Origin of the sequence: Paenibacillus sp. MER TA 81-3 (genome assembly GCF_023713585.1) — a bacterium.
Taxonomy (GTDB): domain Bacteria; phylum Bacillota; class Bacilli; order Paenibacillales; family Paenibacillaceae; genus Paenibacillus_B; species Paenibacillus_B profundus.
The window spans coordinates 229,085-286,755 of sequence record NZ_JAMAWB010000010.1 but is presented as its reverse complement, the minus strand read 5'-3'; the positions used below and the strand labels follow the sequence as shown (position 1 = coordinate 286,755).

Sequence of the window (57,671 nt, the reverse complement as noted above, 5' to 3'; positions counted from 1 at the left end):
ATCCCTTTACCGCCCCCACCGGCTGTCGCCTTGATGATGATGGGATAGCCGATGTCACGAGCGATCATTAACGCTTCATCCATATCTTCCACCAGACCGTTAGAACCGGGGATAACCGGAACCCCCGCATCCTTCATCGTCTGCTTCGCAACCGCTTTGTCCCCCATACGCTCAATGGCATCGGAAGACGGTCCGATAAACGTAATGCCGCACGATTCGCAAATATCCGCAAAATCAGCGTTCTCCGCTAGAAATCCGTAACCCGGATGCACGGCATCACATTCGGTCAACGTAGCAACACTCATAATATTGGTGAAATTCAAATAACTCTCTTTGGATGATGTCGGTCCGATACAATACGCTTCATCAGCCAATCGTACGTGCAGAGCATCACGGTCTGCTTCAGAATATACAGCTACGGTTGCAATCCCGAGCTCTCGGCAAGCGCGAATGATACGAACAGCGATTTCACCACGGTTAGCAATAAGAATCTTCTGAAACTTCATCCTAAGACCTCCTTGGCTTGGCATCTGATTCGGAATGGGGATCCCCCGTCATTCCGGCTTCACCAAGAATAAAGTCTGGCCGAATTCGACTAATTGCCCGTTCTCTACAAGCACTTCAACGATTTCACCTTTGACTTCGGCTTCAAGCTCATTCATCAACTTCATCGCTTCCAATATGCATACAACCGATTTCTCATTGATCTTATCCCCTGTGTTAACGAAAGACGGAGCTTCCGGAGACGGCGCACTATAGAACGTGCCTACCATCGGCGATACGATCTTGTGCAGTCCCGCCTGATCTGCCGCCTGGGCAGCGGACGCTTCCGCAGGCTTCTCTGCAGCAGGTTGCTGAGGAGCAACCGATACGACAGGATATGTATGCTGTGCAGGTGCAGGTTGGACGCTAATAACTTCGGCTTTGCCTGGCTTACGAATAGATAGACGGTAGCCTTCGTTCTCGATTTCCAGTTCATGCACAGAAGTCTGGTCCAACAGCTTTATCAACTCTTTGATTTCGCTTATCTTGAACAACGCTTTTCACTCCTCGTGACAATATGTATAAAAGGTAGATTCGTTTCAAAGCGGACAATCTACAGACGTATGTATTATATCACAAACGCATCAAATGGAAAGAGCCCAGTTTTGAACTGGGCTTGTTCCTATTGCAAGCGTTACTCCGATACATATTGCACGCTTACCTTATCTTGAGTCACGTTCAACTCTTTCATCAGCTTGTCGATAATGTCGACCGCTTCTTTCACTTCCATCTTGTCGCTTTGTACGACAACTTTGTATCTATCGTTATCTTGCGTAATGACGGCGTTATCGTATTCCTTCTGCAATTCGGATTCCAGGTTCGTAATCTTCGTTTCACGCTCGTCCAACACGTTCATTTCCTCATAGGCTTGGGACCACTTGTCTCCGGTCGTATTAGAGTCGTTAATCATCGCCATGAGCCGCTCCATATCTTGCTGATACTGCTCATTGCGCTGCATTTGCTTCTCTTCGATCATGCTGCGTTTCATAACGCCTTCGGCCTCAATCTGATCGAGGATGGCCTGTTCCTTGTCTCCCGTCTTTGCGTTGCCTGCGGATGCCGCGCCATCTTCAGCATCCGTCTTCGCATCCGTATCCTGAGGGGTTGCAGCCGCTCCCGCTTGGTCATCCTTAGCCTTGCCGGCATCGGTCTGTGTCGTCGCCGCACCATTCGTTCCCGCTCCCTCACCGGTCATGGCGCTTCCTTCCGCGGCATTCCCTGTGGCCTTCGATTCAGCCTCATCACCAGTGGATACCGGAGTCACTTGAATTTCCGGCAGTTGACTTACCTCGGTCGCATCCCCCTTGAGCTGTTCTCCCATTCGGACGTTATCCGCTGTCTCCTGCAGCGGTGATGGCGTATCTTCCGTAAACAAGTAGTATGCGGACAGCACCACCATTAAGCTCAGCATCGAAACCAGCCATATCGTTTGTCTTTTTGTGTTCATCGTTATACTTCCTCCTTCTCCATTCTCGCGTTCTGCCTATTCTTTGCTACTCGGCGATTTTGCGTGGGACGACCGATATGCGGTACGCTGGCACATTCAATCCTTTTTCCACGGCATCGACAATCATCTGCTTCACCACCGCATTCTCTGCCCCTTTGGCGACGACGACGACTCCGCGCACTTTCGGCTTGATGCGCTTCGTTACAATCGGAGTCTGATTGCCTGAATCCTGGTACATAACAATTTCACCATCGCGCGTATAATTGGTGACGTTGCGTTTGCCTCCGTTTGCATCAGTTTCGTTCGTCTGCTGCTGATTGTCTTTGTAATTGCGTTGAACGATGATCTCTTCGGTCGAATCAATTGTGACAAGCACATCTACTTGTCCGACGCCTACAATTTCTTCCAAGATGCTCTTGACACGTGATTCAAACGATCTTTCAACGGATTCGAATGCAATCGTAGAAGCTGCTGCAGCTGAATCCTTCCCATCTACCGTTTCGAACGCACCGACTGCCGGAGGCTCCCTGCTCGTATTTTTTTTGCCTGAAAGCCCCCCATTGCTGCTGTCAAACGGTTGAAACGATCCGTACAAGAGGAGTGCCGCACCTACGAGACCGAGAATGAGCAGCCAGCGGAACGTTCGTACGCGCTTCGAACCGTTTGCGCCCTTGCCGATCCACTTTTCGACCTGCTGCAACCATTTCGCCAACGCTATCGACCGCCTTTTGCGTAGAATGGACTTGCTCTCACTTGTCCTATTTTCACCTATACGCGTTTCTTTTGTTTTTATGACCGATTTACGATCGTTTTTTAAAAATTAGTACCTTTAGTACGTGTTCAAAAAGGTCACTTTTCAGCACTGAAAAGTACAAGTTTTCGCAAGAAAACGATATCGGAAGCATTTCTCGAAAAAGATTAGTATTTGTTCGTTTCCGTCCACTGAATCGATATTTGCTCAGGAGAGACGAGCCAGGAAGCCGTTAACGCCCTGATGGCTTGTGTCTCTATCCCAGCGCTGACTTGTTTTTTTATGATAGATGTCGAGGCAGGCGCAGCCGTCGATCTTTGCGTTGTCGGAGAGCTGCCGGAGTCACTGCGTTGTGTTGTATCGACGTGTACCTTTTCAACATTTTGAACGTCTTCAATCGCTTCAATAGGCAATGGAGACACACTTTCCTGACGCTCACGGGCGGAAGGTGCAGACGATGAAACAGGAACTTCAGCAACCTCTTTCATAATGACCGTTATCCGTTCGATAACAGGCTGCCCCTGCTTGACATCGCGGGACAGCGTTACGTCAATATCCGCTACTTCCGCATGCAACGCTTGTTGAGAATCGGACTCCGAACCCGATTTATCCGATGACCTGAGGGCCACACTGAGCTGTTCTTTCATGCGGGATTCAATTTCCAGAGCGGCTAGACGTAGCGCATCTGCCTGCCGTTCCCGCGCCAGCTGCTCCCCTTGCTGTTGAATATTTGCTAAGCTTGACCGTTCATTCCCTGCAGCTTGCGTGCCGGAAGATAACATCGTATTCCACTGTTCGGCTAATTCATCCGTTACTTTCGCATCGAACAGCTTCAGCACGGGAGACAGCAGCGTAAGTAATATAATTAGGCTCAGCATGAGCTTGACATAACGCTGCATCGTGCGATTCGGCAGCAGCAAGTCGATAAATGTCGCCAGTAGAATGATCATTATTATTTCTTTCAGCCATTGACCTAACCAGCTCATGCCACGAGCTCCTTCCCCACATGCTTGACAACGCTATCTCATCATGACCGTGACGTTGCCTGCGGTTAACAGTATCGTAATGGCGAGAAAGAACATTAAGCCCACAGCTGCCATAGCGGCAAACACGTAGATCATGCTCTTGCCGACTGTCTTGAGACATCCGACGACAGGACTGTCGCCGAGCGGCTGCATGACGGCGGAGGATACGTTGTAAATAAGCGCCAGCGTTAAAATTTTGATGGCTGGAAAAGCGCATAAGAACAATAAAATGATGACCCCTGTCAAGCCGACTGCATTCTTAACCAGCAGCGATGCCGAGATGACCGTATCCGTCGCGTCAGAGAATGCGCGTCCCACGACGGGCACGAAGTTGCCTGTAATGTACTTTGCTGTTCGGATCGTGACACCGTCCGTTATCGAGCTCGTAACACCTTGCACGGAGATCACGCCCAAAAAAATGGTAAGCAGCACACCTAGCAGCCCTACGCTAATATTGCGCAGCAAATTGGCAAGCTGCGTCACCTTATACTTGTCCGATAACGCACTGACGATATGAAGAACCGCTGAAAAAAATAGCAGCGGAAACACCCCCGCATAAATCAGCGTGCCGATAATGTGCACCATGAAGACGATGAGCGGATGCATGACGGAGACCGTAACCACATTGCCCATTGAAGCAAGCAGCGTGAATAGGAGCGGCACCATCGCCATCATGAAGTGAATCATGCTCGAAATCGCATCCTTCGCGTAGCCAATCGCGATGTGGAAGCTATTGATCGCCAATATAATAATGACCATGTATGAGATGGCGTAGGCGATTTTACTGACCGCATTTCGTTCAAACGCGGTCTGCAACGTCTCCAACACCATGCTGAATACAGCTAATATAACGATCGTCACGATGAGCTTGCCGTTCATGACCACTTCCTGCATCAAGAACATGCTAATCGCTCTCAGCACATTGCCTATTGTAAGCTTCTCCCCGCCGGGAAGCAGGATGTCCACGAAGCTGGGCATGGCATCCTTCGGAAAAAAGCCGCCATATTGGGTCAGCAAATCATTCCAATAGCGCTCAACTTCCCCCATCTGCAGCCGATTGGCTTGCTGCTCCACCCAGGCTTTCGTCGCTACGGAAGAAGCAGGCTTTTCCTTATGGGACAGCTCGTCTGGAGCGGCAAATCCAACATCGATAAAGGCGAACAGGAAACAGCACATCATGGCGATCCACGTCCACTTGAGCCTATTCGACTTAGTCAGCGACCTTTTCAATTGGCTTCGATCCATTCGCTCTCCATCCTTACGCCGGAAGCAATCTCATCACCGTTTCGATAATGACACTAATAATCGGGATGGCCAGAACCATGATAAGCACTTTCCCTGCAAGCTCAATCTTTGAAGCGATACCTTCTTGTCCAGCATCGCGCACGACTTGGGCCCCGAATTCCGCGATGTAAGCAATCCCGATTATTTTCAAAATCGTCTTTAAATAGATGGGTTGAATTCCTGAGCGCTCCGCTAAGTCCTCAAGCACATGAATGACGGTTTCTATCTTCCCGATGAGGAAGAGAAAGATTAATATCCCCGCAAAGGCAGATATTAAAAAAGCAAACATCGGTTTCTGCTCTTTCACGACGAGTACCAGAATCGTTGCGAGCAGCCCGAGACCTACCACTTGAATGATTTCCATGAAATCACCTGCCGAGCAGAATCCAATTTAGACCCACTTTTGATCACGCATTATCATTGAAACAAGAAGATGGTCTTAATCTCTTGAAAAAGGTGATCCAGCAAGCGGACGACCATGAATAAGACCACGACAAAGCCGATTACCGTCACCCAATGGGCCATATCTTCTTTTCCCATTTGCTTCAGCACGGTATGAATCATCGCAATGATGATGCCGATTCCGGCAATTTGGAAAATGGCGCTAACATCCACACTCATCCCCTGGCACCTCAATACATCAAAATAACAGCTAACAATCCGCTTAATACGCCCAGACTGCGGCACATCGTACCGTACCGTTGATGTTCTTCCCTGGCCGTGCTTTCCTCCTGCTCCAACTGCTTGACGGCATGCCGAATGTGCTTTCTCTGATCCTCGCGATCGCTTACACCTAAGCTGTAGCCGAGCTCGTTCAAAATTCGTATGTCGTCCTTGGCAAGCGCCGTCTTCCTTCCATTACGCCGCCACGCGTGTTCCCAAGCTTCCCGGGCAGTCAATGGAGGACCATCGGCACCATTCATCGCTTGAGCGGCCTCCGAAAAGATAAGTTGAAGCGGAGAAGGCATTTGCCTGCTGATGTCAGTAAACGCGGTCGAGAGCGGCGTATGACCGTACACAATCGCCGTCTCCAGTCGTTGAAGCGCATGATTGAGCAAGCGCAGCTGCTTCGGACGCGCCGCGTATTGCGCCGCCTTCAACCAGCCGATGCTGGAGGCCGAGGCGATGAGAAGCGCCGCTCCAATAAATTTAACGATCGGTGCCCCCTCCCTTCTTGACACCTTGGCTATCCTGCCCCTGCAGTGCCCTGCGCTTCTCGTCGTACACTTTCCGCTGCCATTCGCGCTTGGAACGCTTCAGTACGACGATGCGGCCAAATGCCCCTTCGTCCATCAACTGCTGAATGCTTGGACGCTTTATCAGATCGTCTATATCCGCTCCGTGAGCCGAGGCAATCAGCCTTACGCCCGCATGCATCGCTTCGCGCATCGCATGCAAGTCCTCGTCCCGCCCGAATTCGTCGACGATGAGCACATCAGGAGACATGGAGCGAATGAACATCATCATTCCTTCCGCCTTCGGACAGCCGTCCATGACATCGGTCCGGTAGCCTAAATCATAGCTTGGTACGCCTTTGATGCACCCGGCAATCTCCGAACGCTCATCGACGATGCCCACCTTCAACGCTTTCCATCTTGCTTCAGGATGATTCCATGCCCCCGTGCCAACTGCACGCGCAATATCGCGGAGCATCGTCGTCTTCCCATGCTGCGGTGGAGAGACAATCAACGTGTGATACACGGTCTGATGTCTGAAATCAAGCATCATCGGCATAATGGAGTCGGCAATTCCTCGCACTTCTCTTGCTATTCGAATATTAAATCCTGTAATCTCTCGTAAATGACTGACACTGCCCTGTGTTAACACGGTCCGTCCCGCCAAGCCGATGCGATGCCCTCCCGGGATGGTCACGAACCCGCGGCGCAGCTCCTCTTCCATCGTATATAGCGAATGATTCGTAATGAAATCGAGTAATTGATGACCGTCCTCACGGCTTGGACGATAGGCCGCATCGGGGTCCTCCGTCACCGTGCCGAGCGGGGTCACTAAATAGAAGTCTCCCATCACGCCGATTTCAAGCGGCCGTCTTTCCCGTATACGAATCTCTTCCAGTTCGGCGAGCATCCGTGCAGGCAGACGCATCAGGACGGATTTCAGTTCCGGAGGCAGCACTGCTGACCAACTCAGAGTATTCATATCTGTTCCCCCCATGCAGACACGCTGCAACGCTGTGTGAGGAGGCACACGTTTTCTGCGTGTAAGGCTGCCTCTGCTTCGACATTGACTGTGTCGCTGCTCGTATCAACATATGTATGGTTCTTGTCCCTCATTTATGCAACAAGCCGCACTATCTATATGTCTATTTCTTGAGAATGCCGATAAGCAGACAAGTTACCCCAACGACGATCCACGCTATTTTGTTCCAGTTGAGCTTGTCCGCCATACCAATTAGTCCGATCGTCGTCGTCGCGATTAATACCATCGGCCCAACCAAAGCAAGCAGCGAATTCACCGCCAGTGCCCGCTCCGGTTGGTTAAGCCTCAGCATAATGATCGCTGCCGTTATTTCCAAACATCCTGACATCACTCTCAGCCCGGCCATACTTGCGACAAATTTATCAATCGACACGGTTCATTCCCTCCTTCCGGATCACATGCGCAGCCCTGAAGCCGCATAAGTTACTTCGTCCCGCTGCCTGTCCTCTCTATGCTGAAACCATTCTATGCTTGCCCATGCCGTTTTAGAGCATCCTCCAGCGTGTTCATCACACTTTTCACATTGCTCTATTCCGTCAAATACGGACTTCACATGGTTGAACTAGGCACCTGTCAGGGGCGAACCGCATATATTGCTTCCATGATTCGACTATCCTGCTGACATGAAGGAGATTGTGAACATGAGCTTGACGGACAATCAAATCGAAGCCTGGCCAAGTGCCTTATGCGATCCGAGCGGAGAACGTGAACGCAAGCCGAGAACGTCAGGATTAACGATGGTTATGGACAAAGGGCTGGGGCTAGGCGAATTTACGGATATGCTTGAACTGGCCCATGAGCATATCGATATAATCAAGCTGGGCTTCGGCACCTCAGCTGTTATCCCTCATCGCCTGCTTACCGCCAAGCTGAACGCTGCCAAGCGATACGGAATTACGGTCATGCCCGGCGGAACATTTCTGGAGATCGCGATCGCAAAAGGCATTGTCAAAGATTTTTTTCATATGATGGGAGAAACAGGATTCACAGGTGTGGAAGTGTCAGATGGGACGATTACGCTGCCGCGCCAAGTGCGCAACACATTGATCGGGCGGGCACGTGAGCTAGGGTTTCATGTGTGTACGGAGTACGGAAAAAAAGATTCCGTATCATCATTTCACTTGGATGACTTGCTGGAAACCTTCACAGAAGATATCGCGCACGGTTCCGCGTGGATGACGCTCGAAGGAAGAGAATCTGGTATCGGGGTGGGCGTATATGATGACAGCGGCAGCTGTGACACCGCTCTCGTGACCCGAATCATTGAAGCCGTTCACACACCGGAACGGTTGATGTGGGAGGCGCCGCGTAAAGATCAGCAGGTAGCCATTCTTCACACGGCCGGACTCCGCGCCAATATTGGCAATATCGCCCCGCAGGAGATTATCGCGTGCGAGGCGCTGCGTCGCGGCCTTCGTTCCGATACGATGAATCAGCCCGATGTGCTGCGAGGTACAAATTAACCATTTCAGAACGAAAATTCAGAACGAAAAAAATTAATAATTACGGAGGAGGTGGTGATGGTTGCAAGTCGATGTCATTGCAAGCGTAAATGAAGCTCGAGCCATTGATCTTACGCATCGCACCGTCATCGTCATCGACGTTCTACGGGCGACAAGCACCATTGTTACGGCATTGTCCCACGGTGCATCCGGCGTCATCCCCGTAGAGACGGTCAGTCAGGCTAAGCAGACCGTTCAAACCGGTGATGTGCTTGGCGGTGAGCGTTACTCCAAGAAGATTACCGGATTTGACACCGGCAATTCTCCTTTCGAGTACATGGTGAACGATTATAATGGGAAACGTATCGTCTTGACGACCTCGAACGGAACCCGTGCCATCCAGAAAGCGATGAAAGCCGATCACGTGTTGGCAGGCGCAATGATCAATGCTGCCGCATGCGCTAACGCCGCCTATAAGCTTCGCAAAGATATTGCCCTGCTCTGCGCAGGTACACAGGATACCTTTGCTTTCGAAGACGGTCTTTGTGCCGGGTTAATCCTAGCTGAGTTGTATCGTTGTGGGGAAAACGTGCAGGAAATAGTCACGAACGATTACGGCTCTATGATGTATAGCGCCTATCGTTTCCATGAAAACAATATGGTTCAGGCATTAATGAGCTCTTCCGGCGGTAAACGACTATCCAAGCTCGGCTACGCCAAAGATGTCGATTATTGCGCACAGGTCAATGTGAATCCGCTTGTGCCCATCCTAGAGAACAACATCATGAAGCCATTCAATCTATAAGCATTGGGGCAGAGGCGCACATTCTTTCCTGTTCTAAAGTGAGAGGGCTTGTTCATAAGTTTAAATAACAGCACCTTTTCTGCGGAACAACTCTCTTCTGAGGAGCATATTTTATGAATGGCGAGTTCGTATTGCTAACACTTATTATTGTCGGGTTGGTGAGCAGGTCCCCTATTATTACGACGGCCGCTTGTATTTTGTTAATTATTAAACTTGTCCATTTGGAACGATTCCTGCCGACTATTGAACGGCGCGGTCTGGAATTCGGGTTGCTGTTTTTGACCATTGCAGTCCTCGTTCCCTTTGCCGCTGAACGGATCAGCACGCAAGACTTATTGCAGACGCTTACCTCCTGGCCCGGCCTCTTGGCGCTAGCTGGTGGTGCGATTGCAACATCGATGAATGGCAGAGGACTGGATCTATTAAAAAACGATCCGCAAATGATTGTTGGGCTTGTCGCCGGTTCAATCATCGGGATCGTCATGTTGCGCGGCATACCGGTCGGACCGTTAATGGCAGCCGGTATTACCGCATTATTACTGCAAATCAGCAGGTGGATTATAGACAAGTTCTAATATGAGAAATGCTGCGTCTTGACCGTTGCTTAGCGTCGATCTTTCGGGCCGCCGACGAATGCCTGCTCCAATGTGTCCAAGCCATAAGCTGTGTGGAGCGCGCGGATAATATCATGGATGTTGTCCGCAGACACCACACAGGACACTTTAATCTCGGACGTGCTGACCATCTTGATGCTGACCCCTGTCTCGGAGATGACTTTGAACATCTTCGCTGCAACACCTGGATGACTGACCATGCCCGCCCCAACGATAGAAATCTTCACCAAATCAACTTCGGACGTAACTTCCCGATACGGAACCTCTGCTCGAATCTGTTCAAGCACGGCAATCGCGCGTTCACAGTCATGAAGATCCGTCGTAAAGGAGAAGTCTGCCTCACCATCTTGCACACCGCTCTGCACGATAATATCGACATCAATATGCGCATCTGCGAGCGCTCCGAACATGTTCGCCAACACACCCGGCAGATCAGCAACGCCGAGTACACTAATTCGTGCTACGTTCTTATCATAAGCGATGCCGCTGACGACGACGCCTTGTTCCATAATCGCTTCCTCCTTCACATAGGTCCCTTCATTATGGTTGAAGCTTGAGCGAACAACGATGCATACGTTGTTGTGCTTCGCATACTCAACCGCCCGCGGATGCAGAACTGCCGCGCCTAAATGAGCCAACTCCAGCATCTCATCATAGGAAATCTCTTTTAATTTGCGGGCACATCGTACGATACGAGGATCTGTCGAATAGATTCCGTCCACGTCCGTATAAATCTCACAGACATCCGCTTCGATGGCTGCAGCTAGGGCGATGGCCGTCGTGTCTGAGCCTCCACGGCCCAAGGTCGTAATCTCACCGCTGTTCGTCATGCCTTGAAATCCGGCTACAATTACAATTTGCCCGTCATGCAATGCGTTCTTCACTCGTTCAGGCTGAATATCCTGAATGCGGGCTTTGCCGTGCGTTTCATCTGTGCGGAAGCCTGCCTGCCATCCCGTCATCGATACTGCATCATGACCTTGTTGATGGATGGCTATGGATAGAAGGGCGACAGATATTTGTTCCCCTGTCGTGAGAAGCATGTCCATCTCGCGCGCAGGCGGATTCTCATTCAAATTCCTGGATTGATCGATTAATTCGTCCGTCGTATCCCCCATCGCGGAGACGACGACGACGCATTGGTGGCCTTGTTCTTTTTTTTCAATGATTCGTTTGGCAACCCGCTTCAACCGTTCGAGATCTCCGACAGAACTGCCCCCGAATTTCATGACGTATAGTGCCACGCTGACTCACTCCCACCCATGTAAACTGTATGATGCTTTCATTTAATTGCATATTATAGCATGTTTTTATTCGTATGGTGGAAAAAATATATGAAAATCTGCATGGTCTGGCATGTTCGGATTCTGACCTGCGGGGAGAGTGGCTCCAAGCAATGAGATAACATGTCGTTTGGCGAGTTCAGACTGCCCTAAAAAGCATTCACGAAATCACTTTAGGCTGCTCACATTTCCGTTACCTAAAATGGATTCTGTTTAGAAATTACTCCTTAAAAATTTGAAATATATTCCTTTCTACGCTACGCTTATACTGTATAGATAGATCTTGACAGAACTAGTTTTGTGTTGACTTCTTGTGAATATTAATTTTAAGGAGGTTTTTTATAAGTTTCAAACTTTAAATAACAGCACCCGGTTACTTGGACGGCCAAAATCCAATATAAATTGGAGCTGTACTTTCTGGATGTAATCATTACTTTTTTCGCATTGCTTGTAGCATCCAAGCTTTACGTAGCGTTGATGGTTCATGAAGAGATAGTAATTTCCTTTAACCATTTTTCGTAAAGATAATACCCTTTCACGTTAAAGTTTATTCCTGAACCCTGATGTTACACAAAACAGAAAAAAAGCTATGAGCACGATTACACTCATAGCCTTAGTGCACTTCCATTATGCGCGTGAAATATATTTGCCTTCACGCGTATCGATCAAGAGAACGTCGCCTTCGTTAATGAAGAGCGGCACTTGGACGTTCAATCCAGTTTCCACAGTCGCATTCTTCGTCGCGCCCTGAGCCGTGTTCCCTTTTACGCCAGGTTCAGTCTCGGTAACTTGCAGTTCAACGCTATTTGGTAAGTTAATACCTAAAATTTCGCCTTGATAGCTAACAATGTTAACGATCATGTTGTCTTTCAAGAAATTAATTTCCCATTCCAATTGCTCCTTGGTCAAGGAGAATTGGTCATAAGATTCGTTATCCATAAACGTATATTCGTCACCGCTGTTGTACAAATATTGCACTTCGCGATTATCGATTTGCGCGCGTCCGATCGTTTCTCCCGCACGGAACGTCTTCTCAACTACGTTTCCGTTGCGCAAGTTACGCAATTTGGAGCGTACAAACGCTGCGCCTTTACCTGGCTTTACATGCTGGAAGTCTACGACGGAGAAGATGTCACCGTCTACTACCACTGTCAAGCCTGTCTTAAAATCGTTAACTGATATCACTGTAAATTCCCTCCTACATGCATGGCAACCCCGATTATCCATTATGACGCCGAGAACCGTCAAGAAGCGGGTTCATCCATTGCCTGCGTAAGGCCATGCCGAACCCGCACTGCCGAATCGGTCATTACATGTCTAATACGAGCAGTTGTTTCGTGGATTGTGTTATTATTTCAATCCCGTTGTCCGTGATGACGATATCGTCTTCGATTCGCACCCCGCCGAATCCAGGCAAGTAAATGCCAGGTTCCACCGTTACGGTCATACCGGGAGTTAACACCTGATCGCTAGTATGAGCCACTCTTGGAAACTCATGAATTTCCATGCCCAAGCCATGTCCCAGACTGTGACCGAAATTGTCTCCGTAACCATATCCCTTGATAACATCGCGCGCGAGAGCATCAGCTTCGCGGCCCGTCATTCCCGGGCGGATGTGCTCTAGCGCCTTCAGCTGCGCTTCAAGCACGATACTGTAAATCTCGTTATGCTTGTCGCTCGGTGTCCCGAGCACGACGGTGCGGGTCAGATCAGAGCAGTACCCTTTATACAGCGCACCAAAGTCGAATTTGATGAATTCATTGCCTTGAATGATGCGGTCGCTTGCCACGCCGTGCGGCAAGGCGGAACGCTCGCCGGAAGCGACAATGGTGTCGAAGGAGCTCGATGTCGCGCCGTTTTTGCGCATGAAGAATTCCATCTCCAACGCTAATTCCTTCTCACTCACACCCGGCTTGATGAAGTTCAGGATGTGACTGAACGTCTTATCTGCAAGCTGCGCTGCTTCTCGCATGACAGCCAGTTCATCGGCATCCTTAATCATACGCAGCTCTTCGATAATACCGCTGACTGGCACGAGTTCCACAGGCTTCAATTGCTCCTGATAAGAAGTATAAGTCGAATAAGTCATATGATCCTGCTCGAAGCCGAGCCGCTTAATATTCATTTCCGACAGAAGCTGCTTCAGCGTATCCGTCATCCGAAGCGCATGTTCAACAACCTCGAATTCCTTCGCTTGCTCGGAGGCTTGCGTCGTATAACGGAAATCGGTCATGAACACGGCGCGGTCTTTCGTAATGACGACGTAACCAGCCGAGCCTGTAAATCCGGACAAGTAGCTTCGATTCACCGCGCTCGCGATGAACATAGCTTCCAAGCCTTTCGTTTCCATTGCATGTCTTAATCGAGTCAATCGTGGTTGGCTCATCTTCTCATCATCTCCTGACGCACTTTATATTTACGTTTCGGACGGGGCCGCAGCCGTATGCGAAGACACATAACGGTGCAATGCGATTAACCCCAATTCATAGCTAAGCGACCCAAATCCAGCGATCTGACCGACAACGACGGGTGCAGTTACCGAGACGTGACGGAATTCCTCACGCTTATGTATGTTGGACATATGAACTTCTACGGTCGGAATACTTACGGTGCTGATGGCGTCCCGCAGTGCATAACTATAATGTGTTAACGCTCCAGGGTTGATCATAATGCCGTCACATTTGCCGTAAGCAGCGTGGATGCGGTCAATGATTGCGCCTTCGTGATTGCTCTGGAACGTCTCTAATTGAACGTCCATCTCCTGCGCCATTTGTTCAAGCCGTGCTTCAATCGCAGCTAACGATTCGCTGCCGTAGACACCTGGCTCTCGAATGCCGAGCATATTTAAGTTCGGACCGTTCAGTACCAAATAGCAAGCCAAGCAGATCCCACCTCTCCAGCGTATCGTCAACAGACGAATCCTCACGTATTTTATCATACGAAGCAAGAAATGAGAAGAACTAAAGCATAAAGTTGAATGAAAACCATTTCATGGATTCACATGACCGGTTCAGGCTGCTTCCCTTCCGAATTTGAGCCGTGGCCGCCGCCAGACTTATCATTGCTCCCAGTGGTCGGTCCCTGATCGCCGCCTTGATTACTGCCTTGTTTTTGCGATTTGGCATCATCGGGCTCACGCAATCGTTCATCATTGAATTCTGTGGCAACCGTATATCCAATGAACAGCCCCCATAAAAGCATGGTGCAGGCTTCCGTCCAAATCGTATTCCACGTTGTCTGCCGTACGGGAGGCATGAGCCCTATCCACGGACCGATAGCGACAAATAGCAGAAACCACCATGCCAGCCCATACAACATGCCTGCCCATGGACCTGGAATCTTCCGCATGAACAATGTATACAAAATGGCTGCCGCTATAGAGAAGAAGATAAAGAAAACCAGACCTGCAGCCTGCCCCTTTATCGTAGTCAAGTACTCATGCTTGTAAAAAGGTTCAACCAGAAAGCCAGGTACAACGATTGTAAATTGAAACAAATAAGATAGCCAATGCAAGCCCCCCCATATCAACCCTGCAAAAAATCCGAGCTGAAGAGCAAATTTTAATGGGTTCGTCCGCTTCTGCTGTCTTACCTGTCTAGCTTGCTGCTGATTCATCCGTTGAAGCCCACCTCTCATGTGCGATCTTTCATTTTTGTATGTAGTATGCTCCACTGTAGAATTATAGATTACAATCATGATTACAATCATGGTGTGGAAAACGGCAAAGAAATTCGTTACAATAAAATTATTACAATTTGGATTTATCGGGAATGCACAATTAAGGATGGTGAAACGATTGTCTCAAGAAACAAAAGCAAATTACGGAGGACAGGCCGTTATTGAAGGCGTAATGTTCGCCGGCAGACATGTAAATGTGACGGCCGTTCGACGTAAAAATAACGAGATTACTTTTTACGAAGTTCCGCGGCAAGATAAGCCCTGGATGAATAAGCTGAAGAAGATTCCGTTCATCCGCGGCATTGTGGGCATCTTTGACGCCAGTGCCAAGGGGTATCAACATTTGAATTACGCTGCAGAGAAGTATGCGGAAGATGAGGAAGGCCCGGAAGCGAATCCGCAAGACAAGCAAGAGTCCAAGTGGAATCTGGCAATGATTGTCGGTGTGGCGGTAGTCGGCGTATTGTCGCTCGTATTCAGCAAGATCATCTTCACTGCCGTTCCTGCCATAATTGAAGAATTGCTGCTCGGCAAGGCATTCGACAACCGTGTCGTGCACACATTGATTGAAGGTCTTATCAAAATCGCCTTTCTGCTCGGCTACCTATGGCTGATTGCCAAGACACCGATCATTAAGCGATTGTTCCAGTACCACGGAGCAGAGCATAAGGTTATTACTGCCTATGAAGCAGGCGTTGACCTGACAGTGAAGAACGTTCAGAAGTTCAATACATTGCATTACCGCTGCGGCAGCAGCTTTATTATCTTATCCGTCATTATTGGTGTCGTGATTTACTCATTCATCCCATATGATAACTTATGGGAGCGCGTGTATCCGCGCCTGCTGCTTATTCCGGTCGTCATTGGCATATCATACGAATTTTTGCGGCTGACCAATGCGCTGCGAGACGTCCCTGTCTTGCGTTGGCTCGGATATCCTGGTCTGTGGCTGCAGCTCTTGACGACAAAGCAGCCTGAGGATGACCAGGTTGAAGTATCCATTGCTTCCTTTAACCGTATGCGTGAATTGGATAAAGAACTGGTAAGCAATAAAGCAGCTTCCTAAACCCAAGCGAAAGGGATGAAGACGATGGCTCCACGTTGGTTATTATATGTACTCGTCCTATTCGTCGGAATCGGTATATTTAGTAGCTTTAGGCAGGATCCGTTATACGTCCTCATCCCTATTGTGCTTATTGCAGTGATTTGGCTGCTCTACCGATTCGGACCGAAGCGCAACACCCCGAGAGTGAAGAAGTCTGCTCAGACAGAAGCGAAGCTAAAAGGAACACAGCCAAAAAAGCGCGTGCGCAGCCGTTCACGGGCATCGCTGCGTGTCATTGACGGACAAAAGTCAAAAGAAACGAAGAAGCAATCGAAATAAACAAAAGACAGCGCAGCAGACGGAAAATTCCGACGCTGCGCTGTCTTTTTGTTAGCGTGCCTATACTTTGATAACCTTCGTGCAGAACGCTTGATACATTTGTTCGTAATTGCCGTAATCCCACTCGTCAAAAAATTTCGTTCCCGCACTCAGGCCGGATTCGTACAACGCCATGCTTTCTTTTAGCGTCAAATCGAATTCCGTCGTTCCGATGCCAAGCGTCTGGATTTTAATGGTACGAAACCGATTCTGTTTATCGATATAACGCTGATCATGAGCCGACATCATCGTTTCGAACATCGCCTGCAGCATCGTAATAAGCCCTGTAATCCGGTGGGGCTGATTTTCTTTCTTTCCCACCATCTGGAACCCGATCGTCGGCATGATGCGCCTCGACTTCGGATCGCGCTCATCATCGAACAGCCACAACGGAAAGTTGCTTAGCATCCCGCCGTCGACAATATAGACGAACTGCTTATTGAACGGCTTGCTGCGTCCGCGCGGAGTATGATGGGCATAGCGAATGATGACAGGATCAAAAAAATACGGAATGCTTGTGCTCATTCGAACCGCTTGGCTGATGAGCATTTGATTTGGCTCAATGCCATACTGTTTGATATCGTCAGGCAAGACCAGCAGACGGCCATTCGAAATATCCGAAGCAATTATGCGAAGCTGATTGTTCTTCAAATCGCCGAAGGTGCGGATGTTTTTTTTCAATAGACAAGCATGAATCCACTGCTCCAGCCGTTCACCAGAATATAGCCCCTTCTTGAACAGCAATCTGGCTGCAGGTCCAATCCACTTCACTTGAAAAATGGGTGCACGCTGTAAAAACGATGAGAAGGGCATATCCAAAATGAGCCGCTGCAATTCTTCAGCCGAATAACCGGCAGCGATCAGCGCAGCGACGACGGATCCAGAGGAGGTCCCTGCGACGTGCCTGAATCGGATACCGTTCAACTCCGCCGCACGTACTGCGCCTGCTAACGAAATGCCCTTAACGCCTCCGCCCTCAAATACGGCATTAATGTACATCGCCCATGACCCCTTCCCGCCTGCCTACTGTTATGTATGCACGGCGAGAGGAGGATATGTCCATTTCCCGTTACAACTTTAATAAAAAATTATGATTACCATTGAAATGCGTTTAAATAAAGTCACGTTTCAAGCTAGACGCGATAAAACTATTATTGTTTATAATATTGCTGTAAACGATCCGATACCTGCTTCGTGTTCTTCATTAAATCTGTAGCGCTAAAGAAAATGCTGCCTGCGATATTATTGTATTGCTTGTTGTAATCAAGCTGTTTTACGAGCACGTCCGCACTGTTCCAGTCCTTCTCCTTCGCATCCGTCAATTTATAAGCGGCATGTCCGATATATAAATCAACGCCGGTACCCGCCGTTTCTTTGACCCACCAATCTACAAGCGTATCGTATGAAGCGGCCGTATGTCCGATATGCCAATATACTTGCGGAGCGATATAGTCGATCCAACCATTCTTAATCCAAGTTCTCGTATCCGCATATAAATTGTCATAGCTGCTTACCCCTGCTTTCGTTGCTGAGCCTGTCGGATCAGCACTGGAGTTGCGCCAGACGCCGAATGGGCTGATGCCGAATTTTACTTGCGGTTTCGACGCTTTAATGTCCTCGCTCACCGTCTGCACGAATTGATTGACATTGCTTCGCCGCCAATCTGCTTTGTTATTGAATACTTTGTTGTATTTGCGGTATGTATCCTCATCCTTGAACGGTTCCTTATCTTCACCGTACGGATAGAAGTAATCGTCCAGATGAACGCCGTCGATGTCATACTGTGTCACGACCTCCATAATCGTATCCGCAATGAAGCTTCTTGCTTCCGGTACGCCTGGATTATACAGCAGCTTGCCGCTATGTTTGACGACCCATTCCGGATGCTGCTTCGCCGGATGATCATCAACAAGTTTATCAAGATTGCCTTGAACGCTAATGCGATACGGATTAAACCAAGCGTGAAACTCCATCCCTCGTTTATGAGTCTCTTCTACCATGAAGGCGAGCGGATCATAACCCGGGTCTTGTCCCTGTTTGCCTGTCAGCCATTCCGACCATGGCAGAAGCTTCGATGGGTAAAAGGCGTCCGATGTCGGGCGAACCTGAACAAATACGGAATTCATTCCCATCTGCTTCAGCTTGTCCAGCATATCGACATATTGTTGCTTCTGCTGCTCAGCGTTAAAGCCGGACTTGCGCGGATCTTGCGGCCAATCGATATTGTAAACCGTCGATATCCATGTTCCTTTCAAGCGGTCCATATGAATTTCTTCGCCGACATCCTCGCTGCTGCTCCCAGTCACTAGCGTAACCGTTCGCGTGTTCTTGTCCCAATTGACCGGCACGCCGACATTTTCACTAATGAACCGAAGAGGAACCATCGTGCGGCCCGCATTCATCGTGGCGCCGACATCCAATTCCTTATTTTCACCGTTTACATCCGCCAAGCTGCTGCCCAGCGTTAACTTGATTACGGTGCCGTCCTTGCGGAACTCTACCTGCCTATTCGTTGGGTCCCAGTCGACTCCCGCTCCAATCGCTTCCCCTACGGCCCGAAAAGGCAGCATTGTCACATTTTTGCCCGGAACGATATAAGGCGCTACATCCGTCTCCAGACGGCGCTGATTGACGAAGATGCTTACATCGTCGGCTGCCGCTGCCGCAAGCACAGGCAGCGACGTGCTCAGCATCATCGCTGCGCATGCGCCCATCAGTATTCGTTTGACATTGTTCATGGTCAGTAACCTCTCCCTTACATGTGATGAGTAAAAACTTCTCTCCTTGTATTAGACGCAAAAAATAAAACATCTGTTTCGCTTGAAACAGATGTTTTACGATTCAACTTCCAATTCACTGCGCACGCTATTCAACGCTGCCACTCGTTCCGGATCACGTTGGAAGTATTCAACCAGCGCTTCAATGCAAGTAATCGAATCCCAACTTAAGTGATGCTCGATTCCTTCCACATCTGTATAAATATGCTCGTCCTGCACTCCAATCAACTCTAAAAAATGCTCGAGCAGCTGGTGTCTGTCAACCAAGCGCTTACCGATCTTCTTTCCTTTGCTCGTAAGAACAAGGCCCCGATATTTTTCATATATGAGATATTGATCTTTATCGAGTTTCTGAATCATCTTGGTTACGGATGACGGATGTACCTCCAGTCCTTCCGCGATGTCTGATACGCGAGCGTAGCCCTTTTCGTCGATCAGTTTATAGATGCGCTCCAAATAATCTTCCATGCTTGGTGTAGGCATCAAAATTCCCTCATTTCATTCCACATTAAAAAAAACTCCATCCGGAGCAGAATAGTGCACCTCTAAGTTTACATTGTTTCTCGAACAAGTTCAACCTTCCCCATAAATACGACATTTACCAGCGATTACTCCACTTAGAATACACAAACTATATTGGACTGCACACATTGCTGATACAAAAGGAAGGGAGGATATGCGCATGCCAACCCAGAAGATTGTTCCGGCCTACGCCACCACAAGCAGCTACCCACGCGCCACGTTGAAATTCGTGCCAGAGCTCGTCTATTTTGAACCAGATGCGTTAGATTATCCGAAAGGCAAGCAAATTATGGATTGGGTCACAGCGCAAGGGATTGAGTATCAAATGACCACCTCTCATAACCGAATTACTAATTTGCCCGGAGAAACCGATGTAGAGAAATATCGAATCGCCAAACGCACGCTTGTTGTCGGTGTGCGCAAAACATTACATTTCGATCAATCTAAACCATCGGCGGAATATGCAATTCCTATCGGAACAGGCTGCATCGGGCATTGCCATTATTGTTACTTGCAAACAACGCTAGGCGCCAAGCCATATATACGGGTATATGTCAATACAGATGACGTGTGGAATGCGGCAAAGCGTTATATCGAAGAAAGAAAGCCTGAGGTTACACGGTTCGAAGCGTCGTGTACATCAGACCCGTTAAGTCTCGAACACATTACAGGCAGCTTGTCTGATCTGATCGAAAGAATGGGACAGGAGGAATTCGGACGCCTTCGCTTCGTCACCAAGTATCATCATGTTGAACCCCTGCTTCACCTGAATCATAATCGCCGCACAGACGTCCGCTTCAGTGTGAATGCCGATTATGTCATACACCAATTCGAACCTGGAACCTCACGCTTCGAGGAGCGTATCGAAGCAGCAGGCAAAGTCGCTCGTGCCGGTTACCCGTTAGGCTTTATCATCGCACCAATCTATTGGTATGAAGGCTGGGAGGACGGATATACAACTTTGATTAAGCGACTAGCGCAATCATTGCCGGAGGAAGCGAAATGGGACTTGACGTTTGAGCTCATCCAGCACCGCTTCACGAAAACAGCCAAATCTGTCATAGAGAAGCGATATCCGAAGAGCAAGCTTGAAATGAAAGAAGAGGAACGCAAGTACAAATGGGGCCGTTGGGGACAAGGGAAATATGTTTATCCGGATGAGAAGGCCGGCGTGTTAAAGTCATTCATTTCGGAACAAATTTACGAGCATTTCCCGACTTCCCGCATCCTTTACTTCACGTGATGAAAAAAACCGTGTGCCTTAGTAGGAATAAGAGCACACGGTCTATCGGTTAATGAATGTCTATGTAAGATTTCGCAACCAATCAGGCGTAATTTGCTGCAGCCAAATATTGAGCTGGTTCAAATGATCCGTAAAGAGTAGCACTCCCATTATGATCATAATGCCACCGCCTAGTTTCATCATGATACCGGAATATTTCGTAAGCCAGCGGGTCGAACCAATAAAGAACGATAAAATAAAAAACGGCAAACCGAATCCGATGCAGTAAGCTGTGGTCATTAAGATGCCCATGCTGGGCTCTAAGGCGGTCAGAGAAAAAATGGCCCCCAAAATCGGCCCTACACAAGGCGACCAGCCTGCTGAGAAGCCCATTCCGAATAAGAACGAACCGAAATAGCCCCCTTTTTTGCTGACATCGAACTTCCAATCCTTCATGAGCATCTGCGGACGGAATATACCGAGTAAGATGAGCCCCATCACCAAAATCAATATCGCTGAAATTTGCCGCACCACATCCCTGTATTGGGACAAAAAGGATCCCAAGAAGGTGGCACTCAGTCCTAACGTGTAGAACACGACGCTAATTCCGAGAATGAAGAACAGCGTATGCGTCATCGTCTTCCATCTGACTGCCCGCGTGTTCTGCTCATTCTTCAACTCATTGACCGACATTCCGGTAATAATCGAAATGTACGAAGGATACAACGGCAAGCAGCAGGGAGAAATAAATGATACCACTCCCGCCCAAAATGCAATCCACACCGTAATATCCGCCATTGAAACCGCCTCCTCCCGCTCAAGCTTGCATAGAGCTGTATTTCGTCATGCAAGCACCGTTATACTTTTACCCCGCGGCGTATTACTAAGGTCAATATTAACACGGCAATGAGCAGAAGGACAATCGTTGCCCCTGGTGCCAAATTCCAAATACCTGCTGTCAGCAGTCCAGCAACGACGGCGAACTCTGCCACCAACACAGACGTAATGACCGCTTGCTTGAAGCCTCTGGCGACTAACAGGCTCGTGGCGACCGGGATCGTCAATAATGCGGATACGAGCAGAGCCCCCACAATCTTAATCGCTGCGCTGATGACGAGTGCGGTCAGCACGGTTACGGCTAAATTGAGCCAGCGTACCGGCAAGCCATTGACGGCTGCTGCATCTTCGTCAAACGTCAGCATGAACATCTCTTTGAAGAAGATAAGCATAAATATAATGACAATGGCCGTAACGACTCCAACGACCGTCAAGTCCGTGCTGTTCAGTGTATAAATGCTTCCGAACAAATAATTGGTCACATTCGCATTAAAGCTCATACCGAGCGTAAAAAATAACGAAGCCAGCGCTACCCCGCCTGACATAATAACCGCGATGGACAATTCGGCATAGGTTTTGTACGCTTTGCGCAGCTTCTCAATCGCTACCGCACCGAGAAGCGCAAATACGATCCCCATAGCTAGAGGATACACACCGAGCAAAAAGCCGAGCGCTACGCCGGCTATCGTTACGTGCGCAAGCGTGTCGCCGATCATCGATAAACGGCGCAGCACAAGGAACATCCCCATTAACGGCCCGGTCACTCCAATAAGCAAACCACCGATAAGCGCCCGTTGAAAAAATTCAGAACTGATAATATCCAACAATCGTAACGACCCCTTTAAATACGTGTTCAAAAAGACCACTTTTCAGCACCGAGAAGGTTGCAAGAACCCTGCTTCGCGTAAAAGGAGGGCTTTTTGAACTACCCCTTAAATTCAATCCAAGTGCAACACGGCGTTACTCTTAACTGAGCACGCCGTGTGTTAAATCTGGTTCCACACACTCCACATTGTGCGAATGCTTGACAAAGAAGTTAAGCTTACCGCACGTTCCCTTCGGATCACTGCCCAACCACGAATTGACCAGATCCAGATCGTGCGACACCATAATGAACGTCATATGATGATGCTCGTGAAGATGCTGTAATAAATTGAAAAATTCCTTTTGCGTTTGAGCATCTATTCCAACCGTCGGTTCGTCAAGAATGAGCAACTCTGGCTTATTCACCATCGCTCTGGCGAGAAACACACGCTGTTGCTGTCCGCCTGACAACTGCCCGATGCGCTTGTGTGCCAGGTCCTCGATCCGCATCGCACGCAGTGCGTCTTTTGACTGATTGATGTCTTCTTTGGTCAATCGCCGGAACAAGCGGCTCCGGTTATACATCCCGGACTGCACCACTTCCATAACGGTAGCCGGAAAGAGTGGATTGAACGAGTTTTTCTGCGGAACATAGCCAATCCGCTCCCATTCTTTGAACCGTTGAATTGGTGTGCCGAATAGCTTAACCTCGCCCGATGAGGGACGCAGCAACCCGACCAATAATCGAAGCAACGTGGTCTTGCCCGCACCGTTCGTTCCGATGACACCGACAAAATCCCGCTCATATACCGTAAAATTCACATCTTGAAATACTTGCTGTCCTTCATATCCAAATCCAACGTGCTCTAATGAAATCACCTGCTCATGACAGGTGTCAATCGTATTCATCCTCGATTCATCTCGCTTCCTCGTTCAAGCTGTATAAGAGACCGCGCTGAACGTCCATTCTTATTGTAACGCGAGAAGGAGATTTTGCAAATTGCGTTCCATCAACGTCAAATAGTTGTCGCCCGCATCCGCCTGTTCTTTCGTCAGCCCTTCGAGCGGACTCAGCACCAGGATATCGGCTTTCGCTTCGCTTGCTAACGTTTTTGCCAATTGATCCGACACCAACTCTTCGAAAAACACGTATTTAAGCCCTTTCTCCTGGACCAACTTCGATAACCGCAGCAAATCTTGCGCTCTTGGTTCCGCATCCGGCGTAATCCCCATAATTGCATGCTGAGTCAATCCATAATCACGGCTTAAATATCCGAATGCGTGATGGGATACGACGATATCACGATGCTTCACATTTTTCAACGACTCTTCGTATTTGGCATCGATAGCTTCAAGCTTCGATTTCAGCTTTTCATAATTACTCTCATACTCAGCTTGGTGCGCCGCATCTTCCTGCACGAGCGCAACTTTCACATTTTTCGCCATTACGAGCGCCGATTTCGGACTCACCCAAGTATGCGGGTCAGTGCTGCCATGGTCGTGGTCATGCTCATGACCCTCTGCATCGTCATCCTCATGCTCTTCCTCATGGGCATGATCAGCGGATTTTTCATGAGCGCCGTCCGCTTCAATGAGAGCAACGCCCTTGCTTACCTCGATCGTCTTAATTGTCGACGTGGAATCCAATCCTTTCACGAAATCGTCTAGCCAGCCTTCAAATCCGGCTCCGTTCACCATGAGCAGCTGGGACTTTGACGCATTTTGCAAATCGCGGCTTTTTGGCGTCCAATCATGCGGTTCGACACCAGCAGGAATTAAATTAATGGCATTCACATGTTCGCCGCCTATTTCATTAACCATATAATAGATTGGATAAAAGCTCGTAACGACATTGACTTTGCCCTCGACGATGCCCTGCTGAGCGCCGTTCCCGCAGCCAGCCAGCACGAGCATGAAGCTGCACACCAGCACTGCCAGTTTACGAATGTGGGTAGGAGTACGTAGATTCATTGCTTAACTTCCTTTCCATTCCTCTAATTTCCTCTCCTATGCTCATATGTATGAGTGAGCAAGGTATTCTATCTTCTTCGTAATTATTACTATTAAGATTATAGGCGTGGTTAATTCTATTGTCAATCCCTTTTTCAATTCATCCCCCTTCTGACTTTGACAACTATCTAGCCACGATTATAAGATGATTACGTGTCTCTTAATCTAGCAGACAAGCAATTTATTAATAGTGCGTGTTCATAAGAGGGCTTTTTGAACTGCATCTAATTAGGGAGTGAATATTTTTGGAATGGTTGGATTGGCTTAAATATGCAGTGCTCGGTTTGATACAAGGGTTCACGGAACCGATTCCGGTATCATCCAGCGGACATTTGGTAATTGCCGAAAAGTTGTTTGGGTTACATATGGAAGGACTCAGCTTTGAAGTGCTCGTCAACTTTGCATCCTTGTTAGCTATTTTGCTCATTTATCGCAAAGATATTGTCAGACTGGCTGTAAATACGTTCCGCTTCATTTTTAAACGTGATCCAGATGCAAAATCGGACTTTATGTTTGTCGTCTATTTAATCCTTGCTACGATTCCTGCAGGTGTCATCGGCGTTGTATTTAAGGATACGATTGCCGATGTATTCAAAGGAATAAAGATTATCGGTGCTACCCTGCTCATCACCGCTCTCGCATTATGGCTCATTCGCAATTTGCGCGGGCGCAAAGGGGACAAAGACTTGTCCTTCGGGGAAACGTTCATCGTCGGTTTGGCGCAATCCGTTGCGCTCATTCCCGGGATCAGCCGTTCCGGGGCCACGATAGTGGCTGCTATGGCATTAGGATGGAAGCAGGAAACGGCACTGCGCTTTTCTTTCTTCCTTTATATCCCGGTCAGTGTGGGAAGTATGATACTTGAAGGGAAAGACATGATAAAGGACCCTATGATGGGTCAATTGATCGGTCCTTATTTGCTCGCTTTTATTTGTTCCTTCGTCGCTTCCTACTTTGCATTGAAGTGGTTCATGGGCTTAATGGCGCGCGGCAATCTGAAATGGTTCTCCGTATACTGCGTCTTCGCCGGATTGTTCGTGCTATTCTTCTTGAACTAGCATTACTAATCGCATTGCAGTCTAAAGAGGTTGTCCCGACAGGTCTGAAGCACCTGAGGAACAGCCTCTTTTTTATTGGCCGCCATTGGATTTCGTCCAGTAGAAAAGGATCATGTACATCTTTACGATAGGTTACATTGGAATTCATCCAGTCAATGGACACGTACAACGCGGCAATCATCGAAAAGCAGCAGAATCCGCTGGATAAAATGCAGTGCACATGACTTTTATCCGTCTAGTTCGTCCATTTAACTGTATATTTTCCAATTGGGTCCCGGCTAAAACTGAAAAAATGGCAGAGCAGAGATCACTCTCTGCCCCACCATCTTCGTCACAACTATAATTCTACTTCACGATCGCGCCGTTTGGCATGGTGTCCGGAACCATGGCGAGCGTCAATTGGCCATCCTTGGATGCCGCCAAAATCATGCCTTGAGACAGTACGCCGCGCAGCTTCACCGGTTTCAAGTTCACCACGCAAATCACTTTGCGGCCTACGAGCTCCTCCGGCTTATAATACTGCGCAATGCCAGATACGACCTGGCGTTGCTCGTAGCCGAGATCAAGCTCTAAGCGAAGCAGCTTATCGGCCTTAGGCACGGGCTCACAATGCGTAACTTGGGCGACGCGCAGCTCCACCTTCGCGAAGTCGTCGATCGCAATCTCTGCCTTCGCATCCTCCGGCGTGCCTGCTTCCGGCTTCGCATCAGTCGTTGCTTTCTCCACCGCAGCTGCTTGCGTGCCTGAAGGTGCTTCTCCCTCTTTCTTGCCTCCGCTCATCGCTTCGGCAATGGCAGCCACTTCCGTCTCTACCTCAAGGCGCGGGAAGATAGGCTCCCCTTTGACGACCTTCGTCCCGTCAGCGATTACGCCGAACGTGCGCGCCGCATCCCATATCGTGCTCTCGCCGGCTTGCAGCCCAAGCTGCGCCCATACCTTGGCAGGAGCTTGCGTCAAGAACGGCTGTAGAAGAATCGACGCGATGCGCAAGCTTTCCGCCAAATGCGTCATAACTGACGCCAGATCGCCAGCCTTCGCTTCATCCTTTGCCAGCACCCATGGCTGCGTCTCATCAATATATTTGTTCGTCCGGCTAATAAACTGCCAGATCGCCGTGAGCGCGACGGAAAATTCCATATTTTCCATAGCTGCTTCCACTTTATCCACCGTTTGCGCCGCAACATTGGCCAATTCTCCATCAAATGCTGTCACTTGTCCTTGATAGGCAGGAATGTGACCATCGAAATACTTGTCGATCATGGCAACGGTACGGTTCAGCAGGTTGCCGAGGTCATTGGCCAAGTCGAAGTTAACGCGCTCCACGAACCCTTCCGGCGTAAACGTTCCGTCCGAGCCGAACGGAACCTCGCGCAGCAAGTAATAGCGCAGCGCGTCCAGCCCGTAACGGTCAATCAGCATGACCGGATCGACGACGTTGCCTTTGGACTTGGACATTTTGCCGTCTTTCATCAGCAGCCAGCCGTGACCAAATACCTTCTTCGGCAGCGGAAGTCCAAGCGCCATCAGCATAATCGGCCAATAAATCGTATGGAAGCGGATAATCTCCTTGCCGACCAGATGCACGTCCGCAGGCCAATACTTCTCATACAGCTCTGGGTTGTCTGTGCCATATCCGAGCGCGGTAATGTAGTTCGACAAAGCATCGATCCACACATAGACGACATGCTTCGGATCATCCTTTACTTTGACACCCCAGTCGAACGAAGTGCGGGATACCGCCAAATCTTCCAGCCCCGGCTTAATGAAATTGTTAATCATTTCATTTTTGCGGGATTCCGGTTGAATGAAATCAGGATGAGCTTCGTAATACGCTAACAGTTGATCCGCATATTTGCTCATCCGGAAAAAGTAGCTTTCTTCCTTTACCAGTTCCACCGGCCGTCCACAGTCCGGGCAGTTGCCGTTCTCAAGCTGGCGCTCGGTAAAGAACGCTTCACAAGGCGTACAATACCATCCTTCGTATGTGCCTTTGTAAATGTCGCCTTGCTTCAGCAACTGGTCAAAAATGTCCTGCACAACTTTTTTATGCCGCTCTTCGGTCGTACGTATAAAATCGTCATACGAAATATCGAGCTTTCCCCACAACTCTTTAATCCCGCTTACGATATCATCGACGAATTGCTGCGGCGTCTTGCCGGTTTCCCCTGCTTTGCGCTCGATCTTCTGTCCATGCTCATCCGTTCCCGTCAAATACTGAACATCAAAGCCACGAAGCCGCTTATAGCGCGCCATTGCGTCACCTGCTACAGTCGTGTACGCATGACCGATATGGAGCTTGTCGCTCGGGTAATAAATCGGTGTCGTAATGTAGAACGTCTTGTCTGCCTTTGTCATCATAACAGCCTCCTAGCAAAAATAAAAAAAGCCCGCGTCCGCTTTGGGACGAGAGCTTATTCTCACGTGGTACCACCCAACTTTCTGCCGCTCCGATCACGACCAATATATGACGGCGTGAGCTCCAATAGCGACAGCTTCATTGTGACCGGATGAGCCGGTCAACCATTCGATATCGAGAATGACTCGCCACAGGCTTGTGCATAAATGATTCTGCACTTGCAAGCGGTTCCTCCAGGACCATATTCGGAAGACTCCCCATACCGGTTCGCAGCAATCCCGGCTCTCTGTCATGGCACGCTCTTCGTACTCATCCGTTCTTCGGATTTTTATATTTTCCATGTATAGGATAACAAAAATAGAACTATGCTCAATATAGCGTAGCTATTGTCCGCCTGTCAAGGACGCTTTGGCGGAACTGGGTCAAAGCCTCCAGGATGGAAGGGATGGCATCTTGCAATTCGCCTCATCGTGAGCCAAGAGCCCTTCAACGGTCCATGAACCTCCAACGCTTCCATAGCATAGGCGGAACAGGTCGGATAGAATCGGCACGTCGGTGGCTTAAGCGGTGAGATCCATTTGCGGTACACTATCACCGGACCTTGAAAAGCTCTCGTCACCCATCTTGGACGAGCTGAAGCCATGCCGTCGTCGGGCGAAGTCATGATGCACTGCCCTTCGTTTCATCGTTCGCTTTCGATTCTTGTTCCTTATCCATACAAGCTTCGCAATATCCGAACACCTCAAATTTATGCTTAACGACCTGGAATTTCTCAGGCACGTCCGTTAATGGCATCGGGCAAAAATGAATCGGATACGTCTTCTCGCACTGCAGGCAAATCATATGATGGTGATGATGACTTTCCGCACAGTGCACACGGAATTTCACGCCATCCTCGAATACAATTTGCTCTAATACGCCTAATTCATGCATAACACGCAAATTGCGATATACGGTGTCGAAGCTAAGTCCGGAATAGCGTTTTCCCATGAAATCATAGACATCCTTCGGGGTTAGAAAGCCGTCGGTATCCGCGAACAACTTCGCCAAAGTTCGACGCTGGTCCGTTATTCGCAACCCCTGCTCGGCCATCTTTTCGAGTATTTGCTCTGTGCTCAGCATCGAAGTTCCTCCTCTGTATGCAACAACCGGTTATTATTATAATGCTCCAAATGCTGGCGGAAAGTCAAGGAAGGCGCTTACTGGAAGCGTATATATATTTGTGTGGAAATAAGAAGGAAAAAGAGCCTGAACTTTGATAGTGTTAGTGGTGATACACAAAAACTACAAAGAAGGCGCTTCTATACAGAAATTCGACCACAAGCTGGGCCATCGAGTGCGTAGATTCAACGTGTGCTGCTATAACGTTCCGTCCGTTCCTCTCGTATGACACCGTTCCAATTAGCGGTTGTGCATCTGCTTCATCGATTCATACTACGGGCGGTTGCCAGAGGGAGTTACTGGGAGAGTGAACAAAAGGACAGCCGTTAAGCTGTCCTTTAATTAATGAATAATGAATAAGTGCCGATTCAAAAATGCTGCATTACGTTGAGCGCGTGTTATGAACGCGGTTTTGGCATCGGGAGGAAGAGCAAGTTCACAGGCAGGTTGCTGCCTGCGGCCGGAGAGAACAGAATTTCTACCTTTTCCTCGTAATCGCCCGTACGATATACGACGCTGGCTTCATCCACACCGCTGATCAGTCCATGGTTCGGCGTGTTCACCGTCTGTCCGTTTACAAGCATCGCACCCGAGTAGGATCCTCCGCGGGAGTTAAAAGCGATGAGTGTATGCGGCGCCACCTTCTCCAGCTTCACGCGATAGAGCACACCATAGTTCCCTTTGTTAACCATATCCTGGTACGTCAGCATGTCAGTGCCTGTAAGGTCTTTGTCGTTAATCTTATCTGCGAACACCAAGCGTTCGCCCTTGCCTACTTCCTCTCTGACAGTGAAGTTGCGATCCGCATTAATGTACGTGCCGCGAATATGTTCGTCCGTAGCCAACGGCTGCAGATTCGGCAGCTCGGTCAATACGTCTTTATCCGCATCCAACGCAACTACGGTATATTCCAACGTGGTGCTGCCATAGAAATCAGCATACAACGTGTACGTATCATCCGGTTTTAACGGACGCTGATTCAATTCCGGAATGACCACCTTCGTTTCATTTGGCTTCAGCTGCATCTCGGTCGCTTTATCATTTTTCTCAAAGGACTCGAAGTAGCGGACAGAAGCCATCTTACCTGTTTGCTGAGGGTAAGGGCTTGGGCCTGCCAGCCCAGAATGCTCGACAGTGAAATTAGCAGGGTCATCCGAAATGTTTTTCACTACAATATATAATTGAAGATTGTTCGATTTTTTGTTGATGTGGTGCAAAAAGATCCGGGCGCCGCCCGCCACATTGTCTTGGTATAGAATACCATTGTTTTTAACATTCTCCGGACTGTTCGAACGGTACAGCGTACGGTTATTTTCCGAAAATTCCGGCTTCAGAAGCTTCAGACCAAGCACGGTACTGCCGTCGTGAGGATACACTTCTCCGACCGGAGTGTATACTTTATTGAACTCATCAAACGTGTACAGCGTCTCGCTCGTAACCGTAATCGTTTGTGAGATTTCGCTGGAAAGGCCGTATTTGTCGGTTACTTTTAACGTAACGGTATGGTTGCCCGGTTCGAAGAAAGCCGGCTTGTTATTCGTCCATTCCCGCTTCAGGTCAGCGACATCATCATCGTCTGTACTTGCATCTTGGTAGCGAATGTATTCACCCATTTTGTACGTCGTCTTCTCGGTCTGGAAGTTAGCTACCGGCGGCTCGTTCGGCTTCAACACCGTAATCGTTACCGAGTAAGGCGCACTCCATTCACCGCGCTCGTCGCGCACGCGAAGCGATACCGTATACACGCCTGGATCTTCGTAATAGTCCTGCAGGCCGGTCCATTCTTCTTCTACGATTTGCAGGCCGCGTGGAGATTTGGATTCATTCGTGACCGTAACTGGTGTCTGCTTCGCGAAGATTTCCTTCTCGTTAACACTGAATTTTGCGATTGGCGGAGCGCTTAATTCGATGGTGATGCGCTTCGTCTTGTTATCCCATTGATACGGCATTTCGAACGCTTGCATAGCCGATGTAATCGGAACCATGAACGTTCCCTCTTGCATGTAGGAAGCGCCGCTCATTTGGGTTGCTTTCCCGTTGACGCGGTAATTGCTGCTCCCCACTTTATAACGAAGCTCTTTATCGCCGCTTGCAATAATCGTCTCTTTGGTCTTGCTGTCATAGTTCACTTGCAATCCGAACCGTTCGACGAGAGAACGCAATGCGATGTAAGATACGCCTTTTTTCACAGTGATAGGCTGCGGTGATTTATATTCCGCGCCGTCCTGATACATCAGGTTGCTGTTCGCGATTAATACGAGCACATCTTTGCCAGCGTCGCCGGCTCCGATTCCTGAATTGCTCGTTGAATTCGCATTATTGTTTCCATTCTCATCTACGGTACCCTTTACTTCGTCAGTATCCTGGTCCGTATCCGTGCCGCCATCCACCTCGCCCTGAATGGAGCTGCTTCCCTCTTGCGTAATTTCGCTCGTTACTTGCTTATTATCGGTTGTCGTTGTATTCCCTTCAGCCGCAACGATAGGGATAACGGTAATGAATTGCACTGCAGCTACGCAGGTAATGAAAAGCTTTTTCCAAGATTTCATGTTTACGTCCTACTCCTCACCCATCATATACTTTTGTATGTGTCATATTTACGTTTTGTGTATGTTTGAACATAGTTATAGACGCTTTTCTTTACAAAAAGTTTCTAATTTCGATCGTTTTTCTTCAGCAAAATTTAAGGTTTTATTAAAAAAAAGAAAACCTACATCTTTTCTGATGTAGGTTTAATTCGAAATCAACAGCGACAGAAGGTGATATCCCCGCCATTAAGCCCGATGACCGAACGGATATGAAGACGAGATCGTAACCGGCAGCTTGCCGTGCGCCTCCTGACGGCCAAGCAAAACATTGGCCAATGCCGACATCGTAGCCGGGCGATTCTCGTAGCAGCACAGATACGTCGGTGCTTGCGGGAATTGATTCAGATCATATGGATTCCGTGTGGAGACGACGATAACCCGTTTGTCGGAATCGTGCAGCAAACCTTCCACAATATCAACTTGCCCTTGATGAAGCATGGATACGGCATTATACGTCAGCACGATGACCTGGCTATATTCAGCTGCCTTCGCCAATGTATCCCGCACCTCTTCCGCGTCCGGATACGTGCCGATGCGCAGCTCCGTCACTTGCTTGACGTGCGGCTGGAGCGCTGACGCCAACGTAAAGGTTTGGGTGATCGGTTCATCGACCTCCGTGCGCTGACGAACTTCAGGCCAGATAACGAGTGTGGCCTCTTCCGGATCTATCGGCAAGCTTTGCTTGTCATCCTTCACTAACGTAATGCTATCGGCACAAATACGTTCAACGACAGCCTTCGATTCCGGCGTTCCGAACAAGGTAGCGAATTCCGGCGTTACGTCCGCAAGCCGCTCTATGTGGCGCTTCTCCTTCAGGGCGAGCAAACGATGTACGGATTCGTCGATTTGGGACTCGGAGATTCGACCGGTGCGGACCGCTTCGATCAAGGCCTCGATTGCTGCAACCTGTTCTGTAAACGTATGGCTAATCAGCACCAGGTCCGCTCCAGCCTCGACCGCCATAACGGCTCCTTCGGCGATTCCGAACTCCTTCGAGATGGCATGCATCTCGAGGCAGTCGGTTACAATGACTCCATCAAACCCTAGACGCTGACGCAACAATTGGGTCAACACTTTCCGGGAAAGTGTAGCCGGAATGCCATCAGGCTCGAACGCAGGGAACGTGACATGCGCGGTCATGATGCAGTCCACGCCTTCTTTAATTGCACGGATGAACGGTGCCAGCTCGATCGACATGAGACGTTCTTCGCTATGCGGCACAGCCGCGAGGCCGTGATGGGAATCGACCGCCGTATCGCCATGACCCGGGAAATGCTTCGCCGTCGCGGCGACATTGGCATCCTGCAGCCCGCGAATTTGCGCTGCTCCGAGCTCCGCGACGACGTCAGGACGCTCTCCGTAGGAACGGACGCCAATGACTGGATTTTTCGCATTGTTGTTGACATCCACGCTTGGCGCGAAGTTCATATTAATACCCATGCGAAGCAGCTCTTCTCCGCAGATCTTCGCGGCATCATAGGCATGCTCTGCACTGCGGGTCGCACCGATGGCCATATTGCCGGGAATGAGCGTAATGTCGTCCCAATCAATACGCGCTACCATGCCGCCTTCCTGGTCAATGCAAATAAAGAGCGGAATATCCGACTGTTCTTGGGAAATCAGCTGCAGCTCACGCGACAGTCGGCATACTTGCTCCGAATTTACTACGTTGCGGCGAAAATAAATAATACCGCCCACCTCATATTTTTCCAAAAGCGTGCGAATTTCCGTATTTACAGCCGGAGTTTGGAAGCCGCACATCACCATTTGGCCAATCTTCTGTTCCAACGTTAATTGACGTTTACTCATGCCACTCATCCCATCCTCTATATTTAGTGTTAAAAAAGCCACTTATCGTGAATTCATTACTGATGTTAGTTTAATCGTTATCACTTTCAGCAGACGCGGTCTGCTCGCGAAATTCAGACGGAGTTATTCCCGTATACTTCTGGAACACCTTCGAGAAGTAGCGGCGTTCTGAATATCCGACCGTAGCACCGATATGAGTTATGCTCTTATCCGTCATGCGCAGCATGGACTTCGCCAGCTTGATCCGCTGCTTCGTCACGTATTCCACGAACGTTTCGCCGAAGTGAGTTTTGAATAACAAGCTGAAATAACTGCAGCTAATACCGAGATAGTCAGAGATTTCATCGATTCCGATATCCGAACTCAGATTACGGTGAATGTAATCCTTCGCGGAAATCATAAGCAATTCGCTCGATTTCTTATTCATCGCGTGTTCTTTCGTATGGTTGATCAGCTGCGTAATGACATTGTTCAAATCTTTGACGCTAACGCTATGCTGCAGCCTGTTCCATATCGCTTCTTCTTCTTGGGAACTGACAAGCTCGAGTTCCCTCATCTCGCGCAGCAGATGAATGATGACATAATGAAGAAATTTCTCAACCCGCATCACGGATTGCTCTGGCATCAGCAGCAGGCCGGATTGAAGCGATTGCAAGCTCTTCTCCACCTTGCTCTTGTCGTTCTGCTTCATGCCCGATACGATATCTTCAACAAGCTGCCACTCAGAGACGGAAGCCGCTTGACGCGCATTGGAACCTTCGTCCACCTGCACCAGCTGTTCATCGTCGGGATAGAGCACCAAGGAACGCTGCAGCCGCTTATACGTATTGGCAAGACCGGCAAGCTGAATCGGGCCTTTGTCCCAAGCTAGGCTAACCGTTAGCTTGACATGCTCGCGCACCGCCCGTTGGAATAGGCATGCCCAGCGAGCCATGTCGTCTTGAGACACTTCACAGCATTCTTTGGAATATTGCATCAGGACGCACCATTCCCCTTCACGCATCTGCAGCACCGCATAGTCCAGCCATTCACCTGTTATTGCATCCTGCAAAACGTTGCGCACTGCAAAATTCCATAATTTGCGCTCGTTATCACTCCATGATACGGTATGCTGCACATATCCGTCCAGATCAATTAATAGCAACGCGTAGTCCATTTGATCCGCCTGCAGCCCGTCATCTGCGATCACGTAAGGGGGGGCTCCCGCCGAGAACCCCATTAAGACGTCGAACATCATCTTCTCGTAAGCAAGACTAATTACCTTGCCCCAGCGTCGCTCTGACCTGTTCTTCTCCTGTTGGCGCGAGCGCACCAGATCGGCAATCGTGCCTACGGCATGCTCCAATTCCTCATAATTAATCGGCTTCAATATGTAGTCCCGCACACCGTGCTGCAAGGCAATTCGTGCGTATTCGAATTCCTGATAGCCGGTGAGCATCATCACTTCGGCTTCGCTGCCCATTTTACGGATTTCCCGCAAAAATTCCATACCATCCATCACAGGCATGCGAATATCGCACAAAATAATGTCCGGATCACGCTGACGGACGATATCGAGCCCTTCCGCTCCATTGCGTGCCGTACCGACGATCTCCACCTTCATTTCTCCCCAGGGGATAACCATCTTCAAGTTATTTAAAATATGAATCTCATCATCGATTAATAACGCTTTCACACTCATTCCGCTTCACCCTGTTCATATTTCGGTATAATGCATCGGATTATCGTCCCCTTGCTCGGGGCCGAACAAATAAACAAGCCATATCTTAATCCGTATGTAATACGGATGCGGTCTGCCACACTGCGCACGCCAAGCCCTCTGCGCTCCGTATTGTAAGTCTGTTCCACAATCGGCAGCAGCGCCTTCTGTTCATCGGACTGCATATATTGGAACTTCTTCAGCTGTTCATTAGACATCCCTAATCCATTATCCTCAACATCGATAAAAATGCGTTCAGCGTCATCGTATGCGGAAATGCGTATCCAGCCTGTATGCGTAATTCCGTCGAACCCGTGCTGGATGCAGTTCTCCACCAGAGGCTGCAGCGTCAGCTTCAATATTTGATTATTCAAGATATCGTCCGGAACATCAATTTCAAAGTTAAATAAATCTTCAAAGCGGAATTTCTGGATTTCCAAATAGCTGCGCAAGTAAGCCAGCTCTTCCCGAATCGTAATCTCTTCCTTATCCTGAATGCTGGTCCGCAGTATGTTGCCGAGGCGGTACACCATTTGGCTTACTTTGCGTCCTTCGTTCTGAATAGCGAGCGCATTGATCGATTCAAGCGTATTAAAAATAAAATGCGGCTTAATCTGGGCCTCCAGCACGCGCATCTCCGCCATGTTCTTCTGCTTCTGTTCCTGCTTGACCTGGTCGATGAGCCCAGACACTCGCTCGGTCAACTGGTTGAACCCTTTAGCAAGAGCCGTCATCTCGTCGTTGCCCTTTTCCTCTACCCGAACGTTCAATTCTCCCGTTTCAACCCGGCGCATGAACCTAACGATCCGGTTGACCGAGTTGGTAATCCGGTTCATGAACAAGAGAAAGAACAGCAAGGCCGCCACGACGCAGGCAAACATAATAATCGCCACCCATATCCCGAAATCGACCATTTCTTTCGTCAGCATTTTCCACGATGTCACTGAGACGATATACCAATCGAAATCTTTCAATTTATAGGTGGATATTAGACTTTCCTGACCGTTAAAATCGGTTTTGTAGCTGTTGTATAGCGATGTGCTGTTAGCGATAGGCTCAATGACGGACTGCAAATTACTCAGCTTATGTTCATTGTCGCTCTCATACAATATGTTGCCATTGCGGTTCACAAGATAGAATAACGGGGAATTGGGGTTATCCCACTGGAACTTGTTAAATATCGAATCCAGCTCCCAATTCTTCACCTGTACGACGAGCACGCCCAGATTCCGCAAGGAGCTCATGCTCTTAATAACTCTTATCTGGGTGAAGCCGTCTTCATTGCCTGTAATCTCGGGGTATTCATTAGGCCCAATCCATAATGGGGCTCCTCTTCTCTTCAGTACGTTCTCGTAAATTTCATGCTGCTCAAATTGCTCGAATGGGAGCGCTTTAAATCCTTGCTTATCAAATATAGGCACGACTTGTTGCCAGTTCGAATCGCTGCGAGTGTTGTATAAATAGGCAAAGTTAATCGATGGATGATTGTATAGCAGCATGCGGAAATTTCGCTGATTGGCGTTCAGCTGCAAATAATCGGCTTTGGCTAAATTCTGCTCCCGAGGGTTGCGGGCCGATAGTGCGCCCTCAAACACGGAGCTGCCTATGCCGAGGTCGGTTACCCTGTCCATCTCCGAGAACAGGTAACTGACGCTCTTGCCTGTCGCTTTCAGCGAAAGTTCCGCTTGCTGGTTATATTTCTCTTCAAGCATTTGAAACGCGATCCAGAAGGTTAACGTGCCGAGCAGCAGGAGCGGAATGATAATGAGTGTGACAAATGCAGTCATGAGCTTAAATCGCAGGTTCATCCCATTTCACAGCTCCATCCGAGTAAATTAGCCTTTAACTCCGCCTGCCGTCAATCCTTCAATAATCTTCTCTTGCAGGATGGCGTATATGACCATGACCGGAACGACGCTGTATACAATTCCCGCCGACATTTGAGCGTAGTTGATATTGTAGGCGTCCCGAAATCCGACCATACCGACCGGAAGTGTCTTGAGCGAATCCTCCGACAAGAAATAGTTAGCTAGCAAGAACTCGTTCCAATTGCCCAGGAAATTAACGATGAATACAGTTACTAAGGCTGGAACCGTTAATGGCATTATAATTTTAACAAATATCGAATGGGCCCTCAACCCGTCCACGACAGCAGCTTCCTCAATCTCTGTTGGCAACGAACGCATGAAGGCGGTCAGGATGACGATCGTAAACGGTATCGAGTTAGCCGTATAGGGAACTAGCAGCGCCCAGTGCGTATCAAGAAAGTTAAACTGCCGCATCAGATTGTAGATAGGAAGCAGCAATGCGTTGCCCGGTATGAGAATACCGATCAGAATCAGCTGGAATAACCACGGGCTAAGCTTGTTGAACCTCATCCGCGTAATGGCAAAGGACGCCATCGATGCGATCAGAATCGTTGCGACCGAGGCGACAACGGCGATGTACAGACTGTTCAAAAAGTACGTGCTTATTTTGGCGTTGACCCAAGCATCCGCATAGTTGCTAAATTTGAATTCTGTCGGTAGCCCGAACGGATTGCTGGCAATTTCCACGTTGTTTGCTTTGACAGACGAGAACAAAACAAAAAGAAACGGGAATAGAATAACGGCGAGATAGGCAAGCAATACGACGTGATTCATGCTGCTTTTAATTTTTTTGACCATCAGTATTCGATCCTTTCCGTTCTTTTTGCGACCAACAGCTGATACAACACGGTAATAATAAGCGTAAAGATAAAGATGAGCACGGCGATGCTGTTGCCGAAGCCGTATTTAAAGCTCTTGATGGAATGCTTCAACATATAGGTCGCCATCACGTCCGTTGCCCCGGATGGTCCGCCCTTCGTCATGACGAGCACGATATCAGCCGCTTTCATCGCGCCGGCCACGGACAACATGATGACGACGGAAATGATCGGCATTATGAGCGGAACTGTAATTTTCCTAGCCCGCTGCCACCCCGTTGCCCCGTCGATCATGGCTGCTTCGTCCAATTCCTTGGGAATCGAGATAATCGCCGCTAGCACCATGACGATATAGAATCCCGTCCATTGCCATCCATTCGTGATTAATATCGATATCATTGCCCAACTGCGATCAGAAAGCCAGTAAATTTTGTCTATGCCGAACAATCCCAAGAAGTTGTTCATCAATCCAATGTCTGGCTCATAAATAAATCCCCACAAAATACCTATAACCGCTGTAGACATGACCGAAGGGGCAAATACTGCCGTTTTGTATAAGCCTTTGAGCTTCTTGACATTAGCGATAAGAAGTGAAAACAAAATAATGATTGGAACCTGGATAAACACGGAAAACAAAATAAACAAGCCGTTATTTTTAACCGCTATCCAGAAATTCGGGTCGTTCATCGCCCGTGAGTAGTTAGCCAAGCCCGTGAATTTCACGACGTTGGAAATGCCGTTCCAGCTCGTAAAGCTATAATAGGTGGCATTAATTACGGGATATATAAAAAACAAAGTAAACAAAAACATCGTCGGAAGCAAAAATAAAATATAAGTGACTGGATTTTTTAGCGCTTTGTTCATCTCGTACCTCCATACTCCAGATAGTAGGCATCATGTCTCTATTTAAATTCAGCACCACCCGGCCATTTGCGAGTGGTGCTGAATCGATTGAATCAGAGGCAACAGATTATTGAGCAGCGTCCGTTTCTTCATTGACTTGCTCTTGCACCTTTTGCATTGCTTCAAGCATCGCTTTTGGCTCTTTTACGCCTTCAATGACTTGTTGAATGCCGGTTCCAAGCTCTGTATTCACTTCGGCTTGCACCAGTGCGTCAAATGCAGGCCAAGTGTATTTCACTTCATTCATCCGCGCCAAAATTTCTTGCATCAACGGATGTTCGGCTACTTCTTTCATTTTGCTGTCTTCGATCTTCATCGAAGGAAGCATGCCGTCTTCTTTGAAAGATTGCAATTGAACATCTTCATTAAAGAAATTCTTAATGAACGATTTGATGGCTGCAAGCTTGCGCGGATCTTCCGCCGCTTTCGCAGAGAACGCATAACCGTTATTTGTATCCACCATGGAGCTTGTACCCTCGCCCTCTTTCAGAGGAGGCATCAGGAAAAATCCGAACTTGTCTTTTGTATCTGCTCCCGCCGTCTTCTCATCCGTCAATGCGGAGTAAGCCCAAGAGCCGTCGTACATCATAATAGCTTCGTCCGTGAGAAGCTGATTGCGCTGATTGTTGTATTCCAAGCCGAGCTCGCCCTTCTTGAAGTAGCCTTTCTTCACCCAATCCTGATGCTTCGTCACGGCTTCCACCATTCTAGGGTCATCCCATTTCGATTCGCCTGTTTTGAACCCGTTCGTAAATTCCGCTCCGGCATAATAAGCCCACAGGTTATTCGTCGTCATCAGCGGAACCCATGCATCCTTGGACGCTTGCGCAATCGGAACCTTGCCGTCCGCTTTGATTTTTTCGGCAATCTGCTCCATTTCAGCCAACGTCTTAGGCAGCTCTAACCCCTTCTCCGCGAAATACTTCTTGTTATAGAAGTAGCCTTCTATGGAGCCTCCTTTTGGCAACCCATAGATTTTCCCGTCGTGAGTCCATGGCGTCAATGAAACGAACTTGTCCTTGAGCCCCATCTCTTCCAGGATTGGCGTCAAATCGAGCACTAGTCCTTCTTTGGCAAATACTCCGACATCAGGGCTGCCGAATGCGTCGAAAATATCCGGTGGATTGCCCGCGGCCATTTCGCTTCTCAGTTTGTCCTTGCGATTCACTTCGCTCTCGACGCCGTCAAGCTTGATCGTCAGACCCGGATTTTCCGCTTCCGTGTTCTTCACGACAGCTTCCAAACGGCCGAAGCGATTTTTGTTGGAGTCCCCAATTTCAATGTGGCGCATCTTCATTTCGAACGGCTCAACCTTCTCCTCCGCCGGTTTATCGTTCCCTGCCTGCGGGCTTGTTGTTTCTTGTTTGCTGCTGCAGGCCGCCAGCACAGTGGATGCGATAAACAGAAGAGATAACAGCATGACCAGGCTCTTTTTCATATTTTGACCTCCCCATAAGTAATTGAATAATTACTACGCTTTAATTATAGAATGACTTCCAGCCCTTGGTAAGGACGACAAATTCATAATTAGGGGATAAAATTCTCCAATCGCCGAAGTGAATTGTGCACGTTGACAAAAAAGCCATCGTTCTTGCGTCCAGCAAGGCATTTTACACATTCGGCATGCTCTAATAAATTGTATGCAACCTCTCTCCTTGATGGCGGGTGCTCCAAAAACCGCTTTTGCCCACTATCCCAACTATTCAGAAAATGAGCACAATATCGAATATTCCAAGCCAGTACCGGGCCGTTCATTTCGCAATCTGAGTTAATGGGAGAATGGACAAAAGAGCATTTCGAGACAAGGTCGCGGGAACCCGTGAGACAGTTTTTAGATGAGCGCACAGAGCAGAAGCGGCGCAGTCTAGCGACCGCATCTCACAGAACGTAAGCATTCCTAAAAAAAGACGGCCTGCTCTGTCGCAGACCGTCCGTTGCAAATTGCTATTATTTCTTCTTCGTATTGAGGGACTCTTGGTGAATTTCCAGGAAGCGCGGTAAATTCATGCCTTCCAGCGTCTGGATATAGGTGTCCCAATCCTTGTCGAGATCCGCATCGCCAATGACGAAGCGGGCCATCATCTCATCAACATAATCGTTAATCGTCTTGGACAAGTCTGACAGTTCGGATGCCTGCTCGTCAGTGAAGAACAGCTGCGGCAGCGCCATGTCTGCGCTCGGTTTGTACGGATCGTAATTTTTCTTTGTTTCATTATATAGGATGACTTCAAGGCTCGTCTTGCCGTCATTCGGTACTGCCGAGCTGAGGCGAAGCTCGTTCGAGCGGTACGTCGGCGCCGTCTGCTCCCAATGGACGTTCTGGATCTGCCCGTATTCCTTCAGCTTCGTCCACTTGGCCGGCTTGCCGTTGATGCCGATCTCGCCTTCCGTCGCCTCGCGCCACTCCTCGCCCGGACGTCCGATCGTCGTGCGCAGCGATACTTCCTCGTCATAGAAGCCATCCGCCCAGCGGAACGCCACGTCTGGATGCTTGGAGTTTTTCGTAATAAGGTAGGCTCCAAGCGAATAGCCAAATGGATTATAAGCGGCATATTGTACACCGCTCGGACCTTTGAGTGCCGGAACAGTCACATAATCGAGCCAGCGTCCGCTCTCGCCAGCGATTTGTGTGAACACGCCCTGATGTCCGCCAAGCGCCGCTCCTAGAACGACGTCACCCGACGCTTCACCCAGCTTGAGCAGCTGATCGCTGTCCTGCGTGAACACCTGCGGATCGATAAGTCCCTCGCTATACAGCTTGTGCAAATATTTCAAGCCTTCGCGCCACTCCGGCTTATTGTAAGCAACCTCGACCTTGCCGTCCTGCACATACATATGAACGCGGGATTCGCTGAATGTCGAGTTGAAGACGAACGCATTCATAATAAATCCGTCGATGCTCGACAGCCATCCGCTTCCGCGTGGCGCACCGGATAGAACCACTTCATCCGCCTTGCCATTGCCGTTCGGATCCTTCTCCTTAAACGCTTTCAGGACGGTATAGAGCTCATCCGTCGTCGTCGGAACCTTCAAGCCGAGCTTATCAAGCCAAGGCTTGTATATCCACATCTTTTGTGCCATCGAGCAGTGGTAGCAATCGTTAATGCTTGGCAGCGCGTAGACGTTGCCGTCAGGAGCTGTAATCGCTGTTCCGAGCACTTCGTTATCGTCCAGAGCTTTCTTGAAATTGACGCTGTATTTATCGATAAAATCGTTCAAGGAAAGAAAGACGCCCTGCTTGCCGTAAATCATCTGCTGTGCCGGAGTGACGCCGAAAGACATGATGACGTCCGGATAATCTCCTGATGCGAGCATCAGATTCAGCTTTTCGCTCGCTGATTGCTGCGGCACAACAATCCATTCGACGTGCACATTCGTCTTCTCTTCGTACCACTTCGTAAATTCATTCGTTTCGAAGTTCTCTACCAAAGAGTTGGAAGGCACCATGACCTTAAGCGTCACTTTCTCCTTCACAATCGGAAACGTGCCCTTCTCCGTTACAATCGACTCGGTGTCCGCACCATTCTTCTCAGCTGCCCCGTTGTCGCCCCCGCCTGAACAGGCCGAGAGCAGGATCACTGTCATCATCATGACACTCAACAAAAGCGCGCTCCATCGTTTCATCCGCATTCATACTCCCCCTATAAATGAATGGTTGTCCATTTTGTGTGATCATCCTTTAATCGAGCCAATCATGATTCCTTTGACAAAATACTTCTGCACGAACGGATAAGCAGCGAGCAACGGCGCGGAGGATACGACGATTAATGAATATTTCAACAGCTCGCGCAAGCCTTGCCGGGCGGCTGCCGTCTGCACGTCACCGAGTGTCTCCTGACTTACCTGGTTCTGTATCAAGATGTCTCGCAGCACAAGCTGCAGCGGAAACAGCTTCTCCTTTTTCAAGAAGATGAGCGCATTAAAGTATTGGTTCCACTGATCGACACCATAGAACAATGTAACAACGGCGATGATCGGTCCGGATAACGGAAGAACGATGCGCAGCAGGAACATGAAGTCATTGCATCCGTCCATCTGGGCGGATTCAAGCAGTTCCTTCGGAATGCTCGTTCGAAAATAAGTCATCATAATCATAACATTCCAGACAGACAACGCCGTCGGTATGACCATCGCCCAGATCGTATCCAGCATTCCGAGTTCTCGTACGAGCAGATACGACGGGATTAGCCCCCCGTTGAACATCATTGTGAATACGAACAGAAGCGTGAACGCGCGCCGACCTTTAAAGTCGCTGCGGGACAACGGATAGGCAGCGAGTATCGTGATGAATAAGCTCACGACCGTGCCGAGCGCAGTATAGATTATCGTGTTTTGCAACCCCGTCCATACCATGCGATGACGGAATACCGCTTGATATCCTTCCAGTGAGAAATCCACTGGCCACAGCCACACCTTGCCCGAAATAACGGCGCTGGACGAGCTGAACGAAGCGCTCAGCACATATAGGAGCGGATAGAGGACGATGATGAGAAACAAACCTAGCACGGCGTTGTTTACGATATGGAACAGGCGATCACCTTTGGCAGCGGATAACGTGTCCATGGTCTGCCTCCTTTCGCATCACCATAAGCTCTCCTGCCCCGTCTTGCGGGCGGTGTAGTTCACCGTTACGATAAGCACCAGCGAAATGGCCGACTTGAACAGTCCGATAGCCGTGGCGTAAGAAAAATTCATCGCTTGCGACAACAGGCCGATCTTGTACACGTACGTATCGATCACTTCGGATGTCTTCAGGTTGAGCGGGTTCTGCATCAAATAAATTTTTTCAAAACCGGTTTCAAGCAGTTGGCCCGTATTCAGAATGAGCAAAATCATAGCGATAGGCAAAATGGCCGGCATATCGATATGCCAAATCCGCTTTGTCCGTCCAGCGCCATCCAATACAGCCGCTTCATGAAGCGCAGGATCCACCGTTGAGAGCGCTGCCAAATAAATGATGCAGGAAAATCCGATATGCTGCCATATGCCCGACCATACATAAATGGACTTGAAATATTTCATTTCGCCCATAAAATGTACTGGATCGATTCCGAACAAGCCGAACAACTGATTGATCATCCCGGTGCGCGGATCCATAAATTGCAGCAGCAATCCGACGAGGACGACGGTCGAAATAAAGTGCGGCGCGTAGCTGACCATTTGCACCGTATTTTTGAACCAACGGATGCGGACTGCGTTCAGACTGAGCGCAAGCAGCACCGGAAGCGGCGTACTGATGACAAGCGAGTAAATGCTGATGAACAGCGTATTCTCCATGATGCGCCAGAAATCATACGAATTGAAAAATCGCACGAAATGCTTCATTCCGACCCAATCGCTCGCCCACAAGCCCTTAACGACGTTATAATCTTTAAATGCAATTTGCGCGCCGACCATCGGCCCGTATTTAAAGATAACGACGTACAGAAGCGGGATGAGGAATAAAACGTACAACTGCCAGGAACGCTTCATATAAGCGCCCAACGCGATGGATGCTTTGCGGTCGCCACTGACTTCTGTTTCGGAAAGCGAACGCACTGTTTCTTGCTGTCGTTTTTCAGACAAGGACACACCTCCTGTTCCTCAGAATTTGATCCACCTTTGATATTTGCTTCGGCACGATTTAATGATGGCGCTTACAATCGGCAGTGTTGCTCTGCTGAACGGAAGCGCTTACCGTGTTAATCGTGCCCCTATTGTATGACGTGGCCGAAACCCGAGGAAAGAAGCGATTTTCACAATTTATTCACTTTTTTGGATTGTGCATTATTCCCTTTTTATATGCTTAACATTTTTCGATATTCGCTAGCGCTCATGCCGTGTTTGCGCTTGAAAGCCCGGCTGAATGAGTTGAGTGAATTGTATCCGACCCGCTCTGCTATTGCCGTCACAGGCAGTCCTTGCTTAATCATCGTTTTGGCCGCTTCCAGTCGCAGTTCTTCCACATAATCAGAGAAATTGATGCCGCGCTGTTCTTTGAAGAAGGCAGAGACGTACGCCTCGGACACGTGCAATTCATCGGCCACCGCCGTCAGAGAAAGTGAAGAATCGGCATAGTTCGCATGGATATATGCTGTCATATCTTCGAACAGCGTCTCGTTCCTGCTCCGCTTGCGTTCATGAACGAGGCGGCACATATGAACGAACTCTTGCTCGATTGAGTGGAACAGCTTGTGAAGATCCGTTCCTTTCTTCATTAGCTTCTGCTGGAATACCGTGGTCTCGACCAGCATGGCCGCATCTACTGTCTGCGACAGCTTCATAGCTGTCGAATATAAATCCATAAGCAGCCATTGCTTCATCATGCAGGACAGGTGCTGCTTCTCCCAATTGTCTATGCGAGTCGTATGAAGCACCTGCAGCAGCTCTTCTTCATTGCCGCCGCGAACCGCATGGATGAGACGCAGCTCGACATCCGGACTGTACACGTACAAATCTTCACGTCCCGATTCTTGTTCATCCCACCATGTCCATGCCGACTCAGCATCTCGCTCGAATACCGACTGCAGTTGCTGAGCTTGCTCTAGCGAACGCGGCACATCGAGACGTCTCGACACCATTCCGCCAATCGTACAGATCGGAGTAACATGCGATTGCTTCAGCCGCTTGCACAGCTCGTGCAGCGTATGTTCAATCTCTTGCTTGAAGCGAGCAGCCTCATCCTCCCGCGCTGTCTGTCCCTCCGCATGCGTGTTATAGAAGAGCAGCGCGACTTGGTCCTGCTCGATATCGTGTACGTCACAAGGCACGCAGGCCATACCGAACGCTTCATCCATGACAACGAGCCGCTTCAGCTCCATCTCATGCAGGACGGATGTGCTCCAATCGTCTCCGTGCCAGCCAAGCTGCAGCAGCGCAACCGCGTATCGGGAGGCGTTCCGCTCCAGACCCGCATGCTCAAGCGAGGATTGCAGCTGCTGCTCCGTCGCATAGCCGCCGCGAAGCCATTTATCGAACACAGCCATGCGCGCATATTCCTGACGCTCAGTAAGCTTCTGATCGAGCGTCTTCGTCGTCTCCAGCATCTCAGCGAACGCGTCGCGTAAATAAGCGAATATATCCGATCGTTTGCCACGCAGCAGCATGCCCGGCTTCGCGAACGTGTGCACGTATGAGTAGAGCCGCTCCAGCGGACGGCTGTTCCGATGCGACAACCATAAGGCGAGCAGCACGATTACAGCTAATGATATTCCGACGAGCGTGAACGTTGTACGCTTGATGGCATACACGCTTTTCAGGACGTTGGCCGCTGGCTGCGCCGCAATATACGTCCAGCCGGTCTTCTCCGAAGTAATTTGCGAGACGAGCATATCCTGTCCATCCATGTCTGTGCGGTAATGCGAATTACTCATGGACATGGAGCGAGAGATCAACTTATTTATGGAATCCTCATTACCATTCCCGATTGAGCCGATCATTTCACCTTGCTGATCAATAATGCGAACTGTGCCGCCTTGCTTCACATCGATGCTATGCAGTATTTTCTCGATTTCTTTATGCGGAATAAGCGCAACGACGGCTCCTTGATAATATCCCGGGTAACCGAGCGACCGAACATACGTAACCATCTGCTCCTCCGTCTGCCTGTAGCGCACCGTCCTCATGCCGATAAAATCCTTCGAATGAAAGGTCTTTAGCATTTCCTGCTTCCATTGCTCAACATCCCAATCTTTATACCGCAGCACATCACCGTAATAGGCGTCGATAGATTCCACCCGATGGGGTGAAATGACGAGCGAGCTGTTCTGAAAGATAACGAAATAATCCATCAAAAAACGGTTGCTGACGCTGTAATCGTCAAGCGCGCTGCGGGTCGCCATCACTTTGTACGTATTCGTGCCGGCAAATGGCTCCGACACCACTTGAAAGCCTTTGATTTTCGGATGATCGGCCACCTGTTGCACGATCGACTCCACTTCAGCGAACCGCGTTTCGAGCAAGGTCTGCGCTTGATTCAATGCTTTATCGTTCCGTTCCAGCACTTCCCGCTCCAGCACATCAATCGTCTCCCGGTAAGCAATCCATCCCGCAGTTAGCGTTAACATTAAGAAGAGCAAATAGGGCAGCAAAAAACGGATCCACAGCCTCCCCATCAGCTTTTTCGTCCAGATAGAGCGGAGACGCTCCTTTATGGAACCGCTTGCACGAATGGTTTGTTCGGATGATTTCGGCATGCAATAGGCCCCCATTCGGTTTTTTTGTTACTACCATATCAGAAAAAAACACAGCTGAACATAATTATGTGACATTTTTTTTATTTCACCTTTGAAGCAAGCTCCAACAGAGAATATACAGTAAAATGTTCGAATTGGGCAGTAAAAAGGCATCCGTTGCTTTTTTACTGGACACAATCCAATGCATGCAGAAAGAACAACGCAAAAAGGGCACTACCTCTCTTGAGATAGTGCCCCGGCTCCTATTTTGTATAAGAGCAATCAATGCTGCGCCGTTTCCATGCGCCCCTGATCGATAAGTCGCTGTGCCCGTTCCACTTCTTCTGCTGTCGGTGAAGGCACGCCCTCGAGTGGATATTTCTCACCGAGATGCTCCCATTTGTATACGCCCATCTGGTGATATGGCAGGATGTCTACCTTCTCAACGCCTTGCAACGATCCGATGAAGCGTCCGAGTTCTAGCAAATCCTCTTCGGCATCATTAATCGTCGGCACAAACACATGGCGAATCCACATTTTCTTCCCGTGATCCGATAACCAACGCGCCGTTTCCAGCGTCCGCGTATTCGGAACACCGGTGAGGGACATATGCTTCTCGTTGTTGATATGCTTAATGTCGAGCAGCACGAGATCCGTCAAATCATACAGGTCCGCAAGCTTTGTGACATCATTAACACCGTTCGTATCGAGTGTTGTATGCAAATCCCAACGTTCCTTCACTAGCCGGAACAGTTCCTTGACGAATGGCCCTTGCAGCGTCGGTTCGCCGCCAGACACCGTCAAGCCCCCTCCAGAGCTGCGGTAATACGGCAAATAGGATTCGATTTCGGACAACGCTTCTTCTATCGTCATTTCTTTTCCGTCATTCAAACTCCATGTATCGCGATTATGGCAATATTGGCATTTTAACGCACAGCCTTGCATGAATAATATGAAGCGAATTCCTGGCCCATCCACCGTGCCGAACGTTTCTACAGAATGTATGCGTCCAATCATCGTATCACGGTCCTTTCTCTATTGCTTTCCACGAGGTCATTCATACATATCAACATATGTCTAGTGAAAAAGCAAGAGGGGGCGCCCTCCCGGAAAACACCGCAAGGTGCGTTGCTCGGGTATGGCTGCTCCCCCTCCTTCATTATTCACATATGTTGCTGTCTTAATTCGGTTACATCGAACCGTGGAATGTACGGTTAATGACATCCATTTGTTGTTCGCGAGTCAGCTTGATGAAGTTAACCGCATAACCGGACACGCGAATCGTCAGCTGTGGATAGTTCTCTGGATGTTCCATCGCGTCGAGCAATTGCTCACGGTCGAATACGTTGACATTCAAGTGATGCGCTCCGCTGCCGAAGTATCCGTCCATCATCGACGTAAGATTGGATTTCCGAGCGTCAAGCTCTTTGCCCAATGCTTTCGGCACGATGGAGAAGGTGTTCGAAATGCCGTCCAAGCTATGCTCGTAAGGCAGCTTGGCTACCGAGCTCAGCGATGCGAGAGCGCCCTTCTTATCACGACCGTGCATTGGGTTCGCACCAGGTGCGAACGGTTCGCCGGCTTTGCGTCCGTCAGGCGTTGTACCTGTTTTCTTGCCATATACAACGTTCGACGTAATGGTCAGAACCGATTGTGTCGGCAATGCGCCACGGTATGCTTTATGTTTGCGAATCATATTCATGAACGATTCAACCAACTCAATTGCAATACCGTCTACACGGTCATCATTGTTGCCGTAGCAAGGGTAGTCGCCTTCAATTTCGAAGTCAACCGCGATGCCTTGCTCGTTGCGGATTGGTTTGACTTTTGCGAATTTAATGGCGCTCAAGGAGTCAGCCGCTACCGAGAGTCCTGCAATACCGCAAGCCATCGTGCGCAGAATCTCACGGTCATGCAATGCCATTTCGATACGTTCATAGCTATATTTATCATGCATGTAGTGAATGATGTTGAGCGTGTTCATGTACAGCTTCGCAAGCCAATCCATCATTTGCTTGAAACGTTTCACGACTTCGTCGTAATCAAGCACTTCGCTCGTAATCGCTGGCAGTTCTGGTCCGACTTGAGCGCCGGATTTTTCGTCTTTACCGCCGTTGATAGCGTACAGCAAGCATTTTGCCAAGTTGGCGCGAGCACCAAAGAACTGCATTTGCTTACCGATGCGCATTGCGGATACGCAGCAAGCGATACCGTAGTCATCACCGTAGAACGGACGCATCAGGTCATCATTCTCATATTGAATGGAGCTTGTTTCAATCGAAACCTTCGAGCAATATTTTTTGAACGATTCAGGCAGTTTCGTGGACCACAGTACCGTCAAGTTTGGCTCTGGAGCTGGTCCCAAGTTATATAAGGTGTGCAGGAAACGGAAGCTGTTCTTCGTGACGCGAGTCGTTCCGTCCATTCCCATACCACCGATTGATTCTGTAACCCAAGTAGGGTCACCACTGAACAATTCATTGTAGTCTGGTGTGCGCAAAAACTTAACGATACGCAGCTTCATGACGAAATGGTCAACCAACTCTTGCGCTTCTTGTTCTGTCAAGTTGCCTTCTTTCAAGTCACGTTCAATGTAAATATCCAAGAAGGAAGATACGCGACCAAGGGACATTGCCGCACCGTTCTGTTCTTTAACGGCTGCCAAGTAGCCAAAGTATACCCATTGGAACGCTTCTTGCGCGTTCACGGCTGGCTTGGAAATGTCGAAGCCATGCATTTCTGCCAGTTGCTTCAATTCGCCGAGTGCGCGAATTTGTTCAGAGATTTCTTCGCGGTCGCGAATGGTATCAGCATCCATTGCGTCCACTTCAAGGTTTTTCAAATCTTGCTTCTTCTGTTGAACTAAATAGTCAATACCGTACAATGCGATTCGGCGATAATCGCCGATGATGCGGCCGCGACCGTAAGCATCCGGCAAGCCCGTGATGATTCCAGCTTTGCGTGCTGCGCGCATTTCGGAAGTATATGCATCAAATACGCCTTGGTTATGCGTTTTGCGAATGTCTGTAAACATTTTAACAATTTCATCCGGCATTTTGAAGCCGTATGCTTCACAAGCGTCAATCATCATGCGAATGCCGCCGAATGGTTGAATGGAACGGCGGAACGGAGCATCTGTCTGAACGCCGACCACTTTTTCTTTATCTTTATCCAAGTAGCCCGGTTGGTGCGATGTGATCGTCGAAGGAGTGTTTACATCGACATCCCATACGCCGCCGCGGTCGCGCTCTTCTTTAGTCAGACGGCTTACAACTTCCCACAGGTCCTTCGTGTTCTGAGTCGGGCCCGCGAGGAACGCCTCGTCTCCATGATAAGGCAAAATGTTGTCATCAAGGAAGTTAGGCACATCTACGTGTCTTTGCCATTTTCCCATTTTGAACCCACGCCATGGATCCATTGTTTTTACTTCAGTCATGTTCTTTTCAATCACCGACATCGTAATCCCTCCATACATTTGATTATCTGTATGTGCTGTAAACAATCCAGAACGCTCACACCTAGCAATATCATGTATATACCCATTCATTGTAATGCCTAATCTTACATTTTGTGACGTTTTTCACTTTAGAAGCTGCAATTATTTTTCTTTCGCTTTTTACTTCTCCAGCGAAGCGTCACTTCCTGCTAAGTGCGGCTGACAAAGAAAGAAATAATATGCTTCATTTTTGTCTTCCCTTGCTGTGATTTAATTGTACCTCTTTTCACGTACAGTTAATGTGATTTATATCACAATATAGTTGTCCTCCATGAATTTAATCACATTTTATTGTTCAATTTTAGTTGAAAACAATGTCCGTGTTTTCATAATGACAGACAATAGCAGCGAAGAGGGCTGGACTCTTCGCTGCTGTATAAAGGAAAGGTGGATTAGGCTGTCATGCTTTCAGTTACTGCCTTCTTACTCGAACCGTCCGTAGAAGGCGTTGCGGTACACTTCCGCCAATTCCGTCACGAGCGGCAGCTTCGGATTCGCTGTCGTACATTGGTCTTCGAACGCGCGGTCTGCCAAGTAGTCTACGCGGGATTCGAAATCCTTCGCGTCGAAGCCGATGGCTTGGAACGATTCCGGAATGCCGAGCTCGCGGTTCATGTCGCGAATCGCCTTGATAAGGCTGTTCACGCCCTCTTCCGTCGTGCGGGCAGGCAATCCCAAGATGCGTGCGATTTCCGCGTAGCGCTCATCCGCCACGAAGTGGTCATATTTCGGGAACGAAGCGAACTTCGTCGGCTTTTTCGCATTGTAGCGAATGACGTGCGGCAGCAGAATGGCATTCGTGCGGCCGTGTGCCGTATGATATTGCGCGCCCCATTTGTGCGCCAAGCTATGGTTGATGCCGAGGAAGGCATTCGCGAACGCCATACCGGCAAGTGTCGAAGCGTTGTGCATTTTTTCGCGCGCCTTCGGACATGCTTCATGATGAGATTTCACTAGATTCGCGAATACGAGCTGGATAGCTTTAATCGCCAAGCCATCGGTGTAATCGCTCGCCATAACGGACACGTACGCCTCAATCGCATGCGTAAGCACGTCCATACCGGTGTCGGCTACCGCAGTTTTCGGCAAGCTGTATACGAATTCCGGATCCACGATGGCTACGTCCGGCGTTAATTCATAGTCAGCCAGCGGATACTTTGTGTTTCCTTTTTCTTTATCCGTAATAACGGTGAACGAAGTCACTTCCGAACCCGTACCGGACGTGGTTGGAATGGCCACGAATTTCGCCTTTTTGCCGAGTCGCGGATATTTATAAGTCCGCTTGCGGATATCAAGGAACTTCTGCTTCAGGTTGTCGAATTCCGTATCCGGATATTCATAGAACAGCCACATGCCCTTCGCTGCGTCCATTGGCGATCCGCCGCCAAGTGCGATAATACAGTCTGGCTGGAAGCTCTGCATCATTTCCGTACCGCGTTCAACCGTCTTGGTGGACGGATCCGGCTCTACATCGGAGAACACTTCGATAACGACCGGATTGCGGCGTTGACGCAAGTAGTATTCCAATTTTTCCACATAGCCGAGCTTCACCATCATCGGGTCGGTAACAATCATGACGCGGCTGATGTCCGGCATTTTCGCCAAGTATTGGGTTGCCCCTTTTTCAAAGTAGATTTTGTTTGGCACTTTAAACCACTGCATATTCACTGTACGCTTCGCCACCCGTTTAATATTGAGCAAGTTCACCGCCGTTACGTTCGAGGACGTCGAGTTGCGGCCGTAAGAACCGCAGCCGAGCGTCAGGGACGGAATGTTCGTGTTATACAGGTCCCCGATGGCGCCATGCGTGGATGGCGAGTTGACGAGAATGCGCCCGGTTTGCAAGCGGTCCGAGAACTTCGCAATAACGTCGTCATCGTTCGTGTGGACGACCGAAGAGTGGCCCATGCCGCCGAATTCAACGATTTCTGCAGCGCGGTCGATACCTTCCTGCGCCGTTTTCACCTTATAGCAGGCAAGCACGGGACTCAATTTCTCTGCGGACAGCGGATATTTCGGTCCGACACCTTCCAGCTCGGCCACGAGAATCTTCGTGTTGTCCGGCACATTGATGCCCGCCATCTCGGCAATCTTCGTCGCCGGCTGGCCGACAATTACTGGATTGACTGCACACGTTTCGGCTTTCATGGCACTACCCTGCAGCTTGCCGATTTCCTCTTTGCTCAGGAAGTAGCAGCCTTGGGACTGCATCAGCTTCTTCGTCTGATTGAAAATTGGCTCTTCAATGATAACCGCCTGCTCGGAAGCGCAAATCATCCCGTTGTCGAATGTTTTGGACAGAATCAGGTCAGTTACTGCTTGGTTCAGGTCTGCCGTCTTTTCAATGAAGCAAGGCACATTGCCGGGACCAACGCCAAGCGCCGGTTTGCCGCAGCTGTATGCGGAACGAACCATGCCCGCGCCGCCTGTTGCCAGGATGAGCGCTACCTCCGGGTGGTTCATGAGCGTGTTCGTCGCTTCCATCGACGGGAACTCGATCCATTGGATGCAATGTTCCGGTGCGCCATATTTCACAGCTGCATCATGCAAAATGCGAGCCGCTTCCGCGCTGCATTTCTGTGCCGAAGGGTGAAACCCGAAAATAATCGGGTTGCGCGTCTTAATCGAGATGAGCGCTTTGAACATCGTCGTCGATGTCGGATTCGTTACTGGCGTAATCCCCATCACGATACCGACTGGTTCGGCTATCTTCATGTAGGCGCCATTCGGATTGTCTTCAATCACGCCTACTGTTTTTTCATATTTAATGTGGTTAAAAATATACTCCGTAGCAAAGATGTTCTTCGTAATTTTGTCCTCGTATACGCCGCGGCCCGTTTCCTCCACAGCCATTTTCGCGAGATGCATATGTTTGTCTAAGCCTGCCAACGCCATTTGTTGAACCACTTTGTCGATTTGCTCCTGATCCATATCCATGAATGCTTCCTGCGCCTTCTTCGCGCGGTCAATCAGTTGCTGGATGTGCTTCTCGACATTTGCGGTTTGCTCTGTCTTTTTCTCTGTAGCTTTCACTTCTGGTTTCGTTGCCATTCTCTCCGCCTCCATTCAAGGACTAAGTGTGAACCTTAGACTTGGTTTCTCTCTTCATGTCTGTGTTTGGTCTGTTACGGCCTTATCCGAGGTTCATTTGCTTAACATTTATTGTGAATCATTTCACATATTCATTGTAACCGATGGTTTTAATTCGGTATGTGATCTACATCACAACGTAAACTTCTTTATGTTTTCTTTTTTCTTCTTATATTATATGATGATGATCACGGCATTTTCGCAAAAATGTAACTAATTTTTAACCTAATTAAATTGACATCTTTCGTTGGAACCTCCATGATAGTATTATCGTATAAAATAGTGAAACTTGTCACATGGAATACCTTGGGTCATAATAACTAAAAATTGAAATAGACAAATTGGAGGAGAATGGAGTGACTAACATCATGGAACGATTTCAAGAGCCTTGTAACACATCGTGCTTCTCGGACCAAAATGTGGAGCGTTTAATCAGTGTAGCCAAAGACCGCACTTATCCAGATAGCTCTCACCTGTTCTGGGAAGGCGACGTCTCCGACAAGCTGTTCCTGCTGAAGAGCGGCCGTATTAAGATTACGAAATCGACGGATGAAGGGAAAGAGCTAATTCTATACATGTATCAAGCTGGCGACTTGGTCGGTCAGGTAGATCCGTTTCATAGCACGAAGCACAACTTCACGGCCGAAGTGGTCGAGGAAGCCGATGTCTGGCTAATCGAACAGAAGGATATTGAAATTCTGATATGCCAGCACTGTGATTTTTCCATTGATTTCATGAAATGGATGGGTATCCACCATCGTCTAACCCAGACGAAATTTCGCGACCTAATGATGTACGGCAAGCCGGGAGCGTTGTGCTCAACCTTGATCCGCCTCTCCAATACGTATGGCGAAGAGCTGGAAGACGGCGGCATTCTCATCAACAAGAAGATTACACATACCGACCTGTCCAACATGATCGGAGCTACCCGCGAGAGTGTCAACCGCATGCTCAGCGACCTTCGCAAAAAAGGAGTAGTCGAGTACGAGAACGGCATGATCGTCATTCGCGAGCTCGAGCATTTACAGGAGATTTGCCACTGTGAGATGTGTCCGAAGGAGATATGCCGCATTTAATGGGCCACAGTTATAAGTTCTGTATCCTTAGAAATGAAGAAGAGGGGCGTCAGCCCCCTCTTCTTTGATTTACCGATAACATTATGTGTGTGTCACAAAAATACAATCGTCGTTAGGCAGTAATGCGGAACACATGAGCAATAGGAGCTTTATCCCCGAGCGCAGATAACGGGAGAGTAATCGATACTCCATCCTCTACACGGTTGAATTCCAGCATCTCATTTGTACCGACCAATTCCACTTTACCTACAGTGTCAGTGTACGGAATGAATACGTTTTCCTTAACAGGCGTATTGTCTGATGGGTACAAGTACGAGCAATATACCGTATCCCCTTTGCGGGTGAACGCACACTGCTTCGTGAAATACGGCGCACAAATTCTAGTGCCATAAACAGCCTCGCCGTAAGTCTTCATCCACGCGCCCATTTCCTTCATCCGGACAATAGCCCCTTCCGGCAGCCGTCCATCCGGCTGTGGACCGACGTTCAACGCGAGGTTTCCGCCTTTCGCCACGACTTCGAGCAAAATGTGCACGAGCTGCCGTGTCGGCTTATACTTATCTTCATATCTGAAGGAGAACGACGTGCCCATCGTAATGCAGCTTTCCCACGGAACATCCATCGGTCCTTCAGGGATCGTTTGCTCCGGCGTGATGATATTCTCGTACGGTCCGCCTACCGTCCGGTCGGCTGAAAGGAGCCACGGCTGTTGCTCGCGCGCACGATCGACGACTTCACCGAGGCGGATATCTTGCCATACTCTGCTACCTTCTCTCACCCATCCAGCATCCAGCCAGAGCACATCAATTCGACCGTATTTCGTCAATAATTCCATGATTTGCTCATGAGTGAATTGAACGAATTTTTCCCATAGCTCCGGATGCTCCTTAGGATTGTAAGACGGTCCGCGCCACGTCTTGTTTCCTCGTTCCATGTTAGGTGCCCAGTAAAATGGAGTGTGCCAATCCGCTTTGGAGAAATACGTTGCAATCGCCAATCCTTTGTCACGGAACGCATCGAACAGATGCTTGCAAATGTCAGCATATTTGTGCGAATGAAACGGCGTATCCGCTCCCGTACTCTTGTAATCAGTCGTTTTCGTATCCCACATACAGAACCCATCATGGTGTTTCGTCGTAAAAATCAAATATTTGAATCCGCCTTCCGCCGCCAAGTCGGCCCATACGTCCGGTTGGAAACGGACCGGATTGAACGTCTTGTTTAGATCGAAATATTGCTGCTTCAGCTCTTCGCCATCCACATCCCAATCGATTCCGTCCCGGGACCACTCTGCATCCTCGTCGCTAAGCGCCCAAGATTCCACTACACCCAATTGGGAATACGTTCCCCAGTGCATCATGAAGCCAAGCTTCTGGTCTTTGAACCATTCCAGACGCTCTTGCAATTGCGGGTCTTCCGGTTTCACCCATTCGTCTTTCGCACTGAAGTTGTGCACGCCTTGTTCGACTACTTGCTCTTCCTGTTGTGCATCGTCATGTTGTGTCGCTTCACTCATTTGCTTGTAACCTCCCATTATGGAACTGAACCAGCCGGTTCGAAATCAAAATGTTTCCGCTAACATGGTACATCCCTAGTAAACCAGATCAAGGAGGCCCGACGCAACATACAAATTTCTACCCCTTTACTTTTTTCACAAAATGCATATGTAAACCTAACATTTTCGGATCTGATCGATGAGAAAATGAAGTGCCGCCGTTCGCCACTGGCCCCGCTCCCCCCACACTTCCAGTTTACGGTATTATGTCACTTGCGCTTTAGCGCCACTCTCCCTCTGCGTCAGAAGACTGAAGCGTTTGTACCTTTGCGTCACATTTTCCTCTCACTCAGATTACTTTGCCGTTTGCGCTTTAGCGCCACTCTATCCTTACGTCAGAAGACTGCAGCGTTCGTATTTCAGTGTCATATTCCCCCCACTAAAATCATTTCAGAACACTTGCCGTTTGCGCTTTAGCGCCACTCTACCCTTACGTCAGAAGACTGCAGCGTTCGTATTTCAGTGTCATATTTCCCTCCACTAAGATCATTTCAGAACACTTGCCGTTTGGGCTTTAGCGCCACTCTACCCTACGCTCAGGCTTACATGCGTTTCTGAATTGATGTATGGGGAAAAGCTATTATGTCACGGTACGCATCACTCTCATTTCCAACATCGTCTTGGTGTCGAAAGTTAATAACACTATCCAAATCCAGGTCGCGAACCTACACGTTACTTTTCGCCTCTGAGTCGCGGGGAGAGTGGTGCTATGCACTATAAGCTCTTATGCAGTATCGTCTTCTTCCTGTGTCATTCCCCGTTCTGATAGGTGCGCGGTTGCATATCAGAATCGTTATAAATAAAGCCCAGAGCAAGAGACTTCTCGCTCCGGACTTATAGATTTTCAGGATTAAGGATTAAGGTTTAAGGTTTAAGGTTTAAGGTTTAAGGTTTAAGGTTTAAATGATTATAGGTTAGCTTATTAACTTATCCGCTATTGGGTTCTAAGCTGCTTTACTTTTTCACTTATTTGCTGCTTAGGTTCTAGGATTTGCTGCGAGCGCTTCTGACCGGGCTGATGAACCAGTAGGCCATTCCGACGAAAACGGCCCCACCGACAATATTGCCGAGTGTGACGGGCACCATGTTGTGCAGCCAGCCCGCCAGCGTAATCGTGTCCGGATGCTGCGGCAAGAGCAGCGCCACGGTCATGAGCGACATGTTGGCTACACTATGTTCGAACCCGATGGCGATGAATGCGTACAGCATCCACCAGATGAGCAGCAGCTTTGCGACGTCTTCCTTTGCACGCATTGATGTCCAAATGGCCAGGCAGACGAGCCAGTTACATAAAATTCCGCGAAAAAACAACTCCGTCACCGGCATGCTCATCTTGTTCGCCGTCGCTGCGAACAGC

51 protein-coding genes (2 of these 51 running past the window's edge) are annotated in these 57,671 nt (G+C 49.0%); 8 read left to right on the top strand and 43 right to left on the bottom strand.

Annotated elements, in window-relative coordinates:
* The 11 genes from accC to M3650_RS16975 all read right to left on the bottom strand — a co-directional run.
* Positions 1-506 carry the 5' end (the start) of an acetyl-CoA carboxylase biotin carboxylase subunit gene (gene accC, locus M3650_RS17025; RefSeq protein ID WP_251576523.1) on the bottom strand. Its footprint begins 838 nt before the window's first position, so only the first 506 of its 1,344 coding nucleotides appear in the window; it begins with the start codon at positions 504-506; its stop codon lies beyond the left edge, outside the window.
* A 48-nt stretch (positions 507-554) separates the two neighbouring features.
* Positions 555-1,037, bottom strand: a complete 483-nt coding sequence (gene accB / locus M3650_RS17020) for an acetyl-CoA carboxylase biotin carboxyl carrier protein (RefSeq protein WP_251576521.1) — start codon at positions 1,035-1,037, stop codon at positions 555-557.
* 140 nt (positions 1,038-1,177) lie between these two features.
* Positions 1,178-1,990: a SpoIIIAH-like family protein gene (locus M3650_RS17015; protein WP_251576519.1), complete on the bottom strand. Its 813-nt coding sequence runs from the start codon at positions 1,988-1,990 to the stop codon at positions 1,178-1,180.
* Positions 1,991-2,036: 46 nt separating this feature from the next.
* Positions 2,037-2,702, bottom strand: a complete 666-nt coding sequence (spoIIIAG, locus tag M3650_RS17010; RefSeq protein ID WP_251576517.1) for a stage III sporulation protein AG — start codon at positions 2,700-2,702, stop codon at positions 2,037-2,039.
* Positions 2,703-2,908: 206 nt separating this feature from the next.
* Positions 2,909-3,727 (bottom strand): stage III sporulation protein AF, encoded by an 819-nt coding sequence (gene spoIIIAF, locus M3650_RS17005; RefSeq protein WP_251576515.1) that lies wholly within the window; start codon positions 3,725-3,727, stop codon positions 2,909-2,911.
* Between the two features lie 33 nt (positions 3,728-3,760).
* Positions 3,761-5,011, bottom strand: coding sequence for a stage III sporulation protein AE (gene spoIIIAE, locus M3650_RS17000; RefSeq protein WP_251576513.1), 1,251 nt, complete (start codon positions 5,009-5,011; stop codon positions 3,761-3,763).
* Between the two features lie 13 nt (positions 5,012-5,024).
* Entirely contained in the window at positions 5,025-5,414 is a 390-nt protein-coding gene (gene spoIIIAD / locus M3650_RS16995; RefSeq protein WP_251576511.1) for a stage III sporulation protein AD, read from the bottom strand.
* Positions 5,415-5,467: 53 nt separating this feature from the next.
* Complete coding sequence (gene spoIIIAC, locus M3650_RS16990) at positions 5,468-5,671, bottom strand: stage III sporulation protein AC (RefSeq protein WP_019422927.1); 204 nt, start codon at positions 5,669-5,671, stop codon at positions 5,468-5,470.
* An 11-nt stretch (positions 5,672-5,682) separates the two neighbouring features.
* Positions 5,683-6,231 carry a stage III sporulation protein SpoIIIAB gene (gene spoIIIAB / locus M3650_RS16985; protein ID WP_251576509.1) on the bottom strand — a complete coding sequence of 183 codons (549 nt, stop codon included), beginning with the start codon at positions 6,229-6,231 and terminating at the stop codon, positions 5,683-5,685.
* Positions 6,200-7,207, bottom strand: a complete 1,008-nt coding sequence (spoIIIAA, locus tag M3650_RS16980; RefSeq protein WP_019422929.1) for a stage III sporulation protein AA — start codon at positions 7,205-7,207, stop codon at positions 6,200-6,202. The genes spoIIIAB and spoIIIAA overlap by 32 nt, the downstream gene beginning before the upstream one ends.
* 163 nt (positions 7,208-7,370) lie before the next feature.
* A complete protein-coding gene (locus M3650_RS16975) occupies positions 7,371-7,640 on the bottom strand; it encodes a YqhV family protein (protein ID WP_019422930.1) in 270 nt (89 codons plus the stop codon).
* 268 nt (positions 7,641-7,908) lie between these two features.
* Here M3650_RS16975 and comA point away from each other — a divergent pair, with 268 nt between their 5' ends.
* The 3 genes from comA to M3650_RS16960 all read left to right on the top strand — a co-directional run bounded on the left by comA (position 7,909) and on the right by M3650_RS16960 (position 10,089).
* Complete coding sequence (gene comA, locus M3650_RS16970; RefSeq protein ID WP_233699191.1) at positions 7,909-8,730, top strand: phosphosulfolactate synthase; 822 nt, start codon at positions 7,909-7,911, stop codon at positions 8,728-8,730.
* Positions 8,731-8,791: 61 nt separating this feature from the next.
* Positions 8,792-9,514, top strand: coding sequence for a 2-phosphosulfolactate phosphatase (locus tag M3650_RS16965; RefSeq protein WP_019422932.1), 723 nt, complete (start codon positions 8,792-8,794; stop codon positions 9,512-9,514).
* A 113-nt stretch (positions 9,515-9,627) separates the two neighbouring features.
* Complete coding sequence (locus tag M3650_RS16960) at positions 9,628-10,089, top strand: DUF441 domain-containing protein (RefSeq protein ID WP_019422933.1); 462 nt, start codon at positions 9,628-9,630, stop codon at positions 10,087-10,089.
* 29 nt (positions 10,090-10,118) lie between these two features.
* On the opposite strand, the gene M3650_RS16955 is transcribed toward M3650_RS16960, so the two are convergent.
* The 5 genes from M3650_RS16955 to M3650_RS16935 all read right to left on the bottom strand — a co-directional run bounded on the left by M3650_RS16955 (position 10,119) and on the right by M3650_RS16935 (position 15,026).
* Complete coding sequence (locus M3650_RS16955; RefSeq protein WP_251576507.1) at positions 10,119-11,372, bottom strand: aspartate kinase; 1,254 nt, start codon at positions 11,370-11,372, stop codon at positions 10,119-10,121.
* A 666-nt stretch (positions 11,373-12,038) separates the two neighbouring features.
* Complete coding sequence (efp, locus tag M3650_RS16950; protein ID WP_019422935.1) at positions 12,039-12,596, bottom strand: elongation factor P; 558 nt, start codon at positions 12,594-12,596, stop codon at positions 12,039-12,041.
* Between the two features lie 124 nt (positions 12,597-12,720).
* Positions 12,721-13,797, bottom strand: a complete 1,077-nt coding sequence (locus M3650_RS16945) for a M24 family metallopeptidase (protein ID WP_251576505.1) — start codon at positions 13,795-13,797, stop codon at positions 12,721-12,723.
* A gap of 30 nt (positions 13,798-13,827) precedes the next feature.
* Positions 13,828-14,292 (bottom strand): type II 3-dehydroquinate dehydratase, encoded by a 465-nt coding sequence (aroQ, locus tag M3650_RS16940; protein WP_019422937.1) that lies wholly within the window; start codon positions 14,290-14,292, stop codon positions 13,828-13,830.
* 116 nt (positions 14,293-14,408) lie between these two features.
* On the bottom strand, positions 14,409-15,026 hold the full coding sequence (locus M3650_RS16935; RefSeq protein ID WP_251576503.1) for a YqhR family membrane protein: 618 nt from the start codon (positions 15,024-15,026) through the stop codon (positions 14,409-14,411).
* Between the two features lie 181 nt (positions 15,027-15,207).
* Here M3650_RS16935 and M3650_RS16930 point away from each other — a divergent pair, with 181 nt between their 5' ends.
* Positions 15,208-16,155: a DUF1385 domain-containing protein gene (locus tag M3650_RS16930; protein ID WP_251576501.1), complete on the top strand. Its 948-nt coding sequence runs from the start codon at positions 15,208-15,210 to the stop codon at positions 16,153-16,155.
* Positions 16,156-16,179: 24 nt separating this feature from the next.
* Entirely contained in the window at positions 16,180-16,473 is a 294-nt protein-coding gene (locus M3650_RS16925; RefSeq protein ID WP_251576499.1) for a hypothetical protein, read from the top strand.
* Between the two features lie 60 nt (positions 16,474-16,533).
* On the opposite strand, the gene M3650_RS16920 is transcribed toward M3650_RS16925, so the two are convergent.
* From M3650_RS16920 to mntR, 3 genes are all read right to left on the bottom strand, one after another.
* Positions 16,534-17,511 carry a patatin-like phospholipase family protein gene (locus M3650_RS16920; RefSeq protein WP_251576497.1) on the bottom strand — a complete coding sequence of 326 codons (978 nt, stop codon included), beginning with the start codon at positions 17,509-17,511 and terminating at the stop codon, positions 16,534-16,536.
* Between the two features lie 152 nt (positions 17,512-17,663).
* Complete coding sequence (locus M3650_RS16915) at positions 17,664-19,250, bottom strand: family 10 glycosylhydrolase (protein WP_251576495.1); 1,587 nt, start codon at positions 19,248-19,250, stop codon at positions 17,664-17,666.
* A 96-nt stretch (positions 19,251-19,346) separates the two neighbouring features.
* Positions 19,347-19,772 (bottom strand): transcriptional regulator MntR, encoded by a 426-nt coding sequence (gene mntR / locus M3650_RS16910; RefSeq protein ID WP_019422943.1) that lies wholly within the window; start codon positions 19,770-19,772, stop codon positions 19,347-19,349.
* Between the two features lie 199 nt (positions 19,773-19,971).
* On the opposite strand from mntR, the gene splB reads away from it, so the two are divergent.
* Positions 19,972-21,054, top strand: a complete 1,083-nt coding sequence (splB, locus tag M3650_RS16905) for a spore photoproduct lyase (protein ID WP_251576492.1) — start codon at positions 19,972-19,974, stop codon at positions 21,052-21,054.
* Between the two features lie 60 nt (positions 21,055-21,114).
* On the opposite strand, the gene M3650_RS16900 is transcribed toward splB, so the two are convergent.
* The 4 genes from M3650_RS16900 to M3650_RS16885 form a co-directional block, all read right to left on the bottom strand.
* Positions 21,115-21,831 carry a cytochrome c biogenesis CcdA family protein gene (locus tag M3650_RS16900; RefSeq protein WP_251576490.1) on the bottom strand — a complete coding sequence of 239 codons (717 nt, stop codon included), beginning with the start codon at positions 21,829-21,831 and terminating at the stop codon, positions 21,115-21,117.
* A 59-nt stretch (positions 21,832-21,890) separates the two neighbouring features.
* Positions 21,891-22,694: a metal ABC transporter permease gene (locus M3650_RS16895; RefSeq protein ID WP_026011199.1), complete on the bottom strand. Its 804-nt coding sequence runs from the start codon at positions 22,692-22,694 to the stop codon at positions 21,891-21,893.
* Positions 22,695-22,836: 142 nt separating this feature from the next.
* Positions 22,837-23,583, bottom strand: coding sequence for a metal ABC transporter ATP-binding protein (locus M3650_RS16890; RefSeq protein WP_251576488.1), 747 nt, complete (start codon positions 23,581-23,583; stop codon positions 22,837-22,839).
* A gap of 60 nt (positions 23,584-23,643) precedes the next feature.
* Entirely contained in the window at positions 23,644-24,645 is a 1,002-nt protein-coding gene (locus M3650_RS16885; protein WP_251576486.1) for a metal ABC transporter substrate-binding protein, read from the bottom strand.
* Positions 24,646-24,929: 284 nt separating this feature from the next.
* Here M3650_RS16885 and M3650_RS16880 point away from each other — a divergent pair, with 284 nt between their 5' ends.
* Positions 24,930-25,742 carry an undecaprenyl-diphosphate phosphatase gene (locus tag M3650_RS16880; RefSeq protein WP_251576484.1) on the top strand — a complete coding sequence of 271 codons (813 nt, stop codon included), beginning with the start codon at positions 24,930-24,932 and terminating at the stop codon, positions 25,740-25,742.
* A gap of 345 nt (positions 25,743-26,087) precedes the next feature.
* On the opposite strand, the gene metG is transcribed toward M3650_RS16880, so the two are convergent.
* From metG to adhE, 18 genes are all read right to left on the bottom strand, one after another.
* A complete protein-coding gene (gene metG, locus M3650_RS16875) occupies positions 26,088-28,097 on the bottom strand; it encodes a methionine--tRNA ligase (RefSeq protein ID WP_251576482.1) in 2,010 nt (669 codons plus the stop codon).
* Positions 28,098-28,193: 96 nt separating this feature from the next.
* Positions 28,194-28,439, bottom strand: a complete 246-nt coding sequence (locus M3650_RS16870; protein ID WP_251576480.1) for a hypothetical protein — start codon at positions 28,437-28,439, stop codon at positions 28,194-28,196.
* Between the two features lie 56 nt (positions 28,440-28,495).
* A complete protein-coding gene (yidD, locus tag M3650_RS16865; RefSeq protein WP_251576564.1) occupies positions 28,496-28,741 on the bottom strand; it encodes a membrane protein insertion efficiency factor YidD in 246 nt (81 codons plus the stop codon).
* A 17-nt stretch (positions 28,742-28,758) separates the two neighbouring features.
* Positions 28,759-29,220 (bottom strand): Fur family transcriptional regulator, encoded by a 462-nt coding sequence (locus M3650_RS16860; RefSeq protein ID WP_019422951.1) that lies wholly within the window; start codon positions 29,218-29,220, stop codon positions 28,759-28,761.
* Positions 29,221-29,657: 437 nt separating this feature from the next.
* Positions 29,658-31,808: a stalk domain-containing protein gene (locus M3650_RS16855; RefSeq protein WP_251576478.1), complete on the bottom strand. Its 2,151-nt coding sequence runs from the start codon at positions 31,806-31,808 to the stop codon at positions 29,658-29,660.
* Positions 31,809-32,033: 225 nt separating this feature from the next.
* Positions 32,034-33,656 (bottom strand): beta-N-acetylhexosaminidase, encoded by a 1,623-nt coding sequence (nagZ, locus tag M3650_RS16850; protein ID WP_251576476.1) that lies wholly within the window; start codon positions 33,654-33,656, stop codon positions 32,034-32,036.
* Positions 33,657-33,726: 70 nt separating this feature from the next.
* The gene (locus M3650_RS16845) at positions 33,727-35,337 is read right to left on the bottom strand and encodes a response regulator transcription factor (RefSeq protein WP_251576474.1); all 1,611 of its coding nucleotides are present in this window, start codon (positions 35,335-35,337) and stop codon (positions 33,727-33,729) included.
* Entirely contained in the window at positions 35,334-37,163 is a 1,830-nt protein-coding gene (locus M3650_RS16840) for a sensor histidine kinase (protein ID WP_251576472.1), read from the bottom strand. The genes M3650_RS16845 and M3650_RS16840 overlap by 4 nt, the downstream gene beginning before the upstream one ends.
* 27 nt (positions 37,164-37,190) lie before the next feature.
* Positions 37,191-38,021: a carbohydrate ABC transporter permease gene (locus M3650_RS16835; protein ID WP_019422957.1), complete on the bottom strand. Its 831-nt coding sequence runs from the start codon at positions 38,019-38,021 to the stop codon at positions 37,191-37,193.
* The gene (locus tag M3650_RS16830; protein WP_251576470.1) at positions 38,021-38,905 is read right to left on the bottom strand and encodes a carbohydrate ABC transporter permease; all 885 of its coding nucleotides are present in this window, start codon (positions 38,903-38,905) and stop codon (positions 38,021-38,023) included. The genes M3650_RS16835 and M3650_RS16830 overlap by 1 nt, the downstream gene beginning before the upstream one ends.
* A 106-nt stretch (positions 38,906-39,011) precedes the next feature.
* A complete protein-coding gene (locus M3650_RS16825) occupies positions 39,012-40,382 on the bottom strand; it encodes an ABC transporter substrate-binding protein (RefSeq protein WP_019422959.1) in 1,371 nt (456 codons plus the stop codon).
* Between the two features lie 509 nt (positions 40,383-40,891).
* Complete coding sequence (locus M3650_RS16820; RefSeq protein WP_251576468.1) at positions 40,892-42,574, bottom strand: ABC transporter substrate-binding protein; 1,683 nt, start codon at positions 42,572-42,574, stop codon at positions 40,892-40,894.
* A gap of 42 nt (positions 42,575-42,616) precedes the next feature.
* Positions 42,617-43,507: a carbohydrate ABC transporter permease gene (locus M3650_RS16815; RefSeq protein ID WP_019422961.1), complete on the bottom strand. Its 891-nt coding sequence runs from the start codon at positions 43,505-43,507 to the stop codon at positions 42,617-42,619.
* A gap of 18 nt (positions 43,508-43,525) precedes the next feature.
* Positions 43,526-44,509, bottom strand: a complete 984-nt coding sequence (locus tag M3650_RS16810) for an ABC transporter permease subunit (RefSeq protein ID WP_251576466.1) — start codon at positions 44,507-44,509, stop codon at positions 43,526-43,528.
* A gap of 212 nt (positions 44,510-44,721) precedes the next feature.
* Positions 44,722-47,118 carry an AraC family transcriptional regulator gene (locus M3650_RS16805; RefSeq protein WP_251576464.1) on the bottom strand — a complete coding sequence of 799 codons (2,397 nt, stop codon included), beginning with the start codon at positions 47,116-47,118 and terminating at the stop codon, positions 44,722-44,724.
* 261 nt (positions 47,119-47,379) lie between these two features.
* Positions 47,380-48,114: a pyruvate formate-lyase-activating protein gene (pflA, locus tag M3650_RS16800; RefSeq protein WP_251576462.1), complete on the bottom strand. Its 735-nt coding sequence runs from the start codon at positions 48,112-48,114 to the stop codon at positions 47,380-47,382.
* A gap of 172 nt (positions 48,115-48,286) precedes the next feature.
* The gene (gene pflB, locus M3650_RS16795) at positions 48,287-50,554 is read right to left on the bottom strand and encodes a formate C-acetyltransferase (protein WP_019422965.1); all 2,268 of its coding nucleotides are present in this window, start codon (positions 50,552-50,554) and stop codon (positions 48,287-48,289) included.
* A gap of 462 nt (positions 50,555-51,016) precedes the next feature.
* On the bottom strand, positions 51,017-53,644 hold the full coding sequence (gene adhE, locus M3650_RS16790; RefSeq protein WP_019422966.1) for a bifunctional acetaldehyde-CoA/alcohol dehydrogenase: 2,628 nt from the start codon (positions 53,642-53,644) through the stop codon (positions 51,017-51,019).
* 407 nt (positions 53,645-54,051) lie between these two features.
* On the opposite strand from adhE, the gene M3650_RS16785 reads away from it, so the two are divergent.
* Positions 54,052-54,759, top strand: a complete 708-nt coding sequence (locus M3650_RS16785; RefSeq protein ID WP_026011201.1) for a Crp/Fnr family transcriptional regulator — start codon at positions 54,052-54,054, stop codon at positions 54,757-54,759.
* A 112-nt stretch (positions 54,760-54,871) separates the two neighbouring features.
* On the opposite strand, the gene M3650_RS16780 is transcribed toward M3650_RS16785, so the two are convergent.
* Complete coding sequence (locus M3650_RS16780; protein ID WP_251576460.1) at positions 54,872-56,275, bottom strand: alpha-L-fucosidase; 1,404 nt, start codon at positions 56,273-56,275, stop codon at positions 54,872-54,874.
* Positions 56,276-57,298: 1,023 nt separating this feature from the next.
* On the bottom strand, positions 57,299-57,671 hold the final stretch of the coding sequence (locus M3650_RS16775; RefSeq protein ID WP_251576458.1) for a formate/nitrite transporter family protein. 419 nt of this gene lie beyond the right edge of the window; 373 of the gene's 792 nt are visible here — the last part of the coding sequence; its start codon lies beyond the right edge, outside the window — the gene reads right to left on this strand; it ends in the stop codon at positions 57,299-57,301.

What these genes read in the sequence shown, in the direction of transcription:
- spoIIIAA (WP_019422929.1), bottom strand. Translation starts at nt 7,207, where the DNA reads ATGAATACTCTGAGTTGGTCAGCAGTGCTGCCTCCGGAACTGAAATCC.
- M3650_RS16935 (WP_251576503.1), bottom strand. Translation starts at nt 15,026, where the DNA reads ATGAATCAGCAGCAAGCTAGACAGGTAAGACAGCAGAAGCGGACGAAC.
- M3650_RS16820 (WP_251576468.1), bottom strand. Translation starts at nt 42,574, where the DNA reads ATGCGGATGAAACGATGGAGCGCGCTTTTGTTGAGTGTCATGATGATG.
- spoIIIAC (WP_019422927.1), bottom strand. Translation starts at nt 5,671, where the DNA reads ATGAGTGTGGATGTTAGCGCCATTTTCCAAATTGCCGGAATCGGCATC.
- spoIIIAF (WP_251576515.1), bottom strand. Translation starts at nt 3,727, where the DNA reads ATGAGCTGGTTAGGTCAATGGCTGAAAGAAATAATAATGATCATTCTA.
- pflB (WP_019422965.1), bottom strand. Translation starts at nt 50,554, where the DNA reads ATGTCGGTGATTGAAAAGAACATGACTGAAGTAAAAACAATGGATCCA.
- M3650_RS16870 (WP_251576480.1), bottom strand. Translation starts at nt 28,439, where the DNA reads ATGGAAAATATAAAAATCCGAAGAACGGATGAGTACGAAGAGCGTGCC.
- M3650_RS16840 (WP_251576472.1), bottom strand. Translation starts at nt 37,163, where the DNA reads ATGAACCTGCGATTTAAGCTCATGACTGCATTTGTCACACTCATTATC.
- M3650_RS16815 (WP_019422961.1), bottom strand. Translation starts at nt 43,507, where the DNA reads ATGGACACGTTATCCGCTGCCAAAGGTGATCGCCTGTTCCATATCGTA.
- M3650_RS16885 (WP_251576486.1), bottom strand. Translation starts at nt 24,645, where the DNA reads ATGAATCTACGTACTCCTACCCACATTCGTAAACTGGCAGTGCTGGTG.
- M3650_RS16915 (WP_251576495.1), bottom strand. Translation starts at nt 19,250, where the DNA reads ATGAACAATGTCAAACGAATACTGATGGGCGCATGCGCAGCGATGATG.
- M3650_RS16860 (WP_019422951.1), bottom strand. Translation starts at nt 29,220, where the DNA reads ATGCTGAGCACAGAGCAAATACTCGAAAAGATGGCCGAGCAGGGGTTG.
- splB (WP_251576492.1), top strand. Translation starts at nt 19,972, where the DNA reads ATGCCAACCCAGAAGATTGTTCCGGCCTACGCCACCACAAGCAGCTAC.
- M3650_RS16900 (WP_251576490.1), bottom strand. Translation starts at nt 21,831, where the DNA reads ATGGCGGATATTACGGTGTGGATTGCATTTTGGGCGGGAGTGGTATCA.
- M3650_RS16855 (WP_251576478.1), bottom strand. Translation starts at nt 31,808, where the DNA reads ATGAAATCTTGGAAAAAGCTTTTCATTACCTGCGTAGCTGCAGTGCAA.
- M3650_RS16785 (WP_026011201.1), top strand. Translation starts at nt 54,052, where the DNA reads ATGGAACGATTTCAAGAGCCTTGTAACACATCGTGCTTCTCGGACCAA.
- nagZ (WP_251576476.1), bottom strand. Translation starts at nt 33,656, where the DNA reads ATGAGTAAACGTCAATTAACGTTGGAACAGAAGATTGGCCAAATGGTG.
- M3650_RS16920 (WP_251576497.1), bottom strand. Translation starts at nt 17,511, where the DNA reads ATGTACATTAATGCCGTATTTGAGGGCGGAGGCGTTAAGGGCATTTCG.
- adhE (WP_019422966.1), bottom strand. Translation starts at nt 53,644, where the DNA reads ATGGCAACGAAACCAGAAGTGAAAGCTACAGAGAAAAAGACAGAGCAA.
- pflA (WP_251576462.1), bottom strand. Translation starts at nt 48,114, where the DNA reads ATGATTGGACGCATACATTCTGTAGAAACGTTCGGCACGGTGGATGGG.
- M3650_RS16780 (WP_251576460.1), bottom strand. Translation starts at nt 56,275, where the DNA reads ATGAGTGAAGCGACACAACATGACGATGCACAACAGGAAGAGCAAGTA.
- M3650_RS16805 (WP_251576464.1), bottom strand. Translation starts at nt 47,118, where the DNA reads ATGCCGAAATCATCCGAACAAACCATTCGTGCAAGCGGTTCCATAAAG.
- yidD (WP_251576564.1), bottom strand. Translation starts at nt 28,741, where the DNA reads ATGGCTTCAGCTCGTCCAAGATGGGTGACGAGAGCTTTTCAAGGTCCG.
- M3650_RS16960 (WP_019422933.1), top strand. Translation starts at nt 9,628, where the DNA reads ATGAATGGCGAGTTCGTATTGCTAACACTTATTATTGTCGGGTTGGTG.
- M3650_RS16835 (WP_019422957.1), bottom strand. Translation starts at nt 38,021, where the DNA reads ATGGTCAAAAAAATTAAAAGCAGCATGAATCACGTCGTATTGCTTGCC.
- M3650_RS16945 (WP_251576505.1), bottom strand. Translation starts at nt 13,797, where the DNA reads ATGAGCCAACCACGATTGACTCGATTAAGACATGCAATGGAAACGAAA.
- comA (WP_233699191.1), top strand. Translation starts at nt 7,909, where the DNA reads ATGAGCTTGACGGACAATCAAATCGAAGCCTGGCCAAGTGCCTTATGC.
- spoIIIAD (WP_251576511.1), bottom strand. Translation starts at nt 5,414, where the DNA reads ATGGAAATCATTCAAGTGGTAGGTCTCGGGCTGCTCGCAACGATTCTG.
- M3650_RS16925 (WP_251576499.1), top strand. Translation starts at nt 16,180, where the DNA reads ATGGCTCCACGTTGGTTATTATATGTACTCGTCCTATTCGTCGGAATC.
- M3650_RS16890 (WP_251576488.1), bottom strand. Translation starts at nt 23,583, where the DNA reads ATGAATACGATTGACACCTGTCATGAGCAGGTGATTTCATTAGAGCAC.
- M3650_RS16825 (WP_019422959.1), bottom strand. Translation starts at nt 40,382, where the DNA reads ATGAAAAAGAGCCTGGTCATGCTGTTATCTCTTCTGTTTATCGCATCC.
- M3650_RS16845 (WP_251576474.1), bottom strand. Translation starts at nt 35,337, where the DNA reads ATGAGTGTGAAAGCGTTATTAATCGATGATGAGATTCATATTTTAAAT.
- metG (WP_251576482.1), bottom strand. Translation starts at nt 28,097, where the DNA reads ATGACAAAGGCAGACAAGACGTTCTACATTACGACACCGATTTATTAC.
- M3650_RS17015 (WP_251576519.1), bottom strand. Translation starts at nt 1,990, where the DNA reads ATGAACACAAAAAGACAAACGATATGGCTGGTTTCGATGCTGAGCTTA.
- M3650_RS16830 (WP_251576470.1), bottom strand. Translation starts at nt 38,905, where the DNA reads ATGAACAAAGCGCTAAAAAATCCAGTCACTTATATTTTATTTTTGCTT.
- mntR (WP_019422943.1), bottom strand. Translation starts at nt 19,772, where the DNA reads ATGCCTACACCAAGCATGGAAGATTATTTGGAGCGCATCTATAAACTG.
- spoIIIAE (WP_251576513.1), bottom strand. Translation starts at nt 5,011, where the DNA reads ATGGATCGAAGCCAATTGAAAAGGTCGCTGACTAAGTCGAATAGGCTC.